63 protein-coding genes (2 of these 63 running past the window's edge) are annotated in these 57,671 nt (G+C 27.3%); 28 read left to right on the top strand and 35 right to left on the bottom strand.

The window, feature by feature from the left end:
• From CKV87_RS01475 to CKV87_RS01450, 6 genes are all read right to left on the bottom strand, one after another.
• Positions 1-102 carry the 5' portion of a beta-ketoacyl-ACP synthase III gene (locus tag CKV87_RS01475; RefSeq protein WP_012012140.1) on the bottom strand. 900 nt of this gene lie to the left of the window's left edge, so the window shows 102 of its 1,002 coding nt (coding positions 1-102); it begins with the start codon at positions 100-102; its stop codon lies off the left edge, out of view.
• A gap of 26 nt (positions 103-128) precedes the next feature.
• The gene (gene plsX, locus CKV87_RS01470; RefSeq protein ID WP_004510350.1) at positions 129-1,130 is read right to left on the bottom strand and encodes a phosphate acyltransferase PlsX; all 1,002 of its coding nucleotides are present in this window, start codon (positions 1,128-1,130) and stop codon (positions 129-131) included.
• The gene (gene rpmF, locus CKV87_RS01465; protein ID WP_004510349.1) at positions 1,130-1,282 is read right to left on the bottom strand and encodes a 50S ribosomal protein L32; all 153 of its coding nucleotides are present in this window, start codon (positions 1,280-1,282) and stop codon (positions 1,130-1,132) included. Before rpmF ends, plsX begins: the two co-directional genes overlap by 1 nt.
• 11 nt (positions 1,283-1,293) lie before the next feature.
• Entirely contained in the window at positions 1,294-1,671 is a 378-nt protein-coding gene (locus CKV87_RS01460) for a hypothetical protein (RefSeq protein WP_004510348.1), read from the bottom strand.
• A 27-nt stretch (positions 1,672-1,698) separates the two neighbouring features.
• On the bottom strand, positions 1,699-2,112 hold the full coding sequence (ndk, locus tag CKV87_RS01455; RefSeq protein ID WP_004510347.1) for a nucleoside-diphosphate kinase: 414 nt from the start codon (positions 2,110-2,112) through the stop codon (positions 1,699-1,701).
• 111 nt (positions 2,113-2,223) lie between these two features.
• The gene (locus CKV87_RS01450) at positions 2,224-2,496 is read right to left on the bottom strand and encodes an NADH-quinone oxidoreductase subunit I (RefSeq protein WP_004510346.1); all 273 of its coding nucleotides are present in this window, start codon (positions 2,494-2,496) and stop codon (positions 2,224-2,226) included.
• A gap of 205 nt (positions 2,497-2,701) precedes the next feature.
• On the opposite strand from CKV87_RS01450, the gene CKV87_RS01445 reads away from it, so the two are divergent.
• The 9 genes from CKV87_RS01445 (at position 2,702) to CKV87_RS01405 (ending at position 13,432) form a co-directional block, all read left to right on the top strand.
• Entirely contained in the window at positions 2,702-3,298 is a 597-nt protein-coding gene (locus CKV87_RS01445) for a peroxiredoxin (protein WP_004510345.1), read from the top strand.
• Positions 3,299-3,457: 159 nt separating this feature from the next.
• The gene (rho, locus tag CKV87_RS01440) at positions 3,458-4,780 is read left to right on the top strand and encodes a transcription termination factor Rho (protein ID WP_004510344.1); all 1,323 of its coding nucleotides are present in this window, start codon (positions 3,458-3,460) and stop codon (positions 4,778-4,780) included.
• A gap of 139 nt (positions 4,781-4,919) precedes the next feature.
• Positions 4,920-6,272, top strand: a complete 1,353-nt coding sequence (gene gdhA, locus CKV87_RS01435) for an NADP-specific glutamate dehydrogenase (RefSeq protein WP_004510343.1) — start codon at positions 4,920-4,922, stop codon at positions 6,270-6,272.
• A gap of 224 nt (positions 6,273-6,496) precedes the next feature.
• The gene (murI, locus tag CKV87_RS01430) at positions 6,497-7,282 is read left to right on the top strand and encodes a glutamate racemase (RefSeq protein ID WP_012012139.1); all 786 of its coding nucleotides are present in this window, start codon (positions 6,497-6,499) and stop codon (positions 7,280-7,282) included.
• Positions 7,279-9,210: a DNA polymerase III subunit gamma/tau gene (locus CKV87_RS01425; protein ID WP_012012138.1), complete on the top strand. Its 1,932-nt coding sequence runs from the start codon at positions 7,279-7,281 to the stop codon at positions 9,208-9,210. Before murI ends, CKV87_RS01425 begins: the two co-directional genes overlap by 4 nt.
• A 61-nt stretch (positions 9,211-9,271) precedes the next feature.
• Complete coding sequence (locus CKV87_RS01420) at positions 9,272-10,102, top strand: DsbA family protein (RefSeq protein ID WP_004510340.1); 831 nt, start codon at positions 9,272-9,274, stop codon at positions 10,100-10,102.
• Between the two features lie 15 nt (positions 10,103-10,117).
• The gene (hemC, locus tag CKV87_RS01415; protein ID WP_012012137.1) at positions 10,118-11,056 is read left to right on the top strand and encodes a hydroxymethylbilane synthase; all 939 of its coding nucleotides are present in this window, start codon (positions 10,118-10,120) and stop codon (positions 11,054-11,056) included.
• A gap of 25 nt (positions 11,057-11,081) precedes the next feature.
• On the top strand, positions 11,082-12,830 hold the full coding sequence (locus tag CKV87_RS01410) for a DUF4153 domain-containing protein (RefSeq protein WP_012012136.1): 1,749 nt from the start codon (positions 11,082-11,084) through the stop codon (positions 12,828-12,830).
• A 59-nt stretch (positions 12,831-12,889) separates the two neighbouring features.
• Positions 12,890-13,432, top strand: coding sequence for a hydrolase (locus CKV87_RS01405; RefSeq protein WP_012012135.1), 543 nt, complete (start codon positions 12,890-12,892; stop codon positions 13,430-13,432).
• A gap of 28 nt (positions 13,433-13,460) precedes the next feature.
• On the opposite strand, the gene CKV87_RS01400 is transcribed toward CKV87_RS01405, so the two are convergent.
• The 5 genes from CKV87_RS01400 to prpB all read right to left on the bottom strand — a co-directional run bounded on the left by CKV87_RS01400 (position 13,461) and on the right by prpB (position 20,073).
• Entirely contained in the window at positions 13,461-13,952 is a 492-nt protein-coding gene (locus CKV87_RS01400) for a DUF4878 domain-containing protein (RefSeq protein ID WP_012012134.1), read from the bottom strand.
• A gap of 73 nt (positions 13,953-14,025) precedes the next feature.
• On the bottom strand, positions 14,026-15,201 hold the full coding sequence (gene prpF / locus CKV87_RS01395) for a 2-methylaconitate cis-trans isomerase PrpF (RefSeq protein ID WP_004510334.1): 1,176 nt from the start codon (positions 15,199-15,201) through the stop codon (positions 14,026-14,028).
• A gap of 89 nt (positions 15,202-15,290) precedes the next feature.
• The gene (gene acnD, locus CKV87_RS01390; RefSeq protein WP_004510333.1) at positions 15,291-17,882 is read right to left on the bottom strand and encodes a Fe/S-dependent 2-methylisocitrate dehydratase AcnD; all 2,592 of its coding nucleotides are present in this window, start codon (positions 17,880-17,882) and stop codon (positions 15,291-15,293) included.
• A gap of 101 nt (positions 17,883-17,983) precedes the next feature.
• Entirely contained in the window at positions 17,984-19,129 is a 1,146-nt protein-coding gene (gene prpC / locus CKV87_RS01385; protein WP_004510332.1) for a bifunctional 2-methylcitrate synthase/citrate synthase, read from the bottom strand.
• A gap of 56 nt (positions 19,130-19,185) precedes the next feature.
• Positions 19,186-20,073, bottom strand: coding sequence for a methylisocitrate lyase (gene prpB, locus CKV87_RS01380; protein ID WP_004510331.1), 888 nt, complete (start codon positions 20,071-20,073; stop codon positions 19,186-19,188).
• Between the two features lie 177 nt (positions 20,074-20,250).
• On the opposite strand from prpB, the gene CKV87_RS01375 reads away from it, so the two are divergent.
• Positions 20,251-21,228 (top strand): hypothetical protein, encoded by a 978-nt coding sequence (locus CKV87_RS01375; protein ID WP_012012133.1) that lies wholly within the window; start codon positions 20,251-20,253, stop codon positions 21,226-21,228.
• Positions 21,229-21,243: 15 nt separating this feature from the next.
• On the top strand, positions 21,244-22,176 hold the full coding sequence (locus tag CKV87_RS01370; RefSeq protein ID WP_012012132.1) for a D-2-hydroxyacid dehydrogenase: 933 nt from the start codon (positions 21,244-21,246) through the stop codon (positions 22,174-22,176).
• Here the strand turns inward: CKV87_RS01370 and CKV87_RS11790 are convergent.
• From CKV87_RS11790 to CKV87_RS01360, 3 genes are read right to left on the bottom strand one after another with little or no spacing between them, the layout of a single operon-like run.
• Complete coding sequence (locus CKV87_RS11790; RefSeq protein WP_004510328.1) at positions 22,160-22,282, bottom strand: hypothetical protein; 123 nt, start codon at positions 22,280-22,282, stop codon at positions 22,160-22,162. The two genes, CKV87_RS01370 and CKV87_RS11790, sit on opposite strands and share 17 nt — an antisense overlap.
• On the bottom strand, positions 22,279-23,268 hold the full coding sequence (locus CKV87_RS01365; RefSeq protein ID WP_012012131.1) for an OmpA family protein: 990 nt from the start codon (positions 23,266-23,268) through the stop codon (positions 22,279-22,281). Before CKV87_RS01365 ends, CKV87_RS11790 begins: the two co-directional genes overlap by 4 nt.
• Positions 23,269-23,274: 6 nt before the next feature.
• Entirely contained in the window at positions 23,275-24,474 is a 1,200-nt protein-coding gene (locus CKV87_RS01360) for a MotA/TolQ/ExbB proton channel family protein (RefSeq protein ID WP_012012130.1), read from the bottom strand.
• Positions 24,475-24,587: 113 nt separating this feature from the next.
• Here CKV87_RS01360 and CKV87_RS01355 point away from each other — a divergent pair, with 113 nt between their 5' ends.
• Positions 24,588-25,793, top strand: coding sequence for a L,D-transpeptidase (locus CKV87_RS01355; protein WP_012012129.1), 1,206 nt, complete (start codon positions 24,588-24,590; stop codon positions 25,791-25,793).
• A gap of 2 nt (positions 25,794-25,795) precedes the next feature.
• On the opposite strand, the gene CKV87_RS01350 is transcribed toward CKV87_RS01355, so the two are convergent.
• The 3 genes from CKV87_RS01350 to CKV87_RS01340 all read right to left on the bottom strand — a co-directional run bounded on the left by CKV87_RS01350 (position 25,796) and on the right by CKV87_RS01340 (position 27,696).
• Positions 25,796-26,362: an HPP family protein gene (locus CKV87_RS01350; protein WP_012012128.1), complete on the bottom strand. Its 567-nt coding sequence runs from the start codon at positions 26,360-26,362 to the stop codon at positions 25,796-25,798.
• 72 nt (positions 26,363-26,434) lie between these two features.
• The gene (locus tag CKV87_RS01345) at positions 26,435-27,184 is read right to left on the bottom strand and encodes a TSUP family transporter (protein ID WP_012012127.1); all 750 of its coding nucleotides are present in this window, start codon (positions 27,182-27,184) and stop codon (positions 26,435-26,437) included.
• Between the two features lie 20 nt (positions 27,185-27,204).
• Positions 27,205-27,696 (bottom strand): YgjP-like metallopeptidase domain-containing protein, encoded by a 492-nt coding sequence (locus CKV87_RS01340; protein ID WP_012012126.1) that lies wholly within the window; start codon positions 27,694-27,696, stop codon positions 27,205-27,207.
• A gap of 57 nt (positions 27,697-27,753) precedes the next feature.
• On the opposite strand from CKV87_RS01340, the gene CKV87_RS01335 reads away from it, so the two are divergent.
• Positions 27,754-28,308 (top strand): PhnA domain-containing protein, encoded by a 555-nt coding sequence (locus CKV87_RS01335; protein ID WP_012012125.1) that lies wholly within the window; start codon positions 27,754-27,756, stop codon positions 28,306-28,308.
• Here the strand turns inward: CKV87_RS01335 and CKV87_RS01330 are convergent.
• The 5 genes from CKV87_RS01330 to CKV87_RS01310 form a co-directional block, all read right to left on the bottom strand.
• Entirely contained in the window at positions 28,305-28,883 is a 579-nt protein-coding gene (locus CKV87_RS01330; RefSeq protein WP_012012124.1) for an aminotransferase class IV family protein, read from the bottom strand. The two genes, CKV87_RS01335 and CKV87_RS01330, sit on opposite strands and share 4 nt — an antisense overlap.
• Before the next feature lie 16 nt (positions 28,884-28,899).
• Positions 28,900-29,571: a response regulator transcription factor gene (locus tag CKV87_RS01325; RefSeq protein WP_012012123.1), complete on the bottom strand. Its 672-nt coding sequence runs from the start codon at positions 29,569-29,571 to the stop codon at positions 28,900-28,902.
• A 4-nt stretch (positions 29,572-29,575) separates the two neighbouring features.
• Complete coding sequence (locus CKV87_RS01320) at positions 29,576-30,133, bottom strand: cysteine hydrolase family protein (protein ID WP_012012122.1); 558 nt, start codon at positions 30,131-30,133, stop codon at positions 29,576-29,578.
• A gap of 62 nt (positions 30,134-30,195) precedes the next feature.
• Positions 30,196-31,155: an aminodeoxychorismate synthase component I gene (locus CKV87_RS01315; protein WP_012012121.1), complete on the bottom strand. Its 960-nt coding sequence runs from the start codon at positions 31,153-31,155 to the stop codon at positions 30,196-30,198.
• Positions 31,152-32,039 carry an aspartate carbamoyltransferase catalytic subunit gene (locus tag CKV87_RS01310; RefSeq protein ID WP_012012120.1) on the bottom strand — a complete coding sequence of 296 codons (888 nt, stop codon included), beginning with the start codon at positions 32,037-32,039 and terminating at the stop codon, positions 31,152-31,154. Before CKV87_RS01310 ends, CKV87_RS01315 begins: the two co-directional genes overlap by 4 nt.
• A gap of 95 nt (positions 32,040-32,134) precedes the next feature.
• Here CKV87_RS01310 and CKV87_RS01305 point away from each other — a divergent pair, with 95 nt between their 5' ends.
• Positions 32,135-34,456 (top strand): fatty acid cis/trans isomerase, encoded by a 2,322-nt coding sequence (locus CKV87_RS01305; RefSeq protein ID WP_012012119.1) that lies wholly within the window; start codon positions 32,135-32,137, stop codon positions 34,454-34,456.
• A gap of 59 nt (positions 34,457-34,515) precedes the next feature.
• Complete coding sequence (locus tag CKV87_RS01300; protein ID WP_012012118.1) at positions 34,516-35,706, top strand: aspartate aminotransferase family protein; 1,191 nt, start codon at positions 34,516-34,518, stop codon at positions 35,704-35,706.
• Positions 35,707-35,724: 18 nt separating this feature from the next.
• Here CKV87_RS01300 and pyk read toward each other — a convergent pair whose 3' ends face one another.
• The gene (pyk, locus tag CKV87_RS01295; RefSeq protein WP_012012117.1) at positions 35,725-37,200 is read right to left on the bottom strand and encodes a pyruvate kinase; all 1,476 of its coding nucleotides are present in this window, start codon (positions 37,198-37,200) and stop codon (positions 35,725-35,727) included.
• 125 nt (positions 37,201-37,325) lie between these two features.
• Here pyk and CKV87_RS01290 point away from each other — a divergent pair, with 125 nt between their 5' ends.
• The 7 genes from CKV87_RS01290 to mqnE all read left to right on the top strand — a co-directional run bounded on the left by CKV87_RS01290 (position 37,326) and on the right by mqnE (position 41,948).
• Entirely contained in the window at positions 37,326-38,051 is a 726-nt protein-coding gene (locus CKV87_RS01290) for an OmpA family protein (protein ID WP_004510312.1), read from the top strand.
• Positions 38,052-38,112: 61 nt separating this feature from the next.
• Entirely contained in the window at positions 38,113-38,313 is a 201-nt protein-coding gene (gene thiS, locus CKV87_RS01285) for a sulfur carrier protein ThiS (protein ID WP_004510311.1), read from the top strand.
• A 4-nt stretch (positions 38,314-38,317) separates the two neighbouring features.
• A complete protein-coding gene (locus CKV87_RS01280; protein ID WP_012012116.1) occupies positions 38,318-38,650 on the top strand; it encodes a YraN family protein in 333 nt (110 codons plus the stop codon).
• A gap of 177 nt (positions 38,651-38,827) precedes the next feature.
• Positions 38,828-39,934, top strand: a complete 1,107-nt coding sequence (locus CKV87_RS01275; RefSeq protein ID WP_012012115.1) for an aminotransferase class I/II-fold pyridoxal phosphate-dependent enzyme — start codon at positions 38,828-38,830, stop codon at positions 39,932-39,934.
• Positions 39,921-40,559, top strand: a complete 639-nt coding sequence (locus CKV87_RS01270; protein ID WP_012012114.1) for a carbonic anhydrase — start codon at positions 39,921-39,923, stop codon at positions 40,557-40,559. The genes CKV87_RS01275 and CKV87_RS01270 overlap by 14 nt, the downstream gene beginning before the upstream one ends.
• 4 nt (positions 40,560-40,563) lie before the next feature.
• On the top strand, positions 40,564-40,881 hold the full coding sequence (locus CKV87_RS01265; protein WP_012012113.1) for a hypothetical protein: 318 nt from the start codon (positions 40,564-40,566) through the stop codon (positions 40,879-40,881).
• A 5-nt stretch (positions 40,882-40,886) separates the two neighbouring features.
• Positions 40,887-41,948 carry an aminofutalosine synthase MqnE gene (gene mqnE / locus CKV87_RS01260; RefSeq protein WP_012012112.1) on the top strand — a complete coding sequence of 354 codons (1,062 nt, stop codon included), beginning with the start codon at positions 40,887-40,889 and terminating at the stop codon, positions 41,946-41,948.
• A 12-nt stretch (positions 41,949-41,960) separates the two neighbouring features.
• Here the strand turns inward: mqnE and CKV87_RS01255 are convergent, their stop codons facing one another.
• Genes CKV87_RS01255 through CKV87_RS01240 form a run of 4 tightly spaced genes read right to left on the bottom strand, consistent with a single transcriptional unit; the run spans position 41,961 to position 45,731 of the window.
• Positions 41,961-43,529 carry a hypothetical protein gene (locus CKV87_RS01255; protein ID WP_012012111.1) on the bottom strand — a complete coding sequence of 523 codons (1,569 nt, stop codon included), beginning with the start codon at positions 43,527-43,529 and terminating at the stop codon, positions 41,961-41,963.
• Between the two features lie 10 nt (positions 43,530-43,539).
• Complete coding sequence (locus CKV87_RS01250; RefSeq protein WP_004510303.1) at positions 43,540-44,154, bottom strand: lysophospholipid acyltransferase family protein; 615 nt, start codon at positions 44,152-44,154, stop codon at positions 43,540-43,542.
• Positions 44,155-44,156: 2 nt separating this feature from the next.
• Positions 44,157-45,467, bottom strand: a complete 1,311-nt coding sequence (miaB, locus tag CKV87_RS01245) for a tRNA (N6-isopentenyl adenosine(37)-C2)-methylthiotransferase MiaB (RefSeq protein WP_012012110.1) — start codon at positions 45,465-45,467, stop codon at positions 44,157-44,159.
• 21 nt (positions 45,468-45,488) lie between these two features.
• A complete protein-coding gene (locus CKV87_RS01240; RefSeq protein WP_004510301.1) occupies positions 45,489-45,731 on the bottom strand; it encodes an HP0268 family nuclease in 243 nt (80 codons plus the stop codon).
• A 153-nt stretch (positions 45,732-45,884) separates the two neighbouring features.
• Here CKV87_RS01240 and nusA point away from each other — a divergent pair, with 153 nt between their 5' ends.
• Both nusA and cysS read left to right on the top strand, forming a co-directional pair.
• Positions 45,885-47,060 (top strand): transcription termination factor NusA, encoded by a 1,176-nt coding sequence (gene nusA, locus CKV87_RS01235; protein ID WP_004510300.1) that lies wholly within the window; start codon positions 45,885-45,887, stop codon positions 47,058-47,060.
• A 4-nt stretch (positions 47,061-47,064) separates the two neighbouring features.
• A complete protein-coding gene (cysS, locus tag CKV87_RS01230; RefSeq protein WP_012012109.1) occupies positions 47,065-48,468 on the top strand; it encodes a cysteine--tRNA ligase in 1,404 nt (467 codons plus the stop codon).
• Here the strand turns inward: cysS and CKV87_RS01225 are convergent.
• The 5 genes from CKV87_RS01225 to holA all read right to left on the bottom strand — a co-directional run bounded on the left by CKV87_RS01225 (position 48,463) and on the right by holA (position 50,974).
• The gene (locus tag CKV87_RS01225; RefSeq protein ID WP_012012108.1) at positions 48,463-48,663 is read right to left on the bottom strand and encodes a hypothetical protein; all 201 of its coding nucleotides are present in this window, start codon (positions 48,661-48,663) and stop codon (positions 48,463-48,465) included. The two genes, cysS and CKV87_RS01225, sit on opposite strands and share 6 nt — an antisense overlap.
• Positions 48,664-48,735: 72 nt before the next feature.
• Positions 48,736-49,002 (bottom strand): 30S ribosomal protein S18, encoded by a 267-nt coding sequence (gene rpsR, locus CKV87_RS01220; RefSeq protein WP_004510297.1) that lies wholly within the window; start codon positions 49,000-49,002, stop codon positions 48,736-48,738.
• Between the two features lie 14 nt (positions 49,003-49,016).
• On the bottom strand, positions 49,017-49,529 hold the full coding sequence (locus CKV87_RS01215; protein WP_012012107.1) for a single-stranded DNA-binding protein: 513 nt from the start codon (positions 49,527-49,529) through the stop codon (positions 49,017-49,019).
• 20 nt (positions 49,530-49,549) lie between these two features.
• Positions 49,550-49,906 carry a 30S ribosomal protein S6 gene (gene rpsF, locus CKV87_RS01210; RefSeq protein ID WP_012012106.1) on the bottom strand — a complete coding sequence of 119 codons (357 nt, stop codon included), beginning with the start codon at positions 49,904-49,906 and terminating at the stop codon, positions 49,550-49,552.
• 87 nt (positions 49,907-49,993) lie between these two features.
• Positions 49,994-50,974 carry a DNA polymerase III subunit delta gene (gene holA / locus CKV87_RS01205; RefSeq protein WP_012012105.1) on the bottom strand — a complete coding sequence of 327 codons (981 nt, stop codon included), beginning with the start codon at positions 50,972-50,974 and terminating at the stop codon, positions 49,994-49,996.
• A gap of 64 nt (positions 50,975-51,038) precedes the next feature.
• Here holA and fliW point away from each other — a divergent pair, with 64 nt between their 5' ends.
• Positions 51,039-51,416 carry a flagellar assembly protein FliW gene (gene fliW / locus CKV87_RS01200; RefSeq protein WP_004510293.1) on the top strand — a complete coding sequence of 126 codons (378 nt, stop codon included), beginning with the start codon at positions 51,039-51,041 and terminating at the stop codon, positions 51,414-51,416.
• Here fliW and CKV87_RS01195 read toward each other — a convergent pair.
• Positions 51,406-53,259, bottom strand: coding sequence for an RNB domain-containing ribonuclease (locus CKV87_RS01195; protein ID WP_012012104.1), 1,854 nt, complete (start codon positions 53,257-53,259; stop codon positions 51,406-51,408). The two genes, fliW and CKV87_RS01195, sit on opposite strands and share 11 nt — an antisense overlap.
• 91 nt (positions 53,260-53,350) lie before the next feature.
• On the opposite strand from CKV87_RS01195, the gene ilvC reads away from it, so the two are divergent.
• Genes ilvC through CKV87_RS01180 form a run of 3 tightly spaced genes read left to right on the top strand, consistent with a single transcriptional unit; the run spans position 53,351 to position 56,346 of the window.
• Positions 53,351-54,406 (top strand): ketol-acid reductoisomerase, encoded by a 1,056-nt coding sequence (gene ilvC / locus CKV87_RS01190; RefSeq protein WP_257122309.1) that lies wholly within the window; start codon positions 53,351-53,353, stop codon positions 54,404-54,406.
• A gap of 41 nt (positions 54,407-54,447) precedes the next feature.
• On the top strand, positions 54,448-55,527 hold the full coding sequence (locus CKV87_RS01185) for a divergent polysaccharide deacetylase family protein (RefSeq protein WP_012012103.1): 1,080 nt from the start codon (positions 54,448-54,450) through the stop codon (positions 55,525-55,527).
• Positions 55,528-55,569: 42 nt separating this feature from the next.
• The gene (locus CKV87_RS01180) at positions 55,570-56,346 is read left to right on the top strand and encodes a DNA-processing protein DprA (RefSeq protein WP_012012102.1); all 777 of its coding nucleotides are present in this window, start codon (positions 55,570-55,572) and stop codon (positions 56,344-56,346) included.
• Positions 56,347-56,354: 8 nt separating this feature from the next.
• Here the strand turns inward: CKV87_RS01180 and murC are convergent, their stop codons facing one another.
• A complete protein-coding gene (gene murC / locus CKV87_RS01175) occupies positions 56,355-57,662 on the bottom strand; it encodes a UDP-N-acetylmuramate--L-alanine ligase (protein ID WP_012012101.1) in 1,308 nt (435 codons plus the stop codon).
• Positions 57,662-57,671, bottom strand: partial view of a hypothetical protein gene (locus tag CKV87_RS01170; RefSeq protein WP_012012100.1) — the end only. The gene runs 575 nt beyond the window's last position; 10 of the gene's 585 nt are visible here — the last part of the coding sequence; its start codon lies beyond the right edge, outside the window; it ends in the stop codon at positions 57,662-57,664. Before CKV87_RS01170 ends, murC begins: the two co-directional genes overlap by 1 nt.

The following is a 57,671-nucleotide window of genomic DNA, read 5'->3' as shown; positions in this document are numbered from 1 at the left end:
TATCCATTCATCACTAGTATCAATTATTTTTTCAAAATCTGCATTTGACATAATCTTTGGAGGAATATACGCTCCAATAGACCTAAAAGCTGCATAAATCATTAGACATATCCTTATTATTACAGTAATTAATCTATTTTATTACTGTATTCTACTAATCTTTGTTCTATTATACTATCTAAATTTGAACTCGCAGCATTAATTGCTTGAAATATTGCATTTTGAATTGCTTTTGAATTCGATTTTCCATGAGATATAATAACAGGTGCTTTTACTCCAAGTAATGGAGCTCCACCATATTCTGCATAATCAACTCTTACTTTCAAGTTTTTAAATACTTTTCTCATAAGAACTGCACCTGCAATTGAGATTAGAGATCTTTTTAAATTCTTTTTAATAATTTTACCTATTGTATCTGCAACACCTTCTGCAGTCTTAAGTAAAATATTACCTATAAAACCATCACAAACAACAACATCAACAGTTCCTTTGAAGATATCACTACCTTCAACATTTCCTGCAAAACCTGGAAGTTTAGATAATAACTTATAAGCTTCTTTTGTAACTTCATTACCTTTACTATCTTCTTCGCCATTACTTAAAAGACCAACTATAGGTTCATCAAGTCTTAATGCATATTGAGCATAAACTTGTCCCATAACTGCAAATTCAAATAAGTTTTTTGCATCACTATCAACATTTGCCCCAACATCTAAAACTAAAGTATTTTGATTTTCACTTGTTGGCATCAATGTTGCAATTGCAGGTCTAGAAACACCTTTGATTCTTCCTATTCTTAATGTCGCTAAAGACATAGAAGCACCAGAATGTCCAGCAGAAACAACTGCGTCAGCATTTCCTTCTCTAACTAATTCTATTGCTTTATAAATTGTTGAATCTTTTCTTTTTAATGCATCTGTTGCATTATCATGCATACTAATAACATCATTTGTATCTAGGATTTCAATTCTTGGTAATAAACCTTGTGGGATAAGAGGAAGAAGTTGTTCTTTATTTCCAACTGCTATTGCGGTAAAGTTATTGTTTTTTCTGAGAGCTAAAACTAAACCCTCAATTATAGGCTCAGGACCAAAGTCCCCACCCATTGCATCTATTGCTATTCTTAACATTAGTTTTTATATTCACCAGTGTTTGGATTAACCATATGAGGCATTTTCCAAGAACCATCACTATCTTTTACTGGTTTTTTTAACGTAATTTTATAATGAGTTCTTCTTTTTGCTGATCTTGTATGAGATACTCTTCTCTTTGGTACTGCCATTTTAATTCTCCTTAAAATTCTTTTTCAAAATTATCACTATTCTGTAAACAATTTTTACAAATATAATAATCGCTTTTTATGCTATTTAATTCACTTTCAATAATCTCATCAAAGTCAATTAAACTATTTTCAATTTCTATTACTAAAAATTCTTCTTCATTGCCTTTGTAAATTCCATCACTCAATAGTAATCTAAGTTCTTCATTAACTTCAACTATTTCTGAAACGCCACATCTACAGCAATCTATCGCAGTATTACCTTTTAATACTGCCTCAACTTTTACTAATGATGATGAAATTCTACAAAAAATACCTTCAATTTCTACTGAATTGAATTGAGTTAACAATTCTTTTGCAGTTTGAGGTACTTTTTTAAATTCAATTTTCATTATAAAAGTTATCCTTATATTAGATGATTAACAAATTTCTCTTTGTGCAAAGAAAAAAGCTATTTCATTTTTTGCATTTTCTAATGAATCAGATCCATGAACTGCATTTGCATCGATTGAATCAGCGAAATCTGCTCTAATTGTTCCAGCTGCTGCTTCTTTAGGATTTGTTGCACCCATTAATTCTCTATTTTTTGCCATTGCATTTTCACCTTCTAAAACTGAAACTACAACAGGTCCTGAAATCATGAACTCAACTAAATCTTTGAAAAAAGGTCTAGCTGCGTGAACTGCGTAAAAAGCTTCAGCATCTGCTTGGCTTAATTGTAATTTTTTTGTTGCTGCTATTTTTAATCCAGCTGATTCAAATCTGTCTAAGATTTTACCAACTACATTTTTTGCAACTGCATCTGGTTTGATGATTGATAATGTTTGTTCCATCGTTTATATTCCTCAATTTTTTTTAAGTCGCGGATTATACCCAAAAAAATAAAAAAAGGCAAGTAAATGAATACTCGCCTTTTAAAATAGATTGAAAATTATTAAAATTTATTATTCAACAACAGGAGTTCCAGGAGTTCCTCTATCTTCTTTTTCAATAGAACCAGAACCTGCTTCATCCCATACTATACACCCTTCAGTTGGACAAGCATCTGCACATGCTGGTGCATCATTATGACCTACACACTCAACACATTTATCAGCGTATACATAATATGTATCTTCTCCAGTGGGATTATCATCATTATCAACAATCGCTTCTACTGGACACTCATCTAAACAAGCATCACAGCTAATACAGATATCAGTAATTTTTACTGCCATTGTATATCTCCTATATTATTTAATTTTTAAAAACTTTAGCACAGTATATATAAAAATATCTTTAAAATATTTTATATTGGATAAAAATTATCATAAAATAATATTTTTCATAAATTTCAAAATTTAAGCAAATCTAAAGTTTTTTGTTAAAAGTTTTGTTGTACAATTACACTACAAAAATTAAATTAAAAAAAAAGGATTAAAAATGTTAGTAACAAAAAAAGCTCCAGATTTCACAGCAACAGCTGTACTTGCGGATGGTCAAATTGTAGAAAATTTTAACTTATATGAAAACATTGGTGAGAAAGGTGCAATTTTATTCTTTTGGCCTTTAGACTTTACATTTGTTTGTCCATCAGAAATTATTGCTTTTTCAAAAAGAACAGATGAGTTTAAAGCAAGAGGAATCAATGTAATTGGTTGTTCAGTTGATTCTCAATTCTCACACTTTGCATGGAGAGAAACAGCAGTTGAAAATGGTGGAATTGGAAGAGTAAAATTCCCAATGGTAGCTGATTTAAATAAACAAATTTCAAAAGACTACGATGTACTATTTGGTGAATCAGTTGCACTAAGAGGATCTTTCTTAATTGATAAAGATGGAACAATAAGACATGCAGTTATCAATGATTTACCATTAGGAAGAAACGTAGATGAAATGATTAGAATGGTTGATGCTATGTTATTTACTAATGAATATGGTGAAGTTTGTCCAGCTGGTTGGCAAAAAGGTGATGAAGGTATGAAAGCAAACAAAGATGGTGTTGCTGATTATCTTGCTAAAAACGAAGGTAAATTATAATAGTTTAAATTTATTGTCAAAAAGGGTATCAAATTTGATACCCTTTTTTTATTTTCTTGACAATTTTTTAAATAAACACTAAAATTACACCACACTTTAAAAACTACAAAAACTACAAAACTACATAATATTTATGTAATACTAAAGGCAAACATACTCATGGAAGAGTCTAAAGAAGAAACAAAAGTAAAAAATGTAAAAAAGACAAGAACTCATATTCCTGTTGAAGGTTATAAAATAGAGCAACTAAGAGAATTACCTTTGGAAGTTCTTATTGATATAGCAAATGAATTAGATGTTGAAAATCCTCAAGAATTAAAAAGACAAGATTTAATGTTTATGATATTAAAATCTCAAATTGATGCTGGTGGATTTATTTTATTTACTGGTATTTTAGAGATCAAAGAAGGTGGATTTGGATTTTTAAGAGCAATAGATGGGAATTTCTCTGATACATCAAATGATTCTTATGTGAGTGCTACACAAATTAGAAAATTTGCATTAAGAACAGGAGATATTGTCTCAGGACAAGTTAGGCCTCCAAATAAAGAGAGTGAAAAATATAACGCATTACTCAAAATTGAAGCTATAAATTATCTTCCAGTAAAAGAATCAAAAAACAGACCTCTATTTGACAATTTAACTCCTCTTTACTCAACATCACGATTTAATTTTGAATATGACTCACAAAAAATGACAGGTAGAATGCTTGATCTTTTTGCACCAATGGGAAAAGGACAAAGAGGACTTATAGTTGCACCTCCAAAAACCGGTAAAACAGAACTTTTAAAAGAATTAGCACATGCAATCAGTAGAAATCATCCTGAAGTTACATTAATGGTACTTTTAATTGATGAAAGACCTGAAGAAGTTACAGACATGCAAAGAAGTGTAAAAGGTGAAGTTTATAGCTCAACATTTGATTTACCTGCACAAAATCACGTAAGAGTTGCTGAAATTGTTATTGAAAAAGCAAAAAGACTAGTTGAAATGAAAAAAGATGTTGTAATTTTACTTGACTCTATTACAAGATTAGCAAGAGCTTATAATACTGTAACACCATCTTCTGGAAAAGTTCTTTCAGGTGGAGTTGATGCAAATGCTTTACATAAACCAAAAAGATTTTTTGGAGCAGCTAGAAATATTGAAGAGGGTGGAAGTTTAACTATTATTTCAACAGCTTTAATTGAAACTGGTTCAAAAATGGATGAAGTTATTTTTGAAGAGTTCAAAGGAACAGGAAATAGTGAAGTAGTTCTAAGTAGAAATGCAGCAAATAAAAGAGTTTATCCTGCTCTTGATATTATTAAATCAGGTACTAGAAAAGAAGAATTATTACTTACTCCTGATATTTTACAAAAAACTTGGATTTTAAGAAATGCAATTTCACAAATGGATGAAGTTGAAGCACTTAAATTCTTATATTCAAAAATGCAAAAAACAAAAGACAATGAAGAGTTTTTTGCTTCTATGAACGAATAATATTCTTATAATCTACTTAAAGATGTAGAAAAAAAGTAAATTTTTTACGATATGTGTATATTTTATATAAAAAGTATATAAAATATATACAACTTTTGATATAATTCCTATCCAAATTTGATTCAAGGAAGGAAAATACATGACATACATAGACGAACTTTTAGATTATTTAAAAAGAACAAGTCCTGGACAAGAGGAATTTCATCAAGCAACAGAAGAAGTTTTACACTCACTTGAACCACTATTTGAAAAATACCCAATTTATAAAGAAAATAAAATTTTAGATAGATTAGTTGAACCAGAAAGACAAATCTTATTTAGAGTAGCTTGGGTTGATGATAGTGGAGAAATTCAAGTAAATAAAGGTTATAGAATAGAGTTTAGTTCTACTTTAGGACCATACAAAGGTGGATTAAGATTTCATCCAAGTGTAAACACTGGAATTATCAAATTCTTAGGATTTGAACAAATCTTTAAAAATGCACTAACAGGTCTTCAAATTGGTGGAGGAAAAGGTGGAAGTGACTTCGACCCTAAAGGAAAAAGTGATAGAGAAATCATGAAATTCTGTCAAGCATTTATGAGTGAATTATTTAGACACATCGGTGCAACAACAGATGTTCCAGCAGGAGATATTGGAGTTGGGGGAAGAGAAATTGGTTATATGTTTGGAATGTATAAAAAACTTGCAAATAGATATGATGGAACTTTTACAGGAAAATCTTTAAAATGGGGTGGTTCACTAGCTAGAACTGAAGCAACAGGTTACGGTTGTGTATATTTTGCTAAAAATATGCTTGAAGCAAAAGGTGAAACTTTAAAAGATAAAAGATGTGTAGTTTCTGGTTCTGGAAATGTTGCTATATACACTATTGAAAAATTATATCATATGGGTGCATTACCAATTGCTTGTAGTGATTCTGCTGGTATGATCTTAGATGAAGAAGGTATTGATTTAAATTTATTAAAAGATTTAAAAGAAAATCAAAGAGCAAGATTATCTGAATATGTAAAATATAGAAAAAATGCTAAATATACTCCAGTTACAGAATATCCAAAAGGTAGAAATGCAATTTGGTCAATTCCGTGTTATGCAGCATTCCCTAGTGCAACACAAAATGAATTAAACCTTGAAGATGCAAAAGAATTAATCAAAAATGGTTGTAAATGTGTTAGTGAAGGTGCAAATATGCCTTCTACAAATGAAGCAGTTGATTTCTTCGTTGAACAAAAAATTGCTTATGGACCAGGAAAAGCTGCAAATGCTGGTGGAGTAGCAACTAGTCAACTTGAGATGGCTCAAAATGCTTCTATGGTTTCTTGGACTTTTGAAGAAGTTGATGCAAAACTTGAACAAATTATGAGAAATATTTTTGAATCAGTTAGTACAACAGCAGCAGAGTTTGGACAACCAACAAACTTTGTATTAGGAGCAAATATCGCTGGATTTAGAAGAGTAGCAGATGCTATGATTGAACAAGGTATTGTGTGATACAAACAAAATTTATACTTAAGGTTTAAAAGCCTTAGGTAGTCTACATTACATACCTACCTCTTAATATTTTCCTCACCTATTTTTTACTATTTTGAAAGCTAAAACAAATCTTTATTTTCCTTCCAAAAATGATTTTTAGCTTTCAAATTTTTACACAATTTTAACATTGTAGTTATATCTTTTTTGATATAATTCTTTCTAAATTTTCTATAAGGCTTAAGTTGAAAGTTGGAGTATTTGATTCTGGACTTGGCGGTTTAACTGTTCTAAAATCTATTTTAAAAGTTTTAAAAAATGCTGAAATTTTTTATATCGCTGATACTGCTTATGCTCCTTATGGAGAAAAAGATAGTGCTCTTATTTTAAAAAGATGTGAAGATATTACAAACTACCTTTTAAAAGAGTATAAAATAGATGCCTTAATTGTTGCTTGTAATACTGCAACAAGTGCAGCAATAAAACACTTAAGAGATAATTTCTCATCTTTGATTGTAATAGGAACAGAGCCAGGTATAAAACCAGCTATTTTAAATACAAAAAGTTCTAATATAGGTATTTTAGCAACACCTTCAACTTTAAAAAGTGATAAATATCAATTATTAGTAAATGAATTATCTTCTATCAAAAAAGTAAATCTTTTCGAACAAGCTTGCCCTGGTTTGGCAATGCAAATAGAAAAAGGCGAAATAAATACTTTAACTACTTACAAAATGTTAGAAGAGTGGTTAATTCCAATGAAAGAAGCAAATGTTGATACAATAGTTCTTGGTTGTACTCACTATCCTTTGATTAGTCAAACTATAAAAAAGATAATGGGAGAAGATATAACTTTAATCCAAACAGGTGATGCAATAGCTAAAAGACTTTTATCTTTAAGTGAAGAAAAAGGTCATAAAAATATTGGTGATTTAAAAGTAACTGTTTTACATACAGGATTGATAAATTTAGATATGATAGAAAACATTTTAGAAAATAAAAATATTGAAGTTAGGAAGTGTGAAATATGAATAAAGAAATTTTAGAAGATAGAGTTTTAGCCCTAAAATATAGACCAAAAAGATTTGAAGATTTAATAGGACAAAGTACAATTTCACAAACTCTATCTTTAGCTCTTGATTCAAATAGATTATCACATGCTTACCTTTTTTCAGGTCTTAGAGGAAGTGGAAAAACTTCAACAGCAAGAATAATGGCAAAAGCTTTATTATGTTCACAAGGACCAACAAGTAAACCTTGTGATATTTGTGATAATTGTAAAAGTGCAAATGCATCTAAACATCTTGATATTATAGAAATGGATGCTGCAAGTAACAGAGGAATTGATGACATTAAAGATTTGATTGAACATACTAAATATAAACCAAGTTCTGCACGATTTAAAGTCTTTATAATCGATGAAGTTCATATGCTTACAACTCAAGCTTTTAATGCTTTATTAAAAACTTTAGAAGAACCTCCAGGATTTGTAAAGTTTATACTTGCGACAACAGATCCATTAAAACTTCCAGCAACAATTTTAAGTAGAACTCAGCATTTTAGATTTAATAAAATTGCTCAAAGTGATGTAGTTCATCATCTTTCATACATTTTAAATAAAGAAAATATTGATTTTGAACAAAATGCTTTAGAAATTTTAGCAAGAAGTGGTCAAGGAAGTTTAAGAGATACATTAACTCTTTTAGACCAAGCTATAATTTTTTCAAAAGGAAAAGTAAACACAACAAGTGTTGTTGATATGTTAGGATTAATTGATCCTAAAATGATGGATAATATTTTCTCTATGATTTTAAATAAAGAAGATATTACAAAATTAGTTAAAGAGTTAGAAGTTTATGAAGTTTCGCAAATTTGTGATGAAATGACAATCTATTTAAAAGATAAAATGTTATCTCGTGATAATAAATTTGATTTACTTTTATTTGATAGATTCTTTAGAATTTTAAGTGATGCAAAACAATTACTTGCAATAAATAGTGATGGTACTTTTGTTCTTATTTTAACTTTTATGAAAATGATTGAAGCTACAAATCTAAGAACAATTGATGATATTATAAATCAAGTTGAAAAAATAGAACCTAAAAAAGAGTTGATTAGTGAAAAAACTACTCCTATAATTGAAAGTAGTTTGGTTAAAAATCCTGAAATACCACAAAAAGAAGTAATTAAAGAAAAAGTAAATACTTTAATTGTTGAAGAAGAGACAAAAATAGAAGAAGTAACTGCTTTAGATGAAGTTCTAATTCAAACAAATAATATTATAGATTTAGGAATTACAAATTCAATAGAGACTATAAATTATTCAACACCATTTGATGAATTACCAATAACAAAACCAATTGAAAATCAAAAAGAAGAAAAAATTGAAGAAATAAAAGAACTAGAAATTGAACATATCTCTTTTGAAAGTGAAGTATCTTTTAACCCAACACAAGAAGTTGAAATAATTCCATTAGAAGATGAATCTGATAAATTTTTAGATTTATACAATCAACTAACTGCAAAAGTTTACGATAGAGATTACTCTTTAGGTGAATGTTTTGAAAAAAACTTTATATTCAATGGTTTTAGTGATGATAAATTACATATAATTTCTTATGCACAAGATGAAGATAGAAAACTTTTATTTAAATACTTTGGGCTTATAAAAGCTTTTGCACAAGATATTTTCGGTTCAAATGTTGAATTAGATTTCAAAAAGGAAGAAGCCACCATACTAGAAGAAAAACCTCTAGTTAGTGAAAATGTTGAAGAGACTTCTTCAATGATTGAAGATATAGAATTAGGTTCTGGTTGTGTTGCTGATATGACAAAAAGTTCAGTTATAACACCTTCTCAAAAAGAGTTACAAATAAATGATATTTTAAACTCAAAAATGGTTGATAAAGCCAAAGAACTATTTGATATCAAAAAAATTACAGTAAAAACAAGAAGTTAAAATATTAACTTTCGATTAAATAAAAATAGATAAACTATTAAAAATTTTATAAGGAATTAAAATGAATTTTTCAAAAATATTATCCCTAAGCGTTATTTTAAGTGCATCTTTATTTGCAAATGATAGTACAGTTGTAGATTTTGAGAAAAAAAGAGTTGCTCAAAATCCAAATGTAAAAGTAAAAGATGTAAAAGTTAATACAAAAAAAGATTTACCTCTTGCTGGTTGGAATGGTTATATTTTAGATGTTGAAGCAATTGTTCAAGAAAAATCTTTAAAAGTAAAAGATATTTTATTTAGTAATGGTGATTATATTGCTTTAGATTTAATTGATGCAAAAACTGGAAAATCTTTAAAAGATTTAGTAACTCCAAATCTAACTTCAAACTATTATGACAAAACAAAATTAATTGCAGGGAATCATAATGCAAAAGATAAAATAGTAGTTTTTTCTGATCCACTTTGCCCATTTTGTATGGAATATATCCCTGAAGTTATAAATTATGTAAATAAAAATAGTGATAGTATTGCTTTATATTATTATGCTTTTCCTCTAGTTCAAATTCATCCGGCTTCTGAGGCTTTATCAAAGATTATTGAAGTTGCAAAAAATAAAGGTGTAAAAGATATTGAATTAAAAGCTTATAAAACTGATTGGGAAACATATTTTTCTCCTAAAGAAAATGATGAGAAAAAAATTCTTGAAGCTTTTAACAAAGAGTTAAAAACAAATATAAAACTTGAAGAAATTGCTTCAAAAGATATAAATGAAAAACTTTCAAAAGATATGTCAATGGGTGAAGAAGTTATGGTAACAGGAACACCAACAATTTTTGTAAATGGTGTAAAAGATACAACTAGAGAACTTTATAAAACATTAGGGAAAAAATAAATCTAAGAGGATAACATGGAAAAATTAGTAATAGCAACAAGAAGAAGCCAACTTGCACTTTGGCAAAGTGAATATGTAAAATCAAGACTTTTAGAACATTATCCAAATATGCAAATAGAACTTCAAGAGTTTGTAACAAAAGGGGATAAAATTTTAGATGTTCCTTTGGCAAAAATCGGAGGAAAAGGACTTTTTACAAAAGAACTTGAAGTTGCAATGCTTGAAGGAAGTGCTCATCTTGCAGTTCACTCTTTAAAAGATGTACCAACTCAATTTGAAGATGGTTTAATGCTTGCTGCTGTTACTAAAAGATTTGACCCAAGAGATGCTTTTTTAAGTAATAAATATACTTCATTAGAAGAGTTACCAAAAGGTGCAATAGTTGGAACAACAAGTTTAAGAAGAAGAATGGCATTAAAAATTTTAAGACCAGATATTGAACTTAAAGACTTAAGAGGAAATATCAATACAAGAATTGCAAAACTAAATGCAGGTGAATATGATGCAATAATACTTGCAGCAACAGGTATTCAAAAACTTGGAATTGAAAATGAAGTAAAATATTTCTCTCCAATTTCAACTGATATTATGATTCCATCAATGGGACAAGCAACACTAGGAATTGAAACAACAAATGACCCAAAAGTATTAGAAATACTAAAAGTTTTAAACGATAACAATGCCCACATTGAATCAACAGTGGAAAGAAGTTTTGTTGATACTTTACAAGGTGGTTGTCAAGTTCCAATTGGTGTAAAAGCTACTATTTTAGATGAAAATTCAATAAGAGTTCAAGCAATAGTTGGTATGCCAGATGGTAGTGAATATATAAGTGAAGATATAACTGCAGATATTGAAGATTATGAAACTATTGGACAAAATCTAGCTCAAATCTTTATAGATCAAGGTGCAAAAGAGTTGTTAGAAAAAGCAGAAAAAGTAGCTTTTAAATAAAACTTAACTAAATACAGGATTTGTCATGAGCTTAAATACTATTATTTTAAATTTTTTAAAAAAACTTTTAGGCTCTGCACTAGAGTACAAGTTTTCTTCATTTTTTATCTTTTTATTTTCTATTGCTTCTATCATATTAGTAGATAAAAATTTTTACTATGGTTCTAAAGAATATATCTATCTTATAAATATAATTTATGCTTCATCAGTTGGATTTTTACTAACATTAGTTGCATATTTTAGTAAGAAAAAAAAGATTTTATTGGCTGTTTCTTTATTTTTAACAGGTTTATATTTTTATTATTTACCTTTTAATGAAGATTATTCAACTGTTATTTTCTTTTCAAACTATCTTTGTATAATAGCTATTTGTATATCATTACTTTTATATATTCCATTTCACAATGAACAAAAAGATAATCAAAGGTTTTTGAATTGGGCTATAAATATTATAGAATCAATTGTAATAAGTTCTATTTTCGGAATTATTTTATTCGTATCTTTGTATATTGCAATTACTTCAATTGTTATATTATTTGATTTGAAAATAGAAAAATTTATATATGCTCAATATTTAGCGATTATTGTTTTTGGTGTTTTTTGTACACACTATTTTTTATTATCGCTTAATAAAAATCCACAAGCTTCAGAGTTAAACTTAACTTTTTACAATAAAATAGGAAACTTTTTTAGTAAATACATTTTAACAACAATAGTTGTAATATACTCTTTGATTTTATTAGGTTATATTATCAAAATACTATTTCTTCAAGAGTGGCCAAATGGTGTAGTTGTTTGGTTATCACTTACATTTGCTATTTTTTCTCTACTTACTTATATATTTTGGACACCTTATGAAAATAGATATAAAAAACTTTTAATCTTTGTAGCTCTTATTCAACTATCTTTACTTTTTGTAGCTATTTATATGAGAATAGCACAATATGGTTGGAGTACAAACAGATATATGATTGTGTTAACTGCAATTTGGTTAGTTGGAGCATTTGTATATATATTAATTTACAAAAAGTATAGATATGATTATATTTTTCTAGCTTTTGCTTTAATGCTATTTATAAGTCAATATGGCTATAAAATGAATAGCTATTATGTAAATGACATAGCTCAACTAAATAGATTAACTCAACTACTTTCACAAAATAGTGTGTTATCAAATAAAACAGATAAAACTATTAGATGTGATATTTCTAGCGCTATTGATTCATTATATACACATCGTAATATAGAATTTCTAAATCAAGCAATGCCAAATATTTATGATAAATATAAATATATAAAAGATAAAGAATATTCAAATAGATATTATAGTTTTCCAAACTATGCTACGGAAAAATTAGGATTCAAATATTTATCAAATTGGGAATGTGGCAAAAATCAAACTGCATATCAAAACGATAATATATACATTTACAGTAACAATACAACAGATATAATAGATGTATCTGGTGGCTATGATGTAATGAATAGAAATACTTTGACAATTTTTCATGAAAATAGTAAATATACAATCAAAATTCCTACAAAAGATAATTTGAATTTTAGTGAATTTGATATGTCAGATTTTATAAATAAATTTAAAAAATCTGATACAAATGAATCAAAAAGTGTAAAATATAATAATGATGATTTGACATTTGTAGCTCAAGATAAAAATATGAAAATAAAACTTTTCTTTTATTCTATGAGTATTAGTGAATTATCAGGAGATGTTGTTTATCCAAGTACATATATTTTAATTAAGTATCTTAAATAAGTTAAAACACAAAGATTTTATGTAAAATAATCTTTACATTTTAACTTAAGGAGAGAAAAATGAGAATAAGAGTTGAAGATGCACTTTTTTGTTTAGTTGATGTACAAGAAAGACTTTTCCCACATATAGGAAATAAAGAAATTTTAGAAAAAAATCTTCTTACTTTAGTAAAAGGTTTGAAAGTTTTAAATGTTCCTTTTATTGTAAATGAACAGTATAAAAAAGGTATAGGTGAAACAATTCCTTCTTTAAAAGAGTTAGTTGAAACTTATTCATCTTATGAAAAAACTACATTTTCTTGTTGTCAAAATGATGAAACAATGAAAGCTATAAAAAATGCAAATAAAAAAGTAGTAATTGTTGCAGGTATTGAAACTCATGTTTGTGTACTTCAAACTTGTATTGATTTACTTGAAAATGGGTTTAAAGTAGTTTTAGTTACTGATTGTTGTAGCTCAAGAAAAGAAAATGATACAAAATTTGCTATAAAAAGATTGATTCAAGCTGGAGTTATTCCAACAACATATGAGTCAATTTTATTTGAACTTACACTTGATGCAAAGAATCCTTGTTTTAAAGAGATTTCATCTTTAGTGAAATAAGTATTAAAGGCTAAAGCCTTTAATACTACTACTCTATAACTTTCCACTCATTATCAATTCTTTTTAGACTTATAAATTCTTGTTTAATTTCACTATTTTTAAGTTTTACTTCTACACTTACAATAGCATCATTTGATTTTTCATTTAATTTTGAAAATAAAATTTTATAAGAAGATACATTTTCCAAAGATTTACTCCAATGTTTAAAACATTCATTTATAATTTTAGTTTTTTTATCTAAAGTAAGCTTATTGTACTCATCAATATCAATTTTTTTCTCTTCTAATTTTGGTATAACTTCATCTTTGATTTCAGGATTTATTATACAATTTACAAATATATTATTTGATAGATTATTTTTCATATCCTCACTTACAACTTTAGAAACTTCATTGAAATTTCCATCTTTTAAAGCTTCCATATATTTTTTTGTAACTGTTTCTGGATTGTCTTCCATACAAGCTGTAAACGTTAATGAAATGATTAGGCTTAATAATCCTAGCTTTATAATATCTCTCAAACTTATTCCTTATAAATTAAATAAAAAAAGGAGATAGAAAACTCTATCTCCTGTATTTCTAAACTATTGATATTTATTTCATAATATCAGCAGGTGCGTAAACTTCACCTTTCATAATGATTCTTGCACTTCGGCTCATTGTAGCTTTATCAACTATATATTTTCCATTTTCTTTTTTGATAACTGCTCCAACTTTTAGTGTTCCTGATGGGTGCCCAAACTCAACGGCAGTTTTTTCTCCACCACCAGCAGCTAAATTTACTAAAGTTCCTTCAATACAAGCTGCAACACCAATTGCAACAGAAGCTGTTCCCATCATAGCATGGTGAAGTTTTTGCATAGATAAAGCTCTTACATGTAAATCTATTTCATCAGCTTTTACTTCTTTTCCACTTGAAGTTGTAAAATCACTTTTTGGAGCAACAAATGCAATTTTTGGAGTATGTTGTCTAGTCTCTGCTTCTTTTAAATCACTTATAAGACCCATTTTTAAAGCACCGTAACTTCTTATTTTTTCAAATCTTGCAAGAGCTTCAGCGTCACTATTAATATCAGCTTGAAGTTCTGTTCCTTTATATCCTATATCAGCAGCATTTAAAAATATTGTAGGAATTCCTGCTGTTATCATAGTTGCTTTAAATGTTCCAATTCCAGGAACTTCTAAATCATCTACTAAATTTCCAGTAGGAAATAATTCTTCACTTGGATCAACAGGTTCTGCAAACTCTAATAAAATCTCTTCAGCAGGGAAAGCAACACCATCAATATAGTAATCACCCATCTCTTTTACTTGTCCATCAACCATTGTTACATAACAAAGAATTGTTTTTTTAATATTTGCTTGCCAAATTCTTACACAACAAACACCATTTTGTGGTACATTATCAACTAAACCTTCATGAATAGCAAAAGGTCCAACAGCTGAACTTAAATTTCCACAATTTCCACTCCAATCCATAAAATCTTTATCTATTGCAACTTGACCAAAATAGTAATCAACATCATGGTTTGGTACAGTTGATTTTCCTACAAGTATTGCTTTAGAAGTAGAAGAAGTTGCTCCTCCCATACCATCCATTTGTTGTTTATAAATATCTGGACTTCCAACTATTCTTTGAAGAAGTTTATCTCTTTTTACTTTGTCTTCTTGTGCTTCTTTTGGAAGATCTGCTATATTAAAAAATGTTCCTTTTGAAGTTCCACCTCTCATATATGTTGCTTTAACTCTCATTTGTGGCTCATAACTCATATTCTTACTCCTAATATTTTAAAACTTTTCAAAAAGATTTTTCTATCTTTTTAAAAAATTTTAAGAGAGCTTTTATACTCTCTTAAAAATTATTTTGATGCAATAACATCTTTAGCGAATTTTTGTAAAATTCCACCATTTTTGTAAACTTCAACTTCAGCAGAAGTATCTAATCTACATAATACAGAGAATTTAACAACTTCTCCATTTGCTCTTGTCATAACAACTGTTAAATCACATCTTGGAGTAATATCTCCAACGATTTCAAATACTTCAGTTCCATCAATAGCATAAGTATGTCTTGTTTCACCTTCTTTAAATTGTAATGGTAAAACTCCCATTCCAACTAAGTTAGTTCTATGAATTCTTTCGATACTTTCAGCAATTAAAACTTCAACACCAGCAAGTCTTACACCTTTTGCTGCCCAGTCTCTTGAACTTCCTTGTCCATAGTTTGTTCCAGCAATAATAATTAAAGGTTGTTTTCTTTGTGTGTAAGTTTCTATTGCTTCCCACATTCTAGATTCTTTACCTTCAGGCATAATTTTTGTTAAACTTCCTTGTTTTACATTACCATTTTCATCTTTTACCATTTCATTGAACAGTTTTGGATTTGCCAAAGTTGCTCTTGATGCAGTATGGTGATCCCCTCTATGCGTTGCATAAGAGTTTAAATCTTCAATTGGTAATCCCATTTTTATACAATATTCACCAGAAGCACTAGTAGGTAAAATTGCATTTGATGGAGATAAGTGGTCTGTTGTAATATTATCAGGGAACACACCTAATGGTCTCATATTTTTTAATGCTGGCATTTGCATATATTCATCTTCCCAATAAGGAGGTTTATTAATATATGTAGATTTAGTATTCCATTTATAGAATGGTTCAGCTTTTTTTGCACCTAAACCATTTCTAGCAAACATTGGATCATAAATTTTTCCAAACATTTCAGGTTTAACTGCACTATTTACAACTGCATCAATCTCTTCATCACTTGGCCAAATATCTTTTAATTTAATATCATTTCCATTTTTGTCTTTACCTAAAACATCTGTTTCAATATTAAATCTAATACTTCCTGCAATTGCATAAGCAATAACAAGTGGTGGTGAAGCTAAAAATGCTTCTTTAATAAATGGGTGAATTCTTCCATCAAAGTTTCTGTTTCCAGATAAAACTGCTGTTGTGTAAACTCCACTATCAGCTGCTTCTTTTTGAAGTTTTGGATCTAATGCTCCACTCATTCCATTACAAGTTGTACAAGCAAATCCAACAATTCCGAATCCTAATTTTTCAAGTTCAGGAAGTAATCCAGACTCTTTTAAATATAATTCAGCAACTTTTGAACCTGGTGCTAATGAAGATTTAACCCATCTTTTTCTTGTTAAACCTAATTCATTTGCTTTTTTAGCTAATAATCCAGCTGCAACAACGTTTCTTGGATTAGAAGTATTTGTACATGAAGTAATAGCCGCAATTAAAACTGCACCATCAGGAATTACATCATTTGTAATTTCAATTTTTTTAGTAATACCTTCAGCTTCTAAAGTTGAAGTTGGAACTAATTTATGTGGTTTTGAAGGACCTGCTAAACTTCTTGTTACAGTTGATAAATCAAATTTTAAAGTTCTTGCATAAGTTGCTTCATTTAAAGAATCTGCCCAAAGACCATTTGCTTTTGCATATTTTTCAACTAATTCAACTTGTTTTGCTTCACGTCCTGTGATTTTTAAATAATCAATAGTTCTATTATCAATAGCAAACATTGCTGCACTTGCACCATACTCTGGTGTCATATTAGAAATAGTTGCTCTATCTCCTAAATCTAAATATTTAATTCCACTTCCGTAGAATTCTAAATATGCAGAAATTACGTTGTTTTCTCTTAAAAATGATGTTAAAGATAAAGCGATATCAGTAGCTGTAATTCCAGCTGCTCTAGTACCAGTTATTTCAACACCGATAATTTCAGGAACTCTCATATATGAAGGATTTCCTAACATAACGTTTTCAGCTTCTAATCCACCAACACCAACAGCAATAACACCAAGTGCATCTACGTGAGGAGTGTGTGAATCTGTTCCAACTAATGTATCAGGAGATGCAATACCATCAATATTATGAACAACTGGAGACATTTTTTCTAAGTTGATTTGGTGCATAATCCCATTACCTGGAGGAATAACATCAACATTATTAAATGCTTCTTTTGCCCAATTAATAAAATGGAATCTATCTGCATTTCTTCTATCTTCAATATCTCTATTTTTTTGGAAAGCATCTGGATCATATCCACCACATTCAACTGCTAAAGAGTGATCAACGATTAATTGTGTAGGAACAACTGGATTAACTTTTTGTGGATCTCCGCCTTCTTTAGCTACAGCTTCTCTAAGACCTGCTAAATCAACAAAAGCAGTAAGTCCTAAAATATCGTGACAGATAACTCTACTTGGATACCAAGGGAAATCTTTATCTGTTCTTTTTTCAATTAACTGAATTAATGAATCTTTTAAATCTGCACTTGGGCATTTTCTTAATAAGTTTTCAGCTAAAACTCTTGAAGTATAATTTAGTTTTGCAAAAGAACCTGCTTTTATATCTTCAACAGCACTTTTTACATCATAGTATTTAACATCTAAACCATCTAATTGTTTAAGATATTTTTCATTTGTCATTTTTTATATCCATTTAGTTTTGTATTTAAAAGGATGAGTAAATCTCATCCTTGATATTGTTTGCCAAAGTGGCACTAGAATATTTTAAAGTATTTTAGGTTTTATCTTTGCTCTAAAGGAACAAATTTTAAACCTTCAGGTCCTGTATAAGTAGCTGATGGTCTAATGATTTTTCCATCTTCTCTTTGCTCAATAACGTGAGCTCCCCATCCTGTAACTCTTGCGATAATAAATATTGGAGTAAACATATCTGTTGGAATTCCCATTTGGTTATAAGAAACAGCAGAGAACCAGTCAAGATTTGGGAACATTTTCTTTTCATTCCACATAACTGTTTCAATTCTTTCAGCAACATCATACATTAACGTATTTTTATTTTCATCAGATAAATCTTTAGCAACTTTTTTAATTACTACGTTTCTTGGATCACAGATACTATAAACTGGGTGTCCAAATCCTATAATAATCTCTTTTCTTGCCATTCTTGCTCTGATATCTGCTTCTGCTTCATCAGCTGATTTATATCTTTCTTGAATTCTAAATGCAACTTCATTTGCTCCACCATGTTTTGGACCTCTTAATGCTCCAATTGAACCTGTAATACAAGAATACATATCTGAATTTGTTCCAGCAATTACTCTTGAAGTGAAAGTTGAAGCATTAAATTCATGCTCAGCATAAAGAATTAAAGATACGTGCATTGCTTTTACCCAAGATTCTCTTGGTTTTTCACCATGTAATAAATGTAAGAAATGTCCACCAACAGTATCATCGTCAGTTACAACATCAATTCTTTTTCCATTATATGCAAAGTGATACCAATATAATAAAATAGAAGAAAATGATCCCATTAATCTATCAATAATATCTTGAGCTTCATTTTTTGGATGTTCTTCTTTTTCTTGGTTTAAAGCACCAAGTACTGAACAACCTGTTCTCATAACATCCATTGGATGACAAGTTTTTGGTAATTGCTCAAGAGCTACTTTAACACCTTGAGGAATATCTCTGTAAGATTTAAGTTTAGCTTTATAAGCTGCTAATTCTTCTTTATTTGGTAATTTTTCATGTACAATTAAGTATGCAATTTCTTCAAATTCAGCTTTATCAGCAAATTCTAAAATATCGTATCCTCTATAATGTAAATCATTTCCACTTTTTCCAACAGTACAAATAGCTGTATTTCCTGCTGCTGTACCTGAAAGTGCTACAGATTTTTTTGGTTTAAATGTTGTTTCAGTACTCATATTCTCTCCTTAGTTAAGCTTATTAATTTAAATTTTCTATTGGTCAAAAAGCAAAATTATTTTGCTTTTCCTTTTGAAAATAGTTCGTCCATTTTTTGTTCATATGAATGATAATTTAACATATCATATAATTCCATTCTTGTTTGCATTGTGTCAATAACTGCTTCTTGTGTACCTTTATCTTTTAATTCTTGGTAAACATTTAATGCAGCTTTATTCATCGCTCTAAATGCTGATAATGGGTAAAGTACCATATCAATTCCAACTGATGCTAATTCTTCAGTTGTAAACATTGGTGTTGCACCAAATTCTGTAATATTTGCTAATACAGGAATTTTTACTGCATCAGTAAATTCTTTATATTCTTTTAAAGTGTGAATTGCTTCAGCAAAAATAGCATCAGCACCAGCAGCAACATAAGCTTTTGCTCTATCAATAGCAGCTTGTTGACCTTCACTTGCATGTGCATCAGTTCTAGCAATAATGTAGAAATCTGGGTCTAACTCTTTTTTAGCATCTACTGCTGCTCTGATTCTATCACACATTTCTTCTGTTGAAACCAACTCTTTATTTGGTCTGTGTCCACATCTTTTTGCAGCAACTTGATCTTCAATATGAAGTCCAGCAGCACCATATCTAATGAACTCTTTTACAGTTCTAGCGATATTAAATGCATGTCCCCAACCTGTATCAGCATCAACGATTAATGGAGTATCACAAATAGAAGTAATTCTTCTAATATCAATACATACATCTTCTAACATTGTCATACCTAAGTCTGGTAAACCGTAAGAAGCATTTGCAATTCCTCCACCTGATAAGTAGATAGCTTTATGCCCTACTTTTGTAGCTTGTAATGCTTGATAAGCATTGATTGTTCCTACAATTTGTAATGGAGATTCTTGTTTTAAAGCTTCTCTAAATCTTTTTCCTGCGCTTGTCATACACACATCCTTTAAAATTAAGTTGAATATGATTATACATGATTTGTATTTAGTAGTATTGCACTATTTTATTAGTAAATTTACAACTTATTTCTTATATCTTATAAAATGTACAAAAATTATGTTTTATGAATAAAAATGGTACAATAACTAAAATTTAATTTTAAGGTTTTATTAATGAACTATAAAAATTCTATAGAAAAGTTTTTGGAAATATTTAAAAGGTCAAATTTAAGTATTTCTAAATTTGCTTCAATGATAAATAAAGACAGAAGAACTGTTACATCGTGGATTGATAGCGTAACAGACATAGAACCAAATAAAGAAGTAAAGGACAAAATTTGTCAGATTTTCAGATATCCTGATTATATCTGGGAAGATGGCTGTTATGGTGAAGAGTTCTTAAAATCTATCACTCAAATTCCACAAAAAGAAGTAAGAATTATTGATGAAGACTATAAAGGAAGATTAAAATATATAATTGAACATGAAAAAAATAGAAGATTTGTAATCCAAGCACAATTTCCTGGACCAATGTATAGGGATAGTGCCGTACAAAAAGTGTACAAAAATGGTACAAGTGCAGATATAGAAGAATTAAAACAAGAAAGAATAGATCAAATGTTAAGATATGATTATGATACAACTGAGTGGTATTCGATAAAATCAATCTTAAGTTTCTGTTTTGCAAGTATTGGAAACTTTTTTACAAGAGAAGAAAAGATAAAAATCTTAGAATTAATTTATGAACTGTTTAATAATAATTACAATAAAAAACTCTTTTTATTTGATTCATTTTCAAGAAAAATTTATGGAATGGAAACAACATATATTTCAATAAATGTCAAACAAAAGATTCTATTTTTTAAATCTCCTATTGAATCTGTTTTTATAGAAATTAGGAATAAAAGTTTAGTTGAAAGAATGCATAAATATTATAGTTCACCTATTGAAGCACCAAGTCATGTGAATTTTTTAGAATCAGTTAAAATTATAAAAATACTTCAAGATGCTCTAAAATATAACAATAATATAAAACAAGCCTATGAAACTATAAATCGTGAGACAAATTATGGTGAACTGTTTTATAATAACCTAAGTGTTGATTTACAAAAAGAGGTTAGTTTGCCAAAATCAGGACAAAAAAGAAATTAATATAAAGGATAAAAAATGCAAATAGTTATTTTAGATAGAGCAACTTTAGGATTTGATATTGATGTTAATATTTTTTCAAAATTTGGAAATGTTACATCTTATGATTCTACAAAAGAAAATGAAACAACACAAAGAGTAAAAAATGCTGATATTGTTCTTACAAATAAAGTAGTTATTGGAAAAAATGAAATAGATAATTCAAATATTAAACTTATTTGTATAACAGCAACTGGTATGAATAATGTAGATTTAGAATATGCAAAAGAAAAAAACATAGCAGTTAAAAATGTTGCTGGATATTCAACTTCAAGCGTTGTACAAGTGGGATTTTCAATGATTTTATATTTTGTACAAAAACTAAATTATTATAAAAAATATGTAGATGAAGGAAATTGGCAAAAAAGTGAACTATTTACTCATATTGATGAGCCATTTTTTGAACTTGATAAAAAAAGAGTTGGAATTATTGGACTTGGAGAGATTGGTAGAAACTTTGCAAAAAAAGCTAAAGCTTTTGATTGCGAAGTTGTATATTATTCAACAAGTGGAAAAAATAGTAATAGTGAATATAAAAGTATAAGTTTAGAAGAATTACTTAAAACTAGTGACATTATCTCTATTCATGCACCTTTAAATGAAAATACAAAAAATCTTTTAACTTATGAAAATATGAAAAATATGAAAGATGGAGCAATTTTACTAAATCTTGGTCGTGGTGGAATTATAAATGAAAATGATTTAGCAAAACTTATTGATGAAAAAGAGATTTATTGTGGAATTGATGTTGTTTCAAAAGAGCCAATAGAAGAATCAAATCCTCTTTTAAAAGTAAAAAATAAAAATAGACTTTTATTAACTCCACATATTGGATGGGCAAGTATAGAAGCTAGAACAAGACTTGTAAATATGGTTGCTAAAAATATAGAAGATTTTATCGACGGAAAATAAATCTAAAAAGCTTTTGAAAAAAAGATAATTTCTTTTTTTCAAGCTTTGAACTTATATCTTTTGATAACTCTTCAAGATTTGTTGGTTTATAAAGATACTCTTTCACTCTTTTTTCTCACCTAAAAAATTTTGAATCTCTTTCATAGCTTCTTCATTTTTTATAGTAAATTTAATCTCTATTCTTCTTGAAGCATCTTTATCTTCAACTCCATCTTTTAAAATCAAATCAGAAGATGAACGTCCACTAGAATTTACATAAGTTCCTAAAAGTTTTTTATCAATAATATTTGACTCATATAAAAACTGCATAACTGCAAGTGCTCTTTGTTGAGACAATTGTAAATTACTCAAATATGTTCCATCACTATTTGTATGACCTTCAATAGTAATACTTTCTATATATTTTTTTATCTCTTTATCATCAAGTAAAGTATTTAAATACTGTTTTAAAACTGTACTTAACTCTTTTTTTGATTCTTCTTTTAATATATAAGAGTTTTGGTCAAATAAAATATTTGAAGAAAATTTAATTGCACCACTTTTTTCATCTATATTTATAGATTTCCCAAGTTTTTCTCTAAGTTTTGATATAACATTTAATTTTATACCAGTTAAAGTTTTGATTTTTAGTTTTGCTATATCAAACTCTTCAACCATTTTTTGATGAACTTGTGTTAGCACCAAAAGTTTATCAGCAAGAAGTTTTAGTTCGTCATCTTTTAGGCTAATCAAATTTGTTTTTTCACTAAGCTCTAAAGCTAGTTTTTCACTTTTATCTTTTTCATCTTTAGAATTAAGCTCATATTCTAATAATAAAGCTTTTAATTTTTCTATTTCACTGAGTTTTAAATTTATCTGATTTTTTGCTTTATCTAGTTCATCTTTTGTTGATTCATATAGATTTTTTGTTTTTGCCAATTCATAAAAAAGTTGAGATTTTGCTTCTTCACTACTTTCTAAACTACTTTGAGCATAAACATATTTTATAACAATAGCTCCAATTACTAAAATAAAAACAAAAAGTAATCCTGCCATTAAATCGGCATAAGATATCCAAAAGTTTTCATCATTGTTTTGATTTTTTTTATACATTTTTTACTACTTTGATAACTCTTTAAATTCACTCAAATCTTTTACAATTTTTGATGTTTCAACATCAATCAATTCTAATGAATTTTGTAATTTATGTGTTATTTTTTCATCATATTCATCAATCTCTTTTTTAAACTTCCACTCAATTTTTTCCATATCATTTTTCATAGTTTCAATACTTTTTACAATATTTGTATATATTGATTTTAGATTTTCGCTACTTAAATTATCCATATGAGAGTTTAGTTTTATAATATTTGCATTTAATAACTCTGCACTTAAAGTATATAGATTTTTTTGTTTTTCAAAACTATTTAGTGTAGAACTTATATCTTTTGACATGCTATTTAACATTTGTATATTTTCATCAAGTTTTGAAGATAAAATCAACTCTTTATTTAATAATTCATCTAAAGCTTTAAATCTTCTTTCTATTGAATTATTGATTGTTTCTAAAATATCACTTGATGTTAATTGATTGAATACATTACTCATTTTTGTAAAGTTATCTAAATTACTTTTTATATGAATTGATTCAATATCGATTCTTGTCCAAAAGAAACTTTTTGTACTCTCTTTTATCACAAAACTATCATGGTCAAATCTACTCATTCCAAATTTCTCAAAAAATATCCACCAAATAGATAAAAAAATTCCATAAATAGAAACATAAAAAGCCGTTCCTACACCACCAAGTAAAACTGTAATTTCAGACTCTAAAGCTTGTGTTGTTCCAGCAGTAAAATCTGGCATAGATAAAGCAATAGAAATAAATGTTCCTAAAATACCTAATGTTGGGAATATTCCACTTGCAATAGTTGACAAGTTTGTATTTCTAATATTGCTCGTATAGTCTTGTAAAAAATCATCAACACTTCCATTTGCCTTTGTTGTTTCACCAATAGTTAAAAGATTGTTATTTATATACTCTTTTAAATTATATGCCAAATCTTCATATTGAGTTTTAAACTTACAAGAAACATAATAAGCGTTGTGTTTTACAAAAAATAGATAAATAAAAAGTATAATTCCAATTAAAATTACACTATGAATTTCTACATTTAAAGGAAAAACTCCTATGTAGCAAAGTAAAACCGCTATAAAAAGTACAATTGGAACACTAAGTAAAGTTACAATTCTTGAAGTTGGTTTACAAGTCGTATAAAATTTTGAATTTAGTTCAATAAAATCATCTTCTATAAACATAAATAATCCTTATAAAATTTAAAATTAGATTTATTCTAACATAATTTGCCTATATAAATAAATTTATATCAATTTAAGAGTAAAATACCAAAAAAATTTAAAGAAAGAAAATTATGCTTAGAAAAATTCTACTTATATTACCTATTTTTTGCACTTTATTCGTATATGCACAAGATGAAAAATATACAATATCTGTTTGTACGACTTCAAATTTGGAAAATGCTTTAGCTTGTAAAAAGAATATTTTTGAAAAAACAATTGGTGATGTTTTTATTGTAAAAGAAAATAATAAATTTCATACATACCTAAATATTTATGAAGATAAAGAAATAGCAAAAGTTACGATAAGAAATGCTTCGCCTTATGTAAAACAACAAAATCCTTTTATAAAACAAATTGATGAAAAAATTGTAAAACAGATAAATAAAAGAAAACTATATATTGATGTAAATGAACAACCAACTCAAAATATTAAATCAGAAATAAAAGAGATTGTAGTAAAACAAGAAGAGACAAAAAAAGAACCTAAAAAAATTGAAAATCAAGAATCACTAATTCCTCTTGTCTCTGCAATACCTGATAATTTAGAATTAGTTGGATTTTATCCTTATAGTGAAAATAAACCAGCAGAAAAAAAAGAGATAAAACAAACTCAAGAAGTATCAAATCAAAATAATATCGATGACTCAGAAGAAGATGATGATAGCTTAGATGAAAATGATAAAGAAGAACTAAAACAAATAAGTATGGATGAATTTGATAAAGCAAATAAAATAGAACATCCTATAAAAAGTTATGAAAAAAAAGTTATAAAACCTATAAATAATGATTTAACAAATGTTCAAAATTTTCAACAAATGATTATAGAAGTTGATTCAGCTACAAATATTATGAAAGTAAAAGCAAAAATTAATAATCATTTAAAAGATATACAAACTTATATTGTTTCAACAGGAAAAGACAGTGTAAAAAAACCATTTGGTGTTGGTAAAATCTCTCAAGTTTCATTAGATCCTGTTTGGTATCCAACAGAAGATACTTTAAAAAGTTTTGAAAAAAGAGGAATAATTTTGCCAAAAGTTGTTCCTTCTGGTCATAAATATAACTATATGGGAGCAGCAAAAATAAACCTTACTCATATAGTTGATGGAAAAAGTACATATAGAATCCATGGAACTTTAAATGAGAAAACAATTGGTACAAAAGAGTCTGCTGGTTGTATTAGAATGAGAAATGGTGATGTTTTACAACTTGCAAATTTGATTGATGAATTTGCAAATTACAAAGGCTTAGATAGTATAAAAGTTGTACTTTATTAAAATTACTTTTTCCTACTAAAATGCTTATCTAGAAATATTTTAAGTGATTCTGGATAAGCTCTATTATTTGGTATATTATTTACTATCATCGCAATAATCAATAAAATAAAAGCTCCTGAAGTAACAGGAATCAAAACATAAAAAAATCCTAATTCATGTATTTGTTCACTTCCAATTACTGCAATTAATGCTGTTGCACCACCTGGTGGATGTAAAGTAAGAGTTAATTGCATAACTAAAATTGAAGTTGACACAGCAAAAGCAGTTGCAAAAAACATATTTTGGGAAAATAATTTAAAAGATATAACTCCAATAATAGCTGAAATAATATGTCCACCAATTAAATTTTTAGGCTGAGCAAGAGGTGAATTAACTGCTCCATAAATTAAAACAGCACTTGCACCAAATGAACCTAAAACTAAAGTCAAATCTGTATCATCTAAAAAATTTTTATGAAAATATGAAATTGCAAAAATTCCTAGAAATGAACCAATCCATGACCAAAACATATTTGATTTATCTAAATTTTCGGAATTTATTTTTTTAAATTGTTTAAAAAATCTTTTCATTTTATAACTTTTTTTTAAATTGAAAAGTTATATTAATGAAAAAATTACTCTATTTTAATGATTTAAATCAATTTATGAGAAGAATAGTTTAATAGAAATTGCAAAACTGATAATAACAATAATTGGTCGAATAATCTTTTGTCCATTTTTAAGAACTAATCTTGCACCTATTAAAGCACCACATATTTGTCCAACTCCCATACATAATCCAATACTCCAATAGATTTTGCCAAAAAACATAAAAAAACACAAAGAAGATATATTACTAACAAAATTTAATACCTTTGCATGTGCTGTTGCTTTTGTTAAATTAAATCCTAATAAAGCGATGAATCCTATTGCAAAAAATGAACCAGTTGCTGGACCAAAAAAGCCATCATAAAAACCTACACCAAAAGCTAATGTAAAACTAAAAACTATAATTGAGATTCGTTTTTCTTTATCAATTGCTCCAACACTAGGAGAAAATAAAAAATAAAATCCAATTATTATAAGTAAAATTGGAATAACTTGTTTTAAAATAGAAGCATCAATTTGTAAAAGAGTAAATACACCTAAAATAGCTCCTAAAAAAGTAAATATAAGCATCAATTTTATCTCTTTGATATTAACCATTTTTTTTCTTATAAAATACATTGCTGCTGTAAATGAACCAAAAGTTGCTTGAAGTTTATTTGTTGCAAGTGCAGCAGCAGGTGATATTCCAACATATAAAAGTGTAGGTATAGTTAATAATCCACCGCCACCAGCAATAGTATCTATTAGTCCTGCTATAAAAGCTACAAAAAAAAGAAGCAAAAATATCTCAACTGTAAATTCCATTATTATTTATACCTTTTAGTTTAATAAATCTTTCCAAACTTATCAATGTGTGTTAAATAAACTCTCAAATCAAACTCCATTTGATGATAGTTTGGCATCATATAACAGCACATATCATAAAAACTTTTATTGTGTTCTTTTTCTTTAAAGTGAGATAATTCGTGAACAACAATCATTTTTAAAAACTCTTCTGGCATATTTTTAAAAATAGTTGCAACTCTTATTTCATTTTTTGATTTTAATTTTCCGCCTTGAACTCTTGAAACAAAAGTGTGCATCCCAAGTGCATTGTTTATAACATTTATTTTCCCATCATATAATACTTTTGAGATTTGATATTTTTTAAAATATTCATTTTTAAAATCCATTACATAATCATATAAGGCTTTATCACTTGTATAAGAATGAGAACTTGGATATTTTGATTTTATATAAGAAGTTAGTTGATTTTTTTCACACAAACTTTGAACTTGCTCTTGCAGATGCTTTGGATAATGGCTTAAATATTTCATAAAGGATTATAACTAATTGTGATATAATCGAGGCTTATTTTTTAAAAAGAGGTGATTATGAGCGTAGAACAAGAACTAATAAATAGAAGTGAGTCTTCATGTGAACTTTGTAAATCTCCTAATGATTTAAGTGTATATGAAATCTCACCAAGCGATGGAAGTGCTGATCAATGTGTACTTTTGTGCGCTAAATGCAAAGAGCAATTTGAAGATGATTCAAAAATAGATGCTAATCATTGGTTTTGTTTAAATGATTCAATGTGGAGCGAAATTCCAGCAGTAAAAGTAGCAACATATAGAATGTTAAAAAAACTTGGAAATCAAGATTCACTTGATATGATGTATTTAGAAGATGAAGAAAAAGCTTGGGCAGATGCTGGTATTTCAGCTATTGATGATTCAATAGTTCATAAAGACTCAAACGGAGTTATTTTACAAGCTGGTGATACAGTTACAATCATCAAAGATTTAGAAGTAAAAGGTGCTGGATTTACTGCAAAAAGAGGAACTGCAGTTAGAAATATCTCGCTAACTTCAAATCCTGAACAAATAGAAGGAAGAGTAAACGGAGTAAAAATTGTACTTCTTACTTGCTTTTTAAAGAAGAGTTAAATCTCTTCTTTGATTTTAAAATTTTTTATTTCATCAAAACCTATCATTGCATTCATTAAAGCAACTTTTGAAGCATTTTTTAACATATCCAAAGTTATATCTTTTTCAAACAATTTTTTTTCTTCAAGCAATCTTGCTCTTGTAGTTCCGCCCAATAAACAATTTTTTGAAGTAATCCAAGAATTTTCATAAAATATAGCAATATTTGCAATTGTTGTATCTGTAACTATTCCATCTTTTATGATAATTACCTCATCACAATCATCTCTTTTTTCATATAACTCATCTAGTTTTGCTCTATTTAAATACTTTTTTGAATATTCTATTTCATTATCAAAAATGATTTTAAAGCTTTTTATCTCTCTTTTTTTATAAGGAAAATATAAAACATCAACAACTCCATTTTCATCATAAATGAGTTTACATCTTAATAATTCTTCTGAAATTGGATTAATATACTCTTGTAGATTTATATTTAAACCTATTGTGTTTGCAACTCTTTTTTGATGGTAATCTAAATTAAAAACTTCAAAATCTTCACATTTGATTGTTTCAAAATATTTTATACTTTCCAAATTATTTTCCTAAATCTTATTTTTCTAAATTTAACTTATATCCTATTCCTGAATAATTTTTTAAAATAGTTTTATAAGTCTTTTTTCTAAAATCTCTAATCAATGACTTCAATGCAGCAAGTGTTACTTCGCCATTCCAAATATGATATTCTAACTCTTCGTAAGTAATTACTCTATTTGGATTTTGAATAAAAAGATTCATCAAAATAGTCTCTTTTTTATTCAAAATTATAATTTCACCCTCATTTATTATACTTTGTGTTTGGAAGTTAAAAAAAACATTATCTTTTAGTTTTACATTACTATAAATTCTACTTTCAATAACATCCAAACACTTTAGTAAAGAAGAGTATAAAACCTCTTCTTTGTAAGGAGTAATAATATATTTTGTAATATATAACTCAATTAATTCCAAACTATATAAATTCGTTTCATTATTTGTCAAAATAATAACTGCTGTTTTCATATCAATTTTTCTAATTTCTTGTAAATAATCTACCATCTTTCTATCTTTAAAAGTGTCTTCAATTATTATAATACAAGGTGAATACTTTTTATAACTATTTTGTGCTTCTTTAAAATTGGCAGCTAAAAAGACTTTTTTGAACTCTTTATTTAATAGTGTCACTATTTCTTCATCTGCTTTTTTATCATAAACATAAAGAACAAGTAAATTACTTAATTTCAATATTTTAAAATCCTTTTAAAATTTCTGTCGTTGTTTTGATTTTTGCATAAGCAAACTCTAATGCTGCCATAAAAGATGCGTGAACATATTTTGATGGAACTACTATATCACCAAATTGTAAATCTCTTGTCGCAGTTGCATCAGATATAACTGTACATTCATATCCAAAATCTTTTGCTGCTCTTGTTGTTGCATCTATACACATATGAGACATTGCTCCTACAATAATAAGTGATTTTATATTTATTTCATCTAAAATTTCTTTTAAATTTGTATCTTTAAATGAATTTGGGAAATTCTTTGTTACGACAATTTCATCCTCTTTTGGTTCTACACTTTTATGAATATTTACACCTTGTGTTCCTATTTCAAAAAAAGAAGCACCTTTTGCAGATTCATGCTTTATGTGAATAATCTTTCCTTCATTTTTTCTAAAAAACTCTAATATTTTTGAAGCATTAGAAGAAGCCTTTTCTGTTCCTTCTAATTCAAATTTTGCACCTTCAAATGTACTAAAATAGTCATTTTGAAAATCTACTAATAATAAAGCTGTTTGTTTCATAATTTATCCTTTTTTTATTTTTAAAATTCTAATAATAAAAAAAAGGAAAAAAGTAGGATAAATTAAAATGGTAAATAAATTTTATCAAGAAGTTCTTCATATTCTAAAAAAGCATCACTGTCACAAGTTATTCCTCCGCCACTTTTATAAAATAATTCACCATTTTTTTCTTCAATAAATCTTATTAAAACATAACTATCAAAACTATTTCCATCAAATATTCCAAAAATTCCAGTATAAAACTCTCTTTCATACTTCTCTACATTTTTCAAAATTTCAACTGTTTTTTTCTTTGGTGTTCCTGTTATACTTCCTGCTGGAAGAAGCGAAATAATAGTTGTGCCTAAAGTTTCAAGCCAATTTGATTGTAAAGTTGCAGAGATTTTTGAACTTACTTGTAAAAGTTCTTTATTTCCTGCATTTATAATATCCACATATCTAAAATCTTCAACTTTTACATTTGAACCAATTATTCCTAAATCATTTCTAAGTAAATCAACAACCATTGTATGTTCTGCTAACTCTTTTTGATTTTCCAAAATCTTTATTTTTGCATCTTTTATATTTGCATCAATAGTTCCTTTCATAGGATAAGTAAAAATTTTACTATTTTTTATCTCTACAAATTTTTCAGGACTAAAACATACAAAATTATCATCTTTGGTATGAACTTTTAGTTTAAACATACTTTTTGTATTTTTGTAAATCTCTTCTAAATTAAGTGCTGTTTTAATTTTCGTTTTTGCTGTAAGATTTAAAAGATAACTATTGCCTTCTTTTATCTCTTCTTGTAAAACATCAAACTTTTTTTTATACTCTTCAAAAGTTATAGGAAATTTTTCTAAATCTACTCTTTTATTACTTTTTGTCTCTTTTTGATTTATTTCATATTTGATTTGATTTGAAAGGTTTGAGAGTTTTTCTATATAGAATTTTTTAAAATCATAAGAGATTAAAAATAAAAATGGCTCTTTTTCAAAGCCAAATTTATTAATCTGCTCTTCTATTATCTTTTTATTCAATTTTTATTATTTAAAATTAACTTTTTAAGTATTGCTGCTCTTACTGCAACTCCATTTCTAACTTGCTCTAAAACTTTACATCTTGGATCTTTTAAAACTTCATCACTAATATCAATATTTCTATTAACTGGTCCTGGATGTAAAAGTAAGAAGTCTCTTCCTTCCATTAATTCAGGTGTTATACAAAAATCTTTTGCATACTCTTGTAAAGATTCAAAATAAGTTATGTTATGTCTTTCTAATTGACTTCTTAAACTCATAACAACATCCATATCATCAATTACTTCTGCTATTGTGTTAAATTGTTTAAATTCATTTCCTTCATATTTAAAACAATCAGGAGCAACTAAATTTACATCTATTCCAAATCTAGGAAGAAGTCTTCTATTACTTCCTGCAACTCTTGAGTTTCTAACATCTCCAACAATTGCTATTTTTTTACCTTCAGTTTGTCCATTAAAATGTTCATAAATTGTAAATAAATCTAAAAGAGCCTGTGTTGGATGAGAATGTCTTCCATCACCTGCATTTATAATAGGACAATCAACATAACCAATTAAACTTTCAGGTAATCCACATTCGCTATGTCGAATAACAATAGCATCTGGTCCCATCGCGTTTATATTTGCAACTGTATCATACATTGTTTCACCTTTTTTAGTTGATGAAGTTCCAACATCAAGGTTTACAATTTCAGCTCCCAATCTTTTTGCTGCAATTTCAAATGAACTTCTTGTTCTTGTTGAGTTTTCAAAAAACAAAGTTACTATAATTTTACCTTTTAAGATTTCGCAAGGTTTAAAATCTAAAAAACCTCTTGCATCTTCAAAAATATCTAAAATTTCCTCTTTTGTAAAATCTGAAGTTCTGATAAGATGTTGCATATTTTTCCTTTAATTTTAGTTTGGATATTATCAAAAAGCACTTTAAAAAAAAATTTTTTGTATAATGAATATTACTAATACTTCTAGGATTTTTTATGAAATTTCAAATTGTACTTATTTTTATTTTTTCACTATTTTTTGCTGCTTGTTCTGTAAAACCTCTTGAACCAGTAAAGTATGATAAAGTAGATAAAAAAATATCCTTTTCAAAAGATATAAAACCTATTTTAGATAGTAGATGTGTATCTTGTCACTCATGTTACAACTCACCATGTCAGTTAAAACTTGACTCTTTTGATGGACTTGATAGAGGAAGTTCAAAAGCTGATGTTTATGCAAATAGAATAAATGCTGCAAATCCAACTAGACTTTTTGTTGATGCACTAAATACTTCTAGTTGGAGAAAAAAAGGCTTTAGTTCAATGGTTGATAAATTGGAAGAATCAAATGCTTCTATTATGATGCAATATCTTTTTCAAAAAGAAGTTAATCCTTTAAATTTAGGAGCATATTCACCTGAAACTGACGAACTTACTTGTGTAAAAAATAAAGATGAATTAGAAGAATTTTTTGATGATAATCCTCATAAAGGTATGCCGTATGGTTTTCCAGCTTTACAAAAAGATGAATATAATCTTTTAATGACTTGGCTTGATAGTGGTGCTATTGATGATACAAAAAAAGGAGTTTTTACTGCTTTTGAAAATGCTCAAATTAAAAAATTTGAAGATTTTTTAAATACTCCTGATATAAAACATAAAGTAACTGCAAGATATATATATGAACACCTATTTTTAGCGCATATTTATTTTGATGAAAAAAGTGGGAATTTCTTTGAACTTATCCGTTCAAGTACACCAACAGGACAAAAACCTAAAATAATTCCTACGAGATTTCCTTATGACGAAGTAAAAGAACCATTTTATTATAGATTACAAAAAATCGAATCAACAATAGTTCATAAAACGCATATGGTTTTTAAAATTGATGATGAAAAATTAAAATTTTATAATGACATTTTTATAAAACCTCTTTGGGAGGAAGAACCATATATCCCATCATATGATATAAGCTTAGCTCCAAATGCTCTTGAAGTATTCAAACAAATTCCTGCAAGTAGTAGATATAAGTTTTTACTTGAAGATATATATTTTATAATCAATACTTTTATTAAAGGACCTGTTTGCAAAGGACAAATAGCACTCAATGTTATACAAGATCACTTTTGGGTTATGTTTTTAAACCCAAATTATGATTTAAGTGTAAAAGATAAAAACTTTTTAAAAAATAATTTTAAAGCACTTAGTATTCCAAATCAATTAGGTGAAGACCCTAGTCTTTATGAAACTTTTAAAAATTTAGGAAGAGAAGAAGATACTAAAAAATATGAAGAATATAGAGCAAAAATCTATAAAAAGTATTATCCGGATGGAATGAAACTTGAATATATAAGAAAAAGTGAAAAGAACGACTCTATTTTAACTGTATATAGGCATTTTGATTCAGCATCACTTCATTATGGAGCATTAGGAAGTATTCCAAAAACTCTTTGGGTAATTGACTTCCCACTTTTAGAGAGAATTTATTACTCTCTTGTTGCTGGATTTGATGTATTTGGAAATACTGCTCATCAGTTATTAGTACGAACTCATATGGATAGATTAAGAGTTGAAGGTGAAAGTAATTTTTTAGAATTTTTACCTCAAAAAAGTAGATTAAACTATTTTAACTCTTGGTATGAAGGTTGGTTAGCTCAATATCTTACAGTTTATACACCTTCAAATAATGAAACAAATATAAAATATTATTCAACTGATTATAAATATGAGTTTGTAAATATGGTATTGGATTATACAAATACAAAAAGAGATCATATAAATTTTTTAGAAAATTGGTACAAACCAACACCTCTTAAAAAAGTTTATAATACAAAAAAAGAGATTGAAGATACACTAAAATCTCTTGCAACTCCAAATAGTGTTGATGTTATAAAACACTTTACACAAAGAGATGCAAATAGTATTTTAATCAAAATTGAAATGAATAATGGTGAAAATTTAATATACTCAATGGTAATAAATAGATGGCATAAAAATGTTGCTTTGATGTTTGATGAAGATTCAAGGCTAGATCCTACAAAAGATGATATAGATTTTATTGAAGGATTTATTAGTTCTTATCCAAATATGTTTGTTGTTGTAAAACAAAATGATTTAGGTGATTTTTTTGATTTAATAAAAAATTATTCAAAGCACATAGAAGATAAAGAAAAAATTAAAGATTATGTAATAAATAGGGCTAATCCACAATTTTGGACAGTTTATGATTGGTTTAATGATGAATTTAAAAAATCAAATCCTTTAGAATATGGATTATTCGATTTAAATAGATATTATAAAGAAGCTATAATAGAGTAATTCTTTAACTCTTTTATAGATATAATTCATCAAAAATAATAACGTATTAGGAAAATGGTATGGAAAATTTAGAACAGATGGACAAAGAGTATGTACTTCATACTTATGCTAGAAATTATGTAAATTTCAAAAAAGGTATAAATGCAACTTTGTTTGATGATAATAACAAAGATTATATAGATTTTACTTCAGGAATTGGAGTAGTTAGTGTTGGTCATGGAAATAAGCAAGTTGCACAAAAAATTTTTGAACAAGCTTCAAATCTAACTCACACTTCAAATTTATATGCAATAGAACCTCAAGCAAAACTAGCAAAAAAAATAAGAGAATTAAGTGGTTATGATGTAAGAACATTTTTTTCAAATAGTGGTGCTGAAGCAAATGAAGGTGCAATTAAAATAGCTAGAACTTATGGCGAAACACAATTTGAAAATAAAAAATATAAAATCATAACTTTAGAAAATTCTTTTCATGGAAGAACAATAACAACAGTTAAAGCAACAGGACAAAGTTCATTTCACCAAAATAAATTTGCTCCTTATCCAGAAGGTTTTTCATTTAATGCTATTGATGATGTTTACAATGCAATTGATAATGAAACAGTTGCTGTTATGATAGAACTTGTACAAGGTGAAGGTGGAGTTTTTCCATTTCCAAAAGATAAGATTCAAGAATTAGCAAAATTTCTAAAAGATAATAATATTTTACTAATAGTTGATGAAGTTCAAACAGGAATTTTTAGAACAGGTGAGTTCTTAGCTTCTAACCTTTATGAAATTGAGCCAGATATTATAACTTTAGCAAAAGGTTTAGGTGGTGGTGTTCCAATAGGTGCAGTTTTAACAACTCATAAAGATATTTGGGGTGCTGGTGACCATGGAAGTACTTTTGGAGGAAACTATCTTGTTACATCAACAGGACTTGAAGTTTTAAATATTTTAGAAGAGTTAAAAGATAGTGGAAGATTAGATGAAACTATTATTCACTTCACAAAAAAATTAGATGAACTTTATGAAAAAAATAAAGATATTTTTATAACTCATGTTGGTTTAGGACTTATGAGAGGATTAAGAGTAAAAGATGGTGATACTTTAGCTCTTTTAATCAAAACTGCATTTGATTGTGGCGTTATGGTGCTTAAGTCTGGAAATAATACTCTAAGATTTTTACCACCTTTAACTATATCAAAAGCAGAAATTGATGAAGGATTTAAAAGACTTCAAACTGCACTTGATAAAATCAAAAAATAAAAAGAGAAATCTCTCTTTTTATTTAGATTTTTTCTCTTCTTTCTCTTTTTTTCTATTTGCTTCAAAGTTAAAGTAATATTCTATTTCACTTGGAGTTAAAATTTTAATAGTATTTGTACTTCTTGGCATTCCAACTGGATAACCAACAGTAGCTACATAAATACCTTTTCTATTTAAAATACCTTTTTGATCAAGGTTTTTTAACATTTTTTGAAACATTTTAGATGCTTGAGCTTCTTTTATTACTGCAACTGGTTCTATTCCCCAAATAGCAGTTAAAGAGTTAAGCACTTTTTTCTTATGAGTAAATGTATAAATAGGTGTTTTTGGTCTATATCTTGACATTTTAACAGCCGATTTTCCTGAACTTGTAAGTGCTAAAATTCCATCAGCTCCTAAGTCATCTGCAAGTTTTGTAACTGTTGCTTGAATAACATCAAATTCATCTAAATATGACATTTTATATTGTTTGTCATAATCATAAATACCTTCAGTTTTTGCAATAATATTATGCATTGTATCAACAACATTTACTGGATCTTCTCCAACAGCACTCTCTTCACTTAACATTACTACATCAGTTCCATCTAAAACAGCATTAGCAACGTCAGAAATTTCTGCTCTTGTAGCTCTTTCATTTTGAGTCATTGATAAAAGCATTTGAGTCGCTGTGATAACTGGAATTCCTTTTAAGTTTGCTTTTTTAATAAGCATTTTTTGAATAGTTGGAACATCATAATATGGAACTTCAATTCCTAAATCTCCTCTTGCAACCATCAATCCATCACTTGCTTCTATAATTTCATCGATATTTGCAACTGCATCAAATTTTTCAATTTTTGCAATTAATTTTCCTCTATATCCATTTAAAAGGCTTCTAGCTCTTCTCATATCTCTTGCATTTTGAACAAATGAAATCGCAAAATAATCTACTTCATTTTCAATTCCCCAAGCTATATCTTTTTCATCTTTTTTTGTAATTACATCAATGTCAATTACAGTATTCGGGAAATTTACACCTTTTTTAGATGATAATGTTCCATTATTTTCAATTCTAGCTTGTACTTCATCTCCAACTTTTATAACTTTTGCTCTAATTGTTCCATCATACAAATATATATATTCATCAACTTTTATTTTCCCTAAAATATCTGGATAGTTTATAGATACAATATATTCTTTATCTGCTTTTTTATAACCAACTATCTCATCTTTTACAAAAGTTAAAATATCTCCTCTTGTTAAAGAAAATGGCTCTTTTAAATCACCAATTCTTACTTTTGGTCCTGAAATATCTTGTAAAATACCAACTGTTTTTCCAGTGTTTTTCATAGCTGTTTTAATATTATTTAAAGTTTCTAAGTGATATTCGTGACTTCCATGAGAAAAGTTCAATCTAAACATATTTGCACCAGCTTTTATTAAACCTTCAATCATCTCTATAGTGTGACTTGCTGGGCCTAAAGTTGCTAAAATTTTTGTTCTTTTTTTCATTAATGCTCCTTTGAAAAAATATACTAAATTATATCTAAACTATATTACTTTCAGATTACAAAATTCATTTACGATTTTTACACAATTACTATGCTAATATTTCACAAAATAAAAAAAGGTTTACTATGAAATATATAAATTTTAAATTCTTATTATCATCTACAATAATTGCTAGTTTATTAGTTGGTTGTGCACAAAAAACTGGTTATCAAACTTATGACAATAATCAAAATGCCATTATTGGAACAACTCTTGGAGCAATTGCTGGTATTGTTTTAGGAAATAATATTGGTGGTGGAAATAAAGGAAGAAATAAAGTTATAGGTGCAGTTGCAGGTGCAGCAATTGGAGGAGCGATTGGTTATAGTATGGATAAACAAGCACAAGAAGTTGCTCAAAGCTTAAATACAAATGTAAATAATAATCCTCAAGCTGTACTTGACCCAAACCAAGATTTAATAGTTTCAAATACTGATAATTATGTAAAGATAATGTTTAGAGATAGTATGATGTTTGAAACAAATTCAGCAAATCCAACATATAGCGCTCAAACAAAAATATCAAAAATATATTCTGTTTTACAAAAATATCCAAATACTTTAGTTCAAGTTGTAGGACATACAGATAGTCGTGGAACTCATACATATAATCAAACTTTATCTGAACAAAGAGCAACAAATGTAGGAAATATTATTTATAATTCTGGTGTTTCAAATCAAATTTTCTCAAGAGGTTGTTCTTTTGATAAACCAGTTGCTTTAAATAATAGTGAATCAAATATGGCTTTAAATAGAAGAGTTGAAGTATATTTATATCCAAATCAAGAATCAGTATTTGACGTTTGTAGATAGGAAAATAAGCCAACTCTTTGTATAATCGATATATTTTAAAAAATATTAAAGGTAAAAACTTATGAAACTTATAATAAACGGTGAAAATAAAGAGTTTACAGATAATCTTACTCTAAACGATATAATAAAAAATTTACAAGTAGAAAACAAAGTAATGGCAGCTGCTGTGAATATGAATATTGTAAAAAAACAAGACTGGAATAGTTTTATTCCAAAAGAAAATGATTCAATAGAACTTCTTAACTTTGTTGGTGGTGGTTGATTTTATGAGTAAAGAAAAAGGAGATATTGCTGAAAAAAAGGCAATATCTTTTTTGGAAAAATCAAATTTTGAAATAGTTGAAAAGAACTTTTATGCAAAAAAACTTGGTGAAATAGATATCATTGCCCAAAGAAATAAAATTTATCACTTTATTGAAGTGAAATCTGCAAATGATTATGAAACTGCTATCAACAATATAACCTCACAAAAATTATCTAAAATAAAAAGAAGTGTTGATTTTTATATCCAGAAAAACAACTTAAATATTTCATACTCAATAGATGTAATTATAGTTGTAGATGATAAGATAGAACTTTTGGAAAATATTACAATGTAGCTTGACCAAAGGTGAAGGTCGCAAAAACACCTTTAGCCAAATTTCTTATACTTAATTAGTATGTATGAATTATAATAAAAATTAATAGCAATAATATAGCAATAAATTAGAAAAATTTCATTTACTTATTTTTTAGCAATTTTTTGTTACTATTTGTAATTACTTATGGAGAATTTTTTGTATTCAAAAGAATTAGAATCTATTAAAAAATCGAATCGTTTTAGAACAAGAGAGATTTTTGATGAAAACATAGTCGATCTTGCCTCAAATGATTACTTAGCGCTATCTTCCAATAAAACTCTTTTTCAAAAAACTTACGAAAATATTTTAAATCTTAACTCTTTTTCACCTAAAGCCTCAATGTTAGTAAACGGTTACAGCAAAATCCATAAAAAATTTGAAGATAAGTTATGTTCTACAAATGGTTTTGAATCTGCAATCACAGTTGGCTCTGGCTTTTTAGCGAATATTTCGATGATTGAAGCACTTGTTAGAAAAAATGATACATTATTTATTGATGAAGAATACCATGCAAGTGGTATTTTAGCTACAAAACTTCTAAAACCTGAACAAGTGGTAGTTTTTAATCATAATGATTATTTGGATTTGGAAAAAAAGATTTTAGACAATAAAAGAGTTGGAAGAACTATTATTGCAATAGAAGGTATTTACTCAATGGGTGGTGATTTAGCTCCTTTTGAAATATTTGAAATAGCAACTAAATATAAATCTCTTTTGATTGTAGATGAAGCGCATAGTTCTGGAGTAATAGGAAAAAATCTTTTAGGTATTTTTGATTATTATGATATTAAACCAAATAATTATCATATAAAAATGGGAACTTTAGGCAAAGCTTATGGTTCTTATGGTGCTTATATTTTGGCTTCTAAAGATATTATTGAATTTTTAGTAAATAGAGCAAAACCTATTATCTATTCAACTGCTCCTTCATTATTTGATACAGCTTTAGCAATAGAATCTTTAGAATATATTATTGAAAATAAAAAAATTTTAAAAAGTAAAATTGAGGAAAATCTAAATATAATTTACGAAATTTTAGGTATAAAATCACAAAGTTTAATTATTCCAATAGTTATTGGTGATAATAAAAAAGTGATTGAAATCCAAAAAGTTTTAAAAGAAAAAGGATTTTTAGTAGGTGCAATTAGGCAACCAACAGTAAAAAGCGCAATTATAAGGTTAATTGCAAAAATTGATATAGAAAGAAATGATTTGATAGAAGTTTGTAACTTAATTAAAGGATTTAGAAATGTTAATAAATGATTTGATAAAAGGTAATAAAAAATTTAGAGAAGCAAGCTTTTCTAAATATGAAACAGATTTAAAGCAATTAGTAAAAACAGGTCAAAAGCCTGAAGTTTTATTTATAGGATGTAGTGATAGCAGAGTAACACCTGATTTGATGCTTGATACAAAACCTGGAGATATGTTTATTTTAAGAAATGTAGGGAACTTTGTTCCACCATACAATCCAGACAATGATTATCACGGAAGTTCAGCTGCAATTGAATATGCTGTAAATGTTTTAAATGTAAAACATATTATTGTTTGTGGACATTCACACTGTGGAGCTTGTAAAAGTTTATATCAAGATTTAACTGATACTCCTGATTTAGTAAATGTAAAAAAATGGTTAGAATTAGGTAAAAAAGCAAAAGAATACACTCTTTTAGCTATTCAAGATAAAAGCGATGAAGAAAATTTATATAGAACAACTGAAAAAATTTCTATCGTTTATCAAATGGAAAACCTTTTAACATTTCCATATATTGAAGAAAGAATAAAAAATGGTGAACTACAAATTCACGGTTGGTACTATAAAATAGAAGATGGTTCTATTGAATATTATGATGGAGAAGAGTGTAGCTTTAAGCCACTAAGTGAATAGAATTATGAGTTATGAAGTAAGAAAACTACCTAAAAAAACTGTTATTATTATCAGCCTTATTGTTTCAATTGCAATTGTTATATTTTTAGTTCAAAAGACTTTAAAAGAACAAAGGTTTGCAGAAATTTTAGCAACATTAGGACATACAAATATAACAGAATTAAAAATTATAAATAAGCTAAATGTTGAAGATGTTCAAACTAAACTAAAAAGTAATGTTTTCAAAGTTAAATTTTTTGATAAAGATTTAAATCAAACTTGTATTGGTTTTCTCCATAAAGAAAAAGATGACTTATATAGTAAAGATTTTGATTGTAAGTAGGGAATATGAATATTATAGAGAAATTAGAAAATAACGAAAGATTACAATACGAAGATGCTATAAAACTATATGATTTAGACCTTTTTACATTAGCAACTTATGCAAATAAAATTAGAACTGAAAAACATGGGAAAAAGACTTATTTTAATATAAATAGACATATAAATCCAACAAATATCTGTAAAGATGTTTGTCAATTTTGTGCATATAGTGCAAGTAGAAAAAATCCACATCAATATACAATGAGCCATGAAGAGATACTTGAAATAGTAAAAAACTCTTCAAAAAACAATATCAAAGAAGTACATATAGTTTCAGCACATAATCCACATACAGGTTTAAAATGGTATATGGATGTTTTTAAATTGATAAAAGAAAACTATCCAAATATTCATGTAAAAGCTTTAACAGCTGCTGAAATTCATTTTTTAAGTACTGAATATAAACTGTCATATCAAGAGATAATTGATATGATGATTGAAAATGGTATTGATTCTATGCCTGGTGGTGGTGCTGAGATTTTTGATGAAAAAGTGAGAAAAAGAATTTGTGGTGGAAAAGTAACTTCAGCACAATGGTTGGAAATTCATAAACTTTGGCATCAAAAAGGAAGAAAAAGTAATGCAACTATGCTTTTTGGACATATTGAAAGTAGAGAGCATAGAATTGACCATATTTTAAGATTAAGAAATTTACAAGATGAAACAGGTGGATTTAATGCTTTCATTCCTCTTGTTTATCAAACAGAAAACAATTATTTAAAAGTAAAAGAAGCTTTAACTGGTCAAGAGATTTTAAAAACTTATTCAATAGCTAGAATTTTACTTGATAATATTCCAAATATAAAAGCTTATTGGGCAACATCAACTGTTAAACTTGCTTTAATCGCTCAAGAATTTGGAGCAAATGATGTAGATGGAACTATTGAAAAAGAAGCAATTCAAAGTGCTGCAGGTGCAAAAAGTGCAAATGGAATTGCTCAAAGTGAATTTGTGGAACTTATAAAGAACTCTGGATTTATTCCAGTTGAAAGAGATAGTATTTATAACGAATTAAAAGTTTGGTAAAATACCAAACTTTTATTTTAACTGATTAAACTCCAAATTAAACTCTACTTCTATACCATTATCTGTTCTTTTAAAGCTAATTGGATATTTCAAATTTATTGAATATAACTCTTCATTTAACTTATTGATTAATTCAAAAAACTCATTAGGTTCAGTTATTAAAATAGCAACTTTATAACTAAAAACTTCAACTTTTTTTGCATCAATAGTCTCAATATATTTAACTATTGCTGTTTCTGGCATCAATATTTTTAATTGTTCAGTTACACTTTCAATATTGAATTGTTCATCAGTTAAATAATCTTTTGTAGAGTTATCATACTCTGTATTTATCTCTATTTCATTTTTTGACACAACAACTGCATCAAAATTTGTTTTAGCATTAGGAGTTATAATCTTTGATTCATTATTTACATATAAAGAGTTCAAAGCTAGATTTAATAGATTTAAATTTTCTTCTTGAATAGAAAAGACTTTTAATTCTAAATTATTTTCATCAATATTCACTTCTTTTACAGCAACATTGTTTGGCACTGAATCAAAAATAGCTTTTACTCTTTTTTTTATTTTATCGTTTAAAATAACATGATTAGGTAAACTTTCTAAAACTTTTTGATGTCCAATTTTTATATTGAATTTTTCTAAAATTGGATTAAAATCAATAGTTGAATATATTTTATAGAATCCTAAAGATAAAAGTGTTAATAATATAATTAGAAATATATATCTTGGATCTTTTCTTTTTTTCTTTTTTCTATGTTTTATAAAACTATTTTTCGAATCTTTTTGTTTTGCTAATTTAAAAATTTCTTCATCAACATTTACTGAATAATCATCAACTTTTAGTAATAATTCTTGGCTTAACTGTGATAATTGTTCTTTTGTTAAAATCTTTAAAACATGTAAAATAGAAACTTTTTGAACAAAAACTTCATCTTTTCGTTTGCTATACAAATCATCTAATATTTTTTGTATTGTTTGAGTTAACTCTAAAAAGTAAAGTTCATCAAAAAGTTTTTGACCTTCTAAATCATCTTCATAAAAGTGTGTTCTTTTAACAGAATCAAAAGTTAATAAATCAATAGTTTCATTATAAACAATATTTCCAAGCTTATCCACGATTAAAACAAAAGCTTTATTATTGTAAATAAAAAATAGTAATTCATTTTTTGATTTATTTCTTTCTATATGTTGATTCATAATATGAAAAGCAGAATATATATAATCTATTCCTGTTTTTCCAAAATAATTTTGTGTTTCAAATAATGTTGTTTTTAAAACTACAATATCATAATCTTTATTGAACTCTACAATTTCACAATCTTTTATTTTAGAAGATAAACTTTTAGGAATAAGTTTTGTAGTATCACTTAATAAAAGAGTTGAAATATAAGAAAAATCATCCTCTTTTTGTAACGTATTTATTTTCTGAACAATATTTTGAGGCAAGATGTCATTATCAACTAAAAAAGTTGAATTGTCAGATTTTATCACCTCATCATTTCTTAATTTTTTATATTCAAGTTTTAATTGATTATTGTATTTAATAACATTAATATATAAAGACTCTTTTGTAAACATTTTATCTCACTTATGCTATTGAGTGTATTAACATTTTTTCTTTTATAAACACTTTTGCTTCTTCAAATTCCATATCTTTTATATCGTATGGTTCACTAATATAAAAATCTATTCTTCCAAAAGGTTTTGGTAAAATAAACTTATCCCAAGAGTTGAACTGCCAATATTTTGTAGGAATTGTATTAAAACAAACTATATTTTTTTCACTCTTTTGTGCAATAGCAACTATTCCATCTGCTATACTATATCTAGGACCTCTTGGACCATCTGGAGTTATAGCTATATCATTTCCGTCTTTTAGCTCTTTTATTGCACTTATCATTACTTTCGCAGCACCTTTTGAAGTTGAACCACGAACTGCTCCAATTTTAAAATTAGATACCAATTTTGTAATAATCTCACCATCTTTATTATGGCTAATCATTGCTTTTACAATTCCATTTTTTCTGAAAGCAAAATAATTATATGGTTGTGACATCAAATCTCCATGCCACATACAAATAATCATTGCTTCTTTATTATCATTTTTTGGATGATGATAAACTTTTTTATTTGTCGCATAAATTAATCTTACTAAGTAGTAAAGTAAATGTGGCAAAATATTTAATTTAAAATATCTAAACATTTCTAATTTACCACTTCACCTTTTAACGAAGTTCTTGTTACATCAGTAATTTTCACATTTACAAATTTTCCAAGCAATTCATCACTTCCTTTGGCAAAAACTTGTAGATAATTATCTGTATATCCACATACTTCACCATTTGGTTTAAGACTTTCAACTAAAATATTTAAAGTTTCTCCAATTAATTTAGGCATTGACTCTTCTAAATATCTTTTATGTAATTCTATTAAATCAATCAATCTTTGACTACCAATCTCATCAGGAAGCTCTTTATCTTTTAAATTTAAAGCTTCAGTTCCAGGTCTTGGAGAATATTTAAAATTAAAGATTTGATCAAATTTTACTTGTTCTACTACATCTAAAGTATCAAGAAAATCTTCTTGTGTTTCACCAGGGAATGCTACGATAATATCAGTTGTAATTCTAAGATTTGGAACAAGCTCTCTCATCTTGCTAGCTCTATTTAAAAACCACTCTTTTGAATACCCTCTTTTCATAGCTTTTAAAACAGAAGTTGAACCACTTTGTAAAGGCATATGAATACATTTTGAGATTTTAGGATTTTTAGCAAACTCTTCAATAAACTCATCATCCATATGTAAAGGGTGAGGAGAAGTAAATCTAATTCTTTCTAAACCATCAATTTTTGAAACATCTTGTAAAAGTTTAGTAAAAGTATATTTTTCTCTTTTATCACTAAATTTTCTACCATAAGAGTTTACATTTTGCCCTAAAAGCATAACTTCAACTGCACCTTGTTCAACAGATTTACGAACTTGTTCAACTATCATTTCAGGTGGGATAGAAATCTCTTCTCCCCTTGTGCTTGGAACAATACAATAAGTACATTTTTTGTCACAACCAACAGAGATATTTACACTTGCTCTATATTTATTTGTTTTAGCAGTTGAAAATTCATAAGTTGATTCATCATTGTCAATAGATACTTCAACTGCACCTTTTACATCAACAACATCTTTTATTTTTGAAATATTTCTAGCTCCAACTACAAAATCAACATAAGGAGCTCTTTTTATAATATCTTGTCCTAAGTGTGAAGCTGTACAGCCACAAACACCAATTTTTGCGCCTTCTTTTTTCTTTTTATTAAATTGACCAATTTCAGAAAATAGTTTTTGAACAGGTCTTTCTCGAACAGAACAAGTATTTATAATGATTAAATCAGCATCTTCAATATTTTGTGTAGTAACATAACCTTTATGTTTTTCTAATTCTGCTTGAATATGCTGACTATCGGTGTCATTCATTTGACACCCTAAAGTTTGTATAAATAGTTTTTTATTTGAACTCATAATTTTATTAACACTAAAATATTAAAGCGCATGAACTTCATACATATATTCATCATCAGCTAAACCATATCTTACTTCTCTAAAATATACGTTTAATCCATTTTTCTCTAAAGCACTTACTAAAGCCATCATATCTTTATGAGAGTTGTCTTTATCAAAATAAAAGATTTTTTGACCATCTTTTTCTAAATCCTCTTTGATTTTATCTAATTGCACTTTTTTTGGTTTTTCATTTAACTCATTTCTTGCAAGTAATAATTCCATTTATGAACCTTTTTTCTTTATATTATTAATCCTCCATTTTACCCCAAAATTACTTTAATTTCTATAAAAGGCTATTTTAGATATACTATTACCCTATTACTACATTGAAAATCAAACTAATCATTTCAATGTCACAAAAAGAGGTTATTAATAATGGATAAAATAATAGATATTTTAGATTCGATTGCTTATGAAAAAGGTCTAAAAATTGATGATGTTGAAAACTCACTAAAAGAAGCTTTAATAAAAACTGCTCAAAGAATGGTAGATACAACTTTAATTTTTGATGCAAATATTGACAGAGCAAATAAGAAACTTGAACTATTCCAAAAAATTGAAGTTGTTTCAAAAGATGATGATAGATTAAAAGAAGGGTCACTTACAAAAGAAGGAACACCAATAAATCCAGAAAATTATATCTCTTTAGAAGAAGCAAAAGAGATTAACTCTGATTTAGATATTGGTGATTTTATGAGTTATGAATTAGAATTCGAAAATATGGGAAGAAATGCTGCAACAATTCTTCTAAGCAATTTTGAATTTAGACTTCAAAGATTTGTAGAAGAAAATATTGTTGGTAAATATAAAGAAAAAGTAGGAAAAACTGTTTCAGGAACAGTTACTAGAATTGATAAATCTGATAATACTTATATCGAAATTGGCGAAATAAAAGGTATTTTGCAAAGAAAAAGTAGAATAAAAGGTGAATTCTTTAAAGTTGGAGATGTTGTAAAAGCTGTTGTAAAAAGTGTAAACATCGATAAAACAAATGGTTTATTAGTTGAAATTTCAAGAACAAGTCCTAAATTTTTAGAAAATCTTTTAGTTTTAGAAGTTCCTGAACTTAAAGATAAAAAAATTGCTATTGAAGCAAGTGCAAGGATTCCTGGAACTAGGTCTAAAATTGCACTTTCAACAATTGATGCACAAATCGATCCAATTGGTGCAGTTGTTGGAGTAAAAGGAGTTAGAATCGGTTCTGTTTCAAAACAATTAAATGGGGAAAATATTGATTGTGTTGAATACTCTGAAATTCCTGAAATATTTATTTCAAGAGCTTTATCTCCAGCTATTGTTCATAGTGTAAAAATTGAAAAAAATCCAGAAAATGGAGAAAAAGGAAAAGCCGTAGTTACAATTCCAAGTGATCAAAAGTCAAAAGCAATTGGAAAAGCTGGTTTAAATATCAGATTAGCTTCAATGTTAACAAAATATGATATTGAATTAATTGAAATTGGTTCAAAAACTCCTACGTTAAATAATGAAACTAATGTTCAAGTAGATGAAAAAACAACTGATACTGCATCACTAGAAGCTTTATTTAAGTAAAATAATGAATACTTTACATATCTTTGATTCAGTAAAAAAAGAGAAAGTAGAATTTAAACCTATTCAAGAAGGAAAGGTTAAAATCTACGTTTGTGGACCAACTGTTTATGATGATTCTCATTTAGGTCATGCAAGAAGTGCGATTGCCTTTGATTTACTTCATAGAGTTTTAAAAGTAAATGATTATGAAGTAACTATGACAAAAAATTTTACAGATATTGACGATAAAATCATCAAAAAAATGTATGAAACGAACAAAACATTAGAAAATATAACAAATCAATACATAAATGCTTATAAAGCTGATATGAAAGCTTTAAATATATTAGATAATACAATCGAACCAAAAGCTACTGAAAATCTTGAAGTTATGAAAGAGATGATTTCAAACCTTATTTCAAAAGATGTAGCATATAAAACAAGTGATAGTGTATATTTTGATACTTCAAAAGATAACTTATATGGAACTTTATCACATAAATCAAATGACGAAAATTCTCAAGCAAGAGTTGAAGAAAATCAAGAAAAAAGAAATTCTGCTGATTTTGCTTTATGGAAATTTGAAAAAGCAAATGATGTAAGTTTTGATGCTCCTTTTGGAAAAGGTCGTCCTGGTTGGCACATTGAGTGTTCTGCTATGATTGAAAAACATCTTGCATACAAAGATTCACCTTATCAAATAGATATTCATGCTGGAGGAGCAGATTTACTTTTTCCACACCATGAAAATGAAGCTGCACAAACAAGATGTTCAAGTGGACAAAACTTAGCAAAATATTGGATGCATAATGGTTTTGTAAATATAAATGGTGAAAAAATGAGTAAATCTTTAGGTAACTCTTTTTTCTTAAAAGATGTTTTAAAATCATATAGTGGTGAAGTAATTAGATTTTATCTAATGAGTACTCATTATAGAGCAGATTTGAGTTTTAATGAAGAAGATTTAATTGCTTCTAAAAAAAGACTTGATAAGATTTATAGGCTTAAAAAAAGGGTTTACGGAATTGAAGATTCAAGTGTAAATAAAAAATTTAAAGAAGATATTTTAAATGCTTTAAATGATGACATAAACACTTCAATTGCCCTTTCAGTAATCGATGAAATGATAAATAGTGCAAATGATAAACTAGATTCAAATCCAAAAGATAAAAATCTAAAAAAAGAATTAATTTCAAATATTAATTTTATTGAAGAAGTTTTAGGAATTGGTGGAAACGATGCTTATGCTTATTTTCAATTTGGAATTAATGAATCAACAAAAGAAAAAATAGAAAGTTTAATTTTAAAAAGAAATGAAGCCAAAAAAACCAAAGATTTTCAAACAGCTGACAAATTAAGAGATGAACTTTCATCTATGGATATTTCTCTTATGGATACAGTAAATGGAACTGTTTGGGAAAAACTATAAGTTTTTTTCAAACTCTTTCAAAAGTTTTGGCAACATTTCACCTATCTCTTTAAAATCATATTTAAAACTTTTTACTACTACTTCATATAAATCATGATTTTTATATTTCTCGTGCCATTTTTCTTCTTTGCCTTCATATAAATTATAATACTCAAAACGCATTTTTAAAGCAGTTTTTAAATTATTATTTAACATTTATAAACCTTTTGTACAATAAAAAAAGGGAAGAAGTTAAACTTCTTCCCTTTACTTTACTAAAAATAAATCTTAGTAAAATGATCTTGCGTATGCAGAATCTGTGATATTTTTTGTATCAACAATATATGGAACTAAAGCCATGTGTCTAGCTCTTTTGATTGCTTTTTCTACCATTTCTTGAGCATTTTTAGAGTTACCTGTAAGTCTTCTAGGCATAATTTTACCTCTTTCACTCATAGATAATTTTAATAACTCAGTGTTTTTATAATCAATGAAATCAACTTTCATTTCAGTATATTTACAATATTTTTTTCCGTATTTTCTTCTTTCAGCCATTTGATTTTCCTTTCCTAAAACGGTATTTCGTCTTCGTCTATATCAATTTCAGGTATTCTTTGCTCAACTTTTTGTTTTTGTTGATTCATACCACCATAACTGTTGTCAAAAGAAGTTGGCTCGTCATATTGATTTGTTGGTTGATTATAACTTCCTTGTTGAGGACTATAACCTTGGGCATCTCCAGCAAATTCAGAACTACCTTTTGAATCTAACATCTTCATAGCATCAACTCTTAAAGAGTGTCTACTTCTTGTAGATCCATCTTGTGCAGTCCATTGTTCAAAAACAAGTCTTCCTTCTAATAATACTTTAGAACCTTTTTTTAAGTATTGATTAGCAACTTCAGCAGATCTTCCAAAAATATTGAAATCTAAAAAACATACCTCATCTTTTTGTTCACCAGTTGTTGACTTATATTTATAAGACGTAGCAATTGCAGATTTTGCAATAGCTGAACCTGAAGGTAAATATCTTAACTCAATATCTCTTGTTAAATTTCCAACCATAATTACTTTATTATACATTTAAGGCTCCTATATATTATTTACTTAGTAGCTTTTTTAGCAGCCTCATCGCTCATTTTTGTCCAAGAAGCGATCTCTTTTTTTGTATCATATTTAATAAAAATAAATCTAATAAGATTTTCATTATTTCTATAATTTCTTTCGATTTCAGCAATTCCTGATGGGTTACCTTTAAAATAGATTACGTAGTAGTAACCTCTTTTACATTTTTCGATTTCATAAGCTAATTCTCTGATTCCAACATTGTCAGTTGATGAGATTTCTCCACCATTTTTTTCGATAAGAGCTTTTATTCCATCGATTTGCGCTACAGTTTCTTCTTCAGTTAATGTAGGTTTTAAGATAAACATTGTTTCGTAATGTTTGATTTTTGACATTAATTCTCCTTATAGATTGTGCCGATTTTCTTTACATTTCCTATTTTAATTATCAGCAAGGATTCTTTTTTTGTAAAGTTTTGGATTTTATCTAAATAAAGCTGTAAATTTTCTTAGAGTTGCTTGTAAATATAAATTCTGATTTTCGACTTTTGAAGTTTTAAAATCTAGTTCAATATCCAATAAATACTCTAACATATTTTGAAAAACTTCTGGTTTTATATTGATTGCGAGTTTTGATTTTTTTTCCCAAATATTTTTGGGTGGAATATATCCTAAAATTTCTTTTGGATTTGGTTGCCCTAAAGTTCTAGCATAAGAGCTAATCATAAACAATTGTTGAATAAAAGAAGTTACTTGAGTTAATAAAAACACTTCATTCATTCCTTCTTCCAAAATTGATGATAAATCACTGCTTATATCTTTTCCAGCTAATAAATCATATAAGAAATCTTCAAAATTTACACTTCCTATTCCAAAACAGTGAGTATCAACAATATTTATAGTAATAAGTTCATCTAAAATTGCTAATTTTTTTAAATCATTTACGCATAATGCTAAATCATTTTTATGCATAAAGTATAAATGGTTTAAAGCACTAACTTCATATTGAATTTGAAGCATTTTTGCTTCATATTCCAAAAATTTTGTTGCTTCTAAATCAGTTGGTTGAAAAAATCGAACGCATGCACTATTAGTTTTTAATGAAAAGCTAGTTTCCATAGTTTTAAAATCACTATCACCCATACAAGCAATAACCAAAGTGCTATCGGGATTTGCATTGCAAGCTTCTATTAAAACATCTAACTCTCTTTTAGGAATTTTTTTATCTATTTTAATAAATAAAATATTGTTTGAAGAAAAAAGTGATGATTGTAACAATTTATCTTTTGCATATTTAAAATCATATTCCTCAAAATACAACTTTTCTATTTCATCATCTTGCCCAAACATTCTAGCAATAGATAAAGAATATTGTTCAACCAAAAAAGTAGATTGTCCATAAAACATATAAGTTTTAAATCTCTTGTTTTGTTTTAAATAGTTATCAAATTCATTTTTATACATGCCAGAATAATATCCTAAGTTTACTTTTAATATAATTTTTAATATCACTACTAAGGGGTTTTATATGTATAAAGTTGTTCTTCCAATCTTAGGTTTTGAAAATGTCGAAACTTTAGAAATTGAAAAATTAGATGATTTAATGTCTTTCTTAATTCTTGGTGAAAAAACAAAAATGTCTGTTGTAAATATTGATGGATTAAGTAAAGTATCATTTGATTTTCAAATTGACGAAGATGTTTTAGAAAAATTAAAAATAAAATCAAGAGATGATTTTAATATCTATTTTTCTGTAGTTTCTCAAAACCCTGTTGAATATTCAATTATAAACTTAGTATCTCCAATTTTTATAAATGAAAAAGAGAAATTAATAGGTCAATATGTTACTAGCGAAAAAGTTGAACCTTATTTAGCTTCAATCAACAAGTGTTCTACTATACAATAGTAGCCACTATAACTTTTGTTACTAAATCGGCAGATTTTATTTTTACTCTCATTTTAGAAAATAATTTCTGTCCTTTGTAATTTTCTAGCACAACTTTCATTCCTATTATTTTTTCATAACAAACAGCTTTTGCTTTTTCGATATCAACAACTTTTACTTTTAACTCTTCACCTATATGTTTATTTGCCCATCTTGCGTATTTTCTATCTTCAAAATCCCAAACAAGTTGATCTACTTTTCTTTCATTTAAAGATATATGTTCACAAATCTCATCTATATTTTTTGGTGTCTGTTTTGTTTTCAAAATCCTATGTAAAACTAAATCCGAATATCTTCTAATTGGAGATGTAAAATGCGAATAAGAAGAGAATCCTAAACCAAAATGCCCTAAATTTTTTGAGCTATATTTTGCTTGAGTTTGAGATTGAATAATAAGTTCATCAACTTCTGCACTTAACATAGAAGTTTTTGCACTTTTTTGAATATGAGTTATAGTTTCATGAACATCTTTTTGAAGTTTTACATTTACTCCCAAAATATTTACATCATCAACAAGTTTTGAAATTGCTTTAAATGATGGTTCTTCATGAACCCTAAAAATTGCAATATTTGATACTTTTTTACTAGCTTCAATATTTGCTAAAAGCATACACTCTTCAATTAGTTGATGAGAAGCTGTTGAAGTTTCTACTTCTATTGATTCAAGTTCACTATTTCTTAATTTTAACCTATTTTCAGTAGTTCTAAAATCATAACCTTTTTCAAGTCTTTTTTTTCTAAACTTTTTTGTAATTTCATATAAAGGAATTAAATAATCAAAAATTTCTTTATCAAGTTTTGAATATAAATCCAAATGTCCTTCAATTACTCTATCAATTCTTCCGTAAGAAAAATTTTTATGCGAATTTATAACTGCTTCAAAAAGTTCTGCTTTTTTTACACTCAATTTTTCTAAATCTAAATGAAGTTTAAAAACAAAAGAGTATCTATCTAATCCCTCTTTTAAAGAGCACATCTCTTCACTTAAAATTGGAGGAAGCATTGGTAAAACTTTACTTGGAAGATAAATTGATGTTGATTTTTTAAAAGCAAGTTTGTCTAAATCACTTCCTTCTTTTACAAAATATGAAACATCTGCAATAGCAACATATAAAATATTTTCATCTTTGTCAAAATATATCGCATCATCATGATCTTTTGCACTATTTGGGTCAATCGTACAAAATGGAAGTTCTCTTAAATCAACCCTTTGATTTTTATCATCCATTTTTGCATCTATTTCAAAATCAAGTTTTTCTAATCTATAAAGCTCTTTGTAAAGGTATAATGATATAAATTCATCTACTTTAGAATCACTTATATTACCAACATTTTTAATAACTTCAAAAGATTTGTTATCAACAACTAAAACATCATTTTCATTAAATGTTAAAGCTTTTTTATTTTCAATTCTTATATTTTCTTTTACTGTGTAAAAAGCTCTATCTTTTACATATACTAAAATTTCTGCTTTTTTACTACTAATAATTTTTATAATCTTTGCTTTTATTTTACTTTTTGGATTAAATACTCTTTTTGCAATTACTAAGTCTCCATCAAAAGCACCATTTAATTCATCTAATTCTATTTTTATATTTTTTAAAGGAGTTACTAAATCTTCTAAAATAGCAAAATTTTTTTCTATTTTTAAAGTTGCTATTTTATACTTTGAATTTAACTCAAATTCATTATTTGTATTTCTTAAAACAATCTCTTCTTTAATAAATTTTTCTATTTCAATTAATTCTTCTTTTGTATAATCTTTAAGGTTTGTTTGTATTTTTATAAATAGTTCTTTTAACAAAATTTATCCTTTTTTATAATCAGCTAATATTACAATATTCTTCCCTTTAATCTAGTAAGTTATCAAATATTTAGATAGTTTCTTGTATAATCTGCGAAATTTTTATTATTTAGAGGAAAAAATAATGGCAATAAATGTATTCTATGACAAAGATTGTAATATAGATTTAATCAAATCAAAAAAAGTTGCAATGATTGGTTTTGGTTCACAAGGACACGCACACGCTGAAAACTTAAGAGATTCTGGAGTTGAAGTTATCGTTGGATTAAGAAAAGATGGAAGTTCTTGGAAAAAAGCTGAAGCTAAAGGTTTCAAAGTTTTAACAGTAGCAGAAGCTACAAAAATTGCTGATGTTGTAATGATTTTATTACCAGATGAAAATCAAGCTGATATCTACGCAAATGAAATCAAACCAAACTTAAAAGATGGTGCATATTTAGCATTTGGTCATGGATTTAATATTCACTATAAAAGAATTATTCCTTGTTCAAAAACAAATGTTATGATGATCGCTCCAAAAGCTCCAGGACACACAGTAAGAAGTGAGTTCGTAAAAGGTGGAGGAATTCCTGATTTAATCGCAGTTCACCAAGATGCAAGCGGTGATACAAAACAAGTTGCGTTAGCATATGCAAGTGCAATTGGTGGAGGAAGAACTGGAATTATCGAAACAACTTTCAAAGATGAAACTGAAACAGATTTATTTGGAGAGCAAGCTGTACTTTGTGGTGGAGCAACTGCATTAGTTCAAGCTGGATTTGAAACTTTAGTTGAAGCTGGATATGAACCAGAAATGGCATACTTTGAGTGTTTACACGAATTAAAATTAATCGTTGACTTAATGTATGAAGGTGGAATTGCTGATATGAGATATTCTATTTCTAATACAGCTGAGTATGGAGATTATGTATCAGGACCTAGAGTTATCAATGATGAGTCAAGAGCTGCTATGAAACAAATCTTAAAAGAGATCCAAAATGGTGTATTTGCTAAAGACTTTATCTTAGAAGGTCAAGCTGGTTACCCAAGAATGAATGCTGAAAGAGCTTATACAAAAGCTTCTTTATTAGAGCAAACAGGTGTTAAATTAAGAAATATGATGCCTTGGATTGCTTCTAAAAAAATAGTAAATCAAGAAACTAACTAAAAATTTATTTAAGGAATTTTTCCTTAAATAAAACTACTTAAATGAATCTAAAAAAAATTCGACTAAGAAAAAAACTATTACAAAGATACCTAAAGAGAAAAAAACTAGCTCAAATTTTTCTTTTAATATCTCTTTTATTATTACTAATTCCTACTATTAGTTACTTTTATATAAATAATGAATCTTCTTCAAAAGAAGATACTAAATTAGAACAAAAAGCAACAAATGAAGAAGTTATGAAAGAAGTTTTAACTCAGCTTGAAATTTCAAAAAAAGACATATTAAAAGAAAATAATATTTTTTCAAAAGAGATAGATATAAATCATAAAATACTTGAAAAAGTAAAAGAGATTAAAGACAATAAAAAAGAGTATGAACAAACAACTGAAATAGGTGAAGAAAATATTCCTTTGGTTGAAGAAAAAGCAGCACCAATAAAAAAAGATACATATGTTTATAATAAAAAAGATAAACCAAAAATCGCAATAATTATAGATGATGTAGTTAGTGATTCTCAAAAAAGTAAAATCTCAAATATTGGTTATCCCATAACCATGGCTTTTTTGCCACCAACAAATACACATAAAGATTCTGCAAAAATTGCTCAAAATGTACCTTTTTATATGATACATTTTCCACTTCAAGCATCTAGTGCTTTTAAAGGGGAAGAAATTAATACTCTAAAAATAACTGATTCGTATGAAACTATTGAAAATAGAGTAAAACAACTAAGAAACTGGTATCCAAATGCAAAATATACAAATAATCATACAGGTTCAGTTTTTACTGAAAATGATGAAGCGATGGATAAACTATTTAAAGCTTTAGTTAAATACAACTTTATATTTGTTGATAGTAAAACAAGCGCAAAATCAGTTGGACAAAAGTATGCAAATAAGTACAATCTTCCTTATATCTCAAGAAATATATTTCTTGACAATGAAAAAAGTTATGAATATATAAAAGCTCAACTTATCAAAACCGTAGAATTAGCAAAAAAACATGGATATGCTGTTGCTATTGGGCATCCTTATGATATTACACTAAAAGTATTAAAAGAGTCTAAACACCTTTTAAATGATGTTGACCCTATCCTTGTGAATAAATTACCACATTTATAAAAAATAAGTTATAATAAATCTAGCTCTTATAATAGGATTATTATGATTAAAACTATTGATTTTAGAATTTCTGAGTTATTATCTATGAAAAAATATCCAAGCGAAATTTTTTATATTGGAAATTGCGAACTTCTAAAAAAAAGAAAAATATCTATAATAGGAACAAGAAAGCCAAATTCTTATACAAAAGAGTTTACACATAAACTAGCTTCTAAATTATCCTCAAATAATATTTGTATTGTAAGTGGTGCAGCAATGGGAGTTGATAGTATTGCTCATACTGGTGCAAAATCAAATAATACAATTGCAGTTGTCGCAAATGGACTTGATATAAGATATCCAAGTATAAATAAGAATTTAATTATTGATATAGAAAACAATGGTCTTATTTTGTCAACTTACAAAGAAAAAGAAATTGCAAGAAAATATACTTTTGTATTAAGAAATGAGCTTGTAGTTGCACTTGGTGAGGTCTTAATCGTAACTCAAGCTGATTTAAACTCGGGAAGTTTAACTTCTGTAGAATTTGCTTTAAATATGAATAAAAAAATATATACTTTACCTCATCGATTAAATGAAAGTTTAGGAACACAAGAATTAGTTAAAAATGGTTTAGCTGAAGTTATTTATGATATTGATGAGTTTGTTGAAAATTTTACTGGAAATAAAAATAAAAAAGAACAACTAGATGAAGTTTTAGAATATTGTAAAACATCTCCAAATATTGAAGATGCTATGCAAAAATACCCAAATGAGATTTTAGAATACGAACTTGATGGAAAAATCAAAATTGAAAATGGAAAAGTTTTTTTAAACTAATCCAATTTTTATTTTAATCTTAATTGATAAGTAATATCTCCAGCACCAACGCCTAAAAATATCCCTTCTTCATAAGTTCTTATGATTTTATCATCTTTTATAAGTTCAATCTTTCCTTTTGTTGCTACAACTCTATCTGCAAAAATTGGATTATAAGAAGCGAACTCTTTTGGAAAATCTATTTCTATTTTTTTCTCGCCTGCAACTGTCCAAAGAGGAAGAATTATAAGCTCATCACATCTTCTAAAACACTTTTTAAAACCTTCAAGATTATCGCTTGTTCTACTATATTTATGAGGTTGCCAAAGAACTATTCTTTTATTTAAATTTGTAAGATTATCATACAATTCAATTGATTTCATAGTTGCTTCTATTTCTGTTGGATGGTGAGCATAATCATCAATTACAACAAATTTTTCATTTGCTTGAACAATATCAAATCTTTTTTTAATTCCTTTGTAATTTAAAAGATTTTTTCTAATAGTTTCAATATCTAGTTCATTTAAAGCTGCTAAAATTGCTAAAGAAGCATTTGTAGCCATATGAAAACCAAATCCCCAAACTTCAAAAGTCCCTAAATCTTTTAAATCAAATTTAGTACAAGGTTGATTATCTTTTAAAGTGTAACAAAGATTTTTTATATCTTTTGAGGGATAAAGAATAGTTGCATTTTCAATTTTTAGTTTTGCAACATCTTTATCTTCACCATTTACAACTTTTACTTTTGCCAAACTTAAAAACTTTTCATAAGATTCATAAAATTTATCATAATCATAGTGATAATATTCCATATGCTCAGGCTCAGCATTTGTAACTATCGCACAATATGGATTTGAAAGTAAAAAAGAAGCATCACTTTCATCTGCTTCAAAAGCAACTAACTTATCAACATATCTAAAATTTGAACCAAAATCTTTTGAGATTGCTCCAATTAATGCAGAACTATTTAAAATAGAAGCTAGCATTGCAGTTGTAGTTGATTTTCCATGTGCTCCTGCAACACAGTAATTTTTTTTGTCCCCTAAAATAATAGGTAAAGCTTCTTTTCTTGAAAGTGTTCTAATCTGTTTTAATCTTGCTTGTATTAATTCTGGATTTTCATCTGTAACAGCTGCTGAATAGATAACTAAATCAAAATCATCTTTTATATTTGATGCATCTTGAGGACAAGAAACTTTTATTCCTTCGTCTTCTAAAGCTTTTGTAATTGGTGAATTTTTCATATCTGACCCAGATACTTCATGTCCATCAAAATTTAAAAATCTAGCTAATGCAGAAAGACCAATCCCACCAATTCCTATAAAATGCACTTTCATTATTTATGC

Source organism: Aliarcobacter butzleri, assembly GCF_900187115.1.
GTDB classification, from domain to species: domain Bacteria; phylum Campylobacterota; class Campylobacteria; order Campylobacterales; family Arcobacteraceae; genus Aliarcobacter; species Aliarcobacter butzleri.
This window is presented reverse-complemented; position numbering and strand designations above follow the sequence as displayed.

Bases quoted from the DNA above. Each gene is read 5' to 3' on its own strand.
- plsX (WP_004510350.1), bottom strand. From the start codon at position 1,130: ATGTTAAGAATAGCAATAGATGCAATGGGTGGGGACTTTGGTCCTGAG.
- rpmF (WP_004510349.1), bottom strand. From the start codon at position 1,282: ATGGCAGTACCAAAGAGAAGAGTATCTCATACAAGATCAGCAAAAAGA.
- CKV87_RS01460 (WP_004510348.1), bottom strand. From the start codon at position 1,671: ATGAAAATTGAATTTAAAAAAGTACCTCAAACTGCAAAAGAATTGTTA.
- ndk (WP_004510347.1), bottom strand. From the start codon at position 2,112: ATGGAACAAACATTATCAATCATCAAACCAGATGCAGTTGCAAAAAAT.
- CKV87_RS01450 (WP_004510346.1), bottom strand. From the start codon at position 2,496: ATGGCAGTAAAAATTACTGATATCTGTATTAGCTGTGATGCTTGTTTA.
- CKV87_RS01445 (WP_004510345.1), top strand. From the start codon at position 2,702: ATGTTAGTAACAAAAAAAGCTCCAGATTTCACAGCAACAGCTGTACTT.
- rho (WP_004510344.1), top strand. From the start codon at position 3,458: ATGGAAGAGTCTAAAGAAGAAACAAAAGTAAAAAATGTAAAAAAGACA.
- gdhA (WP_004510343.1), top strand. From the start codon at position 4,920: ATGACATACATAGACGAACTTTTAGATTATTTAAAAAGAACAAGTCCT.
- CKV87_RS01425 (WP_012012138.1), top strand. From the start codon at position 7,279: ATGAATAAAGAAATTTTAGAAGATAGAGTTTTAGCCCTAAAATATAGA.
- CKV87_RS01420 (WP_004510340.1), top strand. From the start codon at position 9,272: ATGAATTTTTCAAAAATATTATCCCTAAGCGTTATTTTAAGTGCATCT.
- hemC (WP_012012137.1), top strand. From the start codon at position 10,118: ATGGAAAAATTAGTAATAGCAACAAGAAGAAGCCAACTTGCACTTTGG.
- CKV87_RS01410 (WP_012012136.1), top strand. From the start codon at position 11,082: ATGAGCTTAAATACTATTATTTTAAATTTTTTAAAAAAACTTTTAGGC.
- CKV87_RS01405 (WP_012012135.1), top strand. From the start codon at position 12,890: ATGAGAATAAGAGTTGAAGATGCACTTTTTTGTTTAGTTGATGTACAA.
- prpF (WP_004510334.1), bottom strand. From the start codon at position 15,201: ATGAGTTATGAGCCACAAATGAGAGTTAAAGCAACATATATGAGAGGT.
- acnD (WP_004510333.1), bottom strand. From the start codon at position 17,882: ATGACAAATGAAAAATATCTTAAACAATTAGATGGTTTAGATGTTAAA.
- prpC (WP_004510332.1), bottom strand. From the start codon at position 19,129: ATGAGTACTGAAACAACATTTAAACCAAAAAAATCTGTAGCACTTTCA.
- prpB (WP_004510331.1), bottom strand. From the start codon at position 20,073: ATGACAAGCGCAGGAAAAAGATTTAGAGAAGCTTTAAAACAAGAATCT.
- CKV87_RS01375 (WP_012012133.1), top strand. From the start codon at position 20,251: ATGAACTATAAAAATTCTATAGAAAAGTTTTTGGAAATATTTAAAAGG.
- CKV87_RS01370 (WP_012012132.1), top strand. From the start codon at position 21,244: ATGCAAATAGTTATTTTAGATAGAGCAACTTTAGGATTTGATATTGAT.
- CKV87_RS01365 (WP_012012131.1), bottom strand. From the start codon at position 23,268: ATGTATAAAAAAAATCAAAACAATGATGAAAACTTTTGGATATCTTAT.
- CKV87_RS01360 (WP_012012130.1), bottom strand. From the start codon at position 24,474: ATGTTTATAGAAGATGATTTTATTGAACTAAATTCAAAATTTTATACG.
- CKV87_RS01355 (WP_012012129.1), top strand. From the start codon at position 24,588: ATGCTTAGAAAAATTCTACTTATATTACCTATTTTTTGCACTTTATTC.
- CKV87_RS01350 (WP_012012128.1), bottom strand. From the start codon at position 26,362: ATGAAAAGATTTTTTAAACAATTTAAAAAAATAAATTCCGAAAATTTA.
- CKV87_RS01345 (WP_012012127.1), bottom strand. From the start codon at position 27,184: ATGGAATTTACAGTTGAGATATTTTTGCTTCTTTTTTTTGTAGCTTTT.
- CKV87_RS01340 (WP_012012126.1), bottom strand. From the start codon at position 27,696: ATGAAATATTTAAGCCATTATCCAAAGCATCTGCAAGAGCAAGTTCAA.
- CKV87_RS01335 (WP_012012125.1), top strand. From the start codon at position 27,754: ATGAGCGTAGAACAAGAACTAATAAATAGAAGTGAGTCTTCATGTGAA.
- CKV87_RS01320 (WP_012012122.1), bottom strand. From the start codon at position 30,133: ATGAAACAAACAGCTTTATTATTAGTAGATTTTCAAAATGACTATTTT.
- CKV87_RS01310 (WP_012012120.1), bottom strand. From the start codon at position 32,039: ATGCAACATCTTATCAGAACTTCAGATTTTACAAAAGAGGAAATTTTA.
- CKV87_RS01305 (WP_012012119.1), top strand. From the start codon at position 32,135: ATGAAATTTCAAATTGTACTTATTTTTATTTTTTCACTATTTTTTGCT.
- CKV87_RS01300 (WP_012012118.1), top strand. From the start codon at position 34,516: ATGGAAAATTTAGAACAGATGGACAAAGAGTATGTACTTCATACTTAT.
- pyk (WP_012012117.1), bottom strand. From the start codon at position 37,200: ATGAAAAAAAGAACAAAAATTTTAGCAACTTTAGGCCCAGCAAGTCAC.
- CKV87_RS01290 (WP_004510312.1), top strand. From the start codon at position 37,326: ATGAAATATATAAATTTTAAATTCTTATTATCATCTACAATAATTGCT.
- thiS (WP_004510311.1), top strand. From the start codon at position 38,113: ATGAAACTTATAATAAACGGTGAAAATAAAGAGTTTACAGATAATCTT.
- CKV87_RS01280 (WP_012012116.1), top strand. From the start codon at position 38,318: ATGAGTAAAGAAAAAGGAGATATTGCTGAAAAAAAGGCAATATCTTTT.
- CKV87_RS01270 (WP_012012114.1), top strand. From the start codon at position 39,921: ATGTTAATAAATGATTTGATAAAAGGTAATAAAAAATTTAGAGAAGCA.
- CKV87_RS01265 (WP_012012113.1), top strand. From the start codon at position 40,564: ATGAGTTATGAAGTAAGAAAACTACCTAAAAAAACTGTTATTATTATC.
- mqnE (WP_012012112.1), top strand. From the start codon at position 40,887: ATGAATATTATAGAGAAATTAGAAAATAACGAAAGATTACAATACGAA.
- CKV87_RS01255 (WP_012012111.1), bottom strand. From the start codon at position 43,529: ATGTTTACAAAAGAGTCTTTATATATTAATGTTATTAAATACAATAAT.
- CKV87_RS01250 (WP_004510303.1), bottom strand. From the start codon at position 44,154: ATGTTTAGATATTTTAAATTAAATATTTTGCCACATTTACTTTACTAC.
- miaB (WP_012012110.1), bottom strand. From the start codon at position 45,467: ATGAGTTCAAATAAAAAACTATTTATACAAACTTTAGGGTGTCAAATG.
- CKV87_RS01240 (WP_004510301.1), bottom strand. From the start codon at position 45,731: ATGGAATTATTACTTGCAAGAAATGAGTTAAATGAAAAACCAAAAAAA.
- nusA (WP_004510300.1), top strand. From the start codon at position 45,885: ATGGATAAAATAATAGATATTTTAGATTCGATTGCTTATGAAAAAGGT.
- cysS (WP_012012109.1), top strand. From the start codon at position 47,065: ATGAATACTTTACATATCTTTGATTCAGTAAAAAAAGAGAAAGTAGAA.
- CKV87_RS01225 (WP_012012108.1), bottom strand. From the start codon at position 48,663: ATGTTAAATAATAATTTAAAAACTGCTTTAAAAATGCGTTTTGAGTAT.
- rpsR (WP_004510297.1), bottom strand. From the start codon at position 49,002: ATGGCTGAAAGAAGAAAATACGGAAAAAAATATTGTAAATATACTGAA.
- CKV87_RS01215 (WP_012012107.1), bottom strand. From the start codon at position 49,529: ATGTATAATAAAGTAATTATGGTTGGAAATTTAACAAGAGATATTGAG.
- rpsF (WP_012012106.1), bottom strand. From the start codon at position 49,906: ATGTCAAAAATCAAACATTACGAAACAATGTTTATCTTAAAACCTACA.
- holA (WP_012012105.1), bottom strand. From the start codon at position 50,974: ATGTATAAAAATGAATTTGATAACTATTTAAAACAAAACAAGAGATTT.
- fliW (WP_004510293.1), top strand. From the start codon at position 51,039: ATGTATAAAGTTGTTCTTCCAATCTTAGGTTTTGAAAATGTCGAAACT.
- CKV87_RS01185 (WP_012012103.1), top strand. From the start codon at position 54,448: ATGAATCTAAAAAAAATTCGACTAAGAAAAAAACTATTACAAAGATAC.
- CKV87_RS01180 (WP_012012102.1), top strand. From the start codon at position 55,570: ATGATTAAAACTATTGATTTTAGAATTTCTGAGTTATTATCTATGAAA.
- murC (WP_012012101.1), bottom strand. From the start codon at position 57,662: ATGAAAGTGCATTTTATAGGAATTGGTGGGATTGGTCTTTCTGCATTA.